This is a genomic window from Paenibacillus sp. Paensp38 (genome assembly GCF_059491915.1).
Window position 1 is genome coordinate 2,442,672 of the sequence record NZ_CP168516.1, and the last position, 57,671, is coordinate 2,500,342.

50 protein-coding genes and 5 pseudogenes (2 of these 55 cut by a window edge) are annotated in these 57,671 nt (G+C 42.0%); 17 read left to right on the top strand and 38 right to left on the bottom strand.

Going from position 1 to position 57,671, the window contains the following annotated elements; all coding sequences use genetic code 11:
- On the bottom strand, positions 1 to 1,047 hold the 5' portion of the coding sequence (gene ectB, locus ACEN8J_RS10625) for a diaminobutyrate--2-oxoglutarate transaminase (protein ID WP_029515041.1). It extends 216 nt beyond the left edge of the window; only the first 1,047 of its 1,263 coding nucleotides appear in the window; the start codon lies at positions 1,045 to 1,047; its stop codon lies beyond the left edge, outside the window.
- Between the two features lie 591 nt (positions 1,048 to 1,638).
- On the opposite strand from ectB, the gene ACEN8J_RS10630 reads away from it, so the two are divergent.
- Positions 1,639 to 2,325 carry a response regulator transcription factor gene (locus ACEN8J_RS10630; protein ID WP_029515042.1) on the top strand — a complete coding sequence of 229 codons (687 nt, stop codon included), beginning with the start codon at positions 1,639 to 1,641 and terminating at the stop codon, positions 2,323 to 2,325.
- A gap of 5 nt (positions 2,326 to 2,330) precedes the next feature.
- On the opposite strand, the gene ACEN8J_RS10635 is transcribed toward ACEN8J_RS10630, so the two are convergent.
- From ACEN8J_RS10635 to ACEN8J_RS10655, 5 genes are all read right to left on the bottom strand, one after another.
- The gene (locus tag ACEN8J_RS10635; protein WP_495594481.1) at positions 2,331 to 4,892 is read right to left on the bottom strand and encodes a response regulator; all 2,562 of its coding nucleotides are present in this window, start codon (positions 4,890 to 4,892) and stop codon (positions 2,331 to 2,333) included.
- A 144-nt stretch (positions 4,893 to 5,036) separates the two neighbouring features.
- A complete protein-coding gene (locus tag ACEN8J_RS10640; RefSeq protein WP_495594482.1) occupies positions 5,037 to 7,037 on the bottom strand; it encodes a methyl-accepting chemotaxis protein in 2,001 nt (666 codons plus the stop codon).
- Positions 7,038 to 7,438: 401 nt separating this feature from the next.
- Positions 7,439 to 9,505 carry a thioredoxin domain-containing protein gene (locus ACEN8J_RS10645; protein WP_165150176.1) on the bottom strand — a complete coding sequence of 689 codons (2,067 nt, stop codon included), beginning with the start codon at positions 9,503 to 9,505 and terminating at the stop codon, positions 7,439 to 7,441.
- Between the two features lie 97 nt (positions 9,506 to 9,602).
- Complete coding sequence (locus ACEN8J_RS10650) at positions 9,603 to 10,601, bottom strand: alpha/beta hydrolase fold domain-containing protein (protein WP_495594483.1); 999 nt, start codon at positions 10,599 to 10,601, stop codon at positions 9,603 to 9,605.
- Between the two features lie 303 nt (positions 10,602 to 10,904).
- Positions 10,905 to 11,174 carry a CD3324 family protein gene (locus ACEN8J_RS10655; RefSeq protein WP_165150172.1) on the bottom strand — a complete coding sequence of 90 codons (270 nt, stop codon included), beginning with the start codon at positions 11,172 to 11,174 and terminating at the stop codon, positions 10,905 to 10,907.
- A gap of 687 nt (positions 11,175 to 11,861) precedes the next feature.
- Between ACEN8J_RS10655 and ACEN8J_RS10660 the strand changes: the two genes are divergently transcribed.
- Entirely contained in the window at positions 11,862 to 12,392 is a 531-nt protein-coding gene (locus tag ACEN8J_RS10660) for a DUF4303 domain-containing protein (protein WP_459760367.1), read from the top strand.
- A gap of 196 nt (positions 12,393 to 12,588) precedes the next feature.
- Here the strand turns inward: ACEN8J_RS10660 and ACEN8J_RS10665 are convergent, their stop codons facing one another.
- Entirely contained in the window at positions 12,589 to 12,786 is a 198-nt protein-coding gene (locus tag ACEN8J_RS10665; protein ID WP_459760366.1) for a hypothetical protein, read from the bottom strand.
- A 231-nt stretch (positions 12,787 to 13,017) separates the two neighbouring features.
- Positions 13,018 to 13,743 (bottom strand): RNA polymerase sigma factor, encoded by a 726-nt coding sequence (locus tag ACEN8J_RS10670; RefSeq protein WP_495594484.1) that lies wholly within the window; start codon positions 13,741 to 13,743, stop codon positions 13,018 to 13,020.
- A 198-nt stretch (positions 13,744 to 13,941) separates the two neighbouring features.
- Between ACEN8J_RS10670 and clpP the strand changes: the two genes are divergently transcribed.
- The 3 genes and pseudogenes from clpP to ACEN8J_RS10685 form a co-directional block, all read left to right on the top strand.
- Positions 13,942 to 14,526: an ATP-dependent Clp endopeptidase proteolytic subunit ClpP gene (gene clpP / locus ACEN8J_RS10675; protein ID WP_013310269.1), complete on the top strand. Its 585-nt coding sequence runs from the start codon at positions 13,942 to 13,944 to the stop codon at positions 14,524 to 14,526.
- 57 nt (positions 14,527 to 14,583) lie between these two features.
- Positions 14,584 to 14,790, top strand: coding sequence for a hypothetical protein (locus tag ACEN8J_RS10680; protein WP_039275041.1), 207 nt, complete (start codon positions 14,584 to 14,586; stop codon positions 14,788 to 14,790).
- 88 nt (positions 14,791 to 14,878) lie between these two features.
- A pseudogene (locus ACEN8J_RS10685) lies at positions 14,879 to 15,418 on the top strand (MBL fold metallo-hydrolase); the annotation flags it as partial.
- A gap of 53 nt (positions 15,419 to 15,471) precedes the next feature.
- Here the strand turns inward: ACEN8J_RS10685 and ACEN8J_RS10690 are convergent.
- Both ACEN8J_RS10690 and ACEN8J_RS10695 read right to left on the bottom strand, forming a co-directional pair.
- A pseudogene (locus ACEN8J_RS10690) lies at positions 15,472 to 16,251 on the bottom strand (glycoside hydrolase family 16 protein); the annotation flags it as partial.
- Between the two features lie 658 nt (positions 16,252 to 16,909).
- Entirely contained in the window at positions 16,910 to 18,412 is a 1,503-nt protein-coding gene (locus ACEN8J_RS10695; RefSeq protein ID WP_495594485.1) for an alpha/beta hydrolase family protein, read from the bottom strand.
- A gap of 417 nt (positions 18,413 to 18,829) precedes the next feature.
- On the opposite strand from ACEN8J_RS10695, the pseudogene ACEN8J_RS10700 reads away from it, so the two are divergent.
- Positions 18,830 to 19,234 (top strand): annotated as a pseudogene (locus ACEN8J_RS10700) (MBL fold metallo-hydrolase); the annotation flags it as partial.
- 169 nt (positions 19,235 to 19,403) lie between these two features.
- Here ACEN8J_RS10700 and ACEN8J_RS10705 read toward each other — a convergent pair.
- The gene (locus ACEN8J_RS10705) at positions 19,404 to 19,979 is read right to left on the bottom strand and encodes a TetR/AcrR family transcriptional regulator (RefSeq protein ID WP_069011159.1); all 576 of its coding nucleotides are present in this window, start codon (positions 19,977 to 19,979) and stop codon (positions 19,404 to 19,406) included.
- Positions 19,980 to 20,125: 146 nt separating this feature from the next.
- Here ACEN8J_RS10705 and ACEN8J_RS10710 point away from each other — a divergent pair.
- Positions 20,126 to 21,236 (top strand): annotated as a pseudogene (locus tag ACEN8J_RS10710) (alpha/beta fold hydrolase).
- Positions 21,237 to 21,572: 336 nt separating this feature from the next.
- Here the strand turns inward: ACEN8J_RS10710 and ACEN8J_RS10715 are convergent.
- The 7 genes from ACEN8J_RS10715 to ACEN8J_RS10745 all read right to left on the bottom strand — a co-directional run bounded on the left by ACEN8J_RS10715 (position 21,573) and on the right by ACEN8J_RS10745 (position 30,819).
- Complete coding sequence (locus ACEN8J_RS10715) at positions 21,573 to 23,600, bottom strand: beta-xylosidase family glycoside hydrolase (protein WP_340885303.1); 2,028 nt, start codon at positions 23,598 to 23,600, stop codon at positions 21,573 to 21,575.
- Positions 23,601 to 23,667: 67 nt separating this feature from the next.
- Positions 23,668 to 25,563 carry a carbohydrate-binding protein gene (locus ACEN8J_RS10720; RefSeq protein ID WP_495594486.1) on the bottom strand — a complete coding sequence of 632 codons (1,896 nt, stop codon included), beginning with the start codon at positions 25,561 to 25,563 and terminating at the stop codon, positions 23,668 to 23,670.
- A gap of 1,401 nt (positions 25,564 to 26,964) precedes the next feature.
- The gene (locus ACEN8J_RS10725) at positions 26,965 to 27,240 is read right to left on the bottom strand and encodes a hypothetical protein (RefSeq protein WP_318628357.1); all 276 of its coding nucleotides are present in this window, start codon (positions 27,238 to 27,240) and stop codon (positions 26,965 to 26,967) included.
- 83 nt (positions 27,241 to 27,323) lie between these two features.
- Positions 27,324 to 27,644: a hypothetical protein gene (locus tag ACEN8J_RS10730; protein ID WP_237449070.1), complete on the bottom strand. Its 321-nt coding sequence runs from the start codon at positions 27,642 to 27,644 to the stop codon at positions 27,324 to 27,326.
- Positions 27,631 to 28,863 (bottom strand): WXG100 family type VII secretion target, encoded by a 1,233-nt coding sequence (locus ACEN8J_RS10735; protein ID WP_340885295.1) that lies wholly within the window; start codon positions 28,861 to 28,863, stop codon positions 27,631 to 27,633. The genes ACEN8J_RS10730 and ACEN8J_RS10735 overlap by 14 nt, the downstream gene beginning before the upstream one ends.
- A gap of 210 nt (positions 28,864 to 29,073) precedes the next feature.
- The gene (locus tag ACEN8J_RS10740; protein WP_340885293.1) at positions 29,074 to 29,346 is read right to left on the bottom strand and encodes a DUF6809 family protein; all 273 of its coding nucleotides are present in this window, start codon (positions 29,344 to 29,346) and stop codon (positions 29,074 to 29,076) included.
- A gap of 378 nt (positions 29,347 to 29,724) precedes the next feature.
- A complete protein-coding gene (locus ACEN8J_RS10745; protein WP_495594487.1) occupies positions 29,725 to 30,819 on the bottom strand; it encodes an MFS transporter in 1,095 nt (364 codons plus the stop codon).
- A gap of 298 nt (positions 30,820 to 31,117) precedes the next feature.
- Here ACEN8J_RS10745 and ACEN8J_RS10750 point away from each other — a divergent pair, with 298 nt between their 5' ends.
- Entirely contained in the window at positions 31,118 to 31,720 is a 603-nt protein-coding gene (locus ACEN8J_RS10750; RefSeq protein ID WP_495594488.1) for a TetR/AcrR family transcriptional regulator, read from the top strand.
- 160 nt (positions 31,721 to 31,880) lie between these two features.
- On the opposite strand, the gene mle is transcribed toward ACEN8J_RS10750, so the two are convergent.
- The 3 genes and pseudogenes from mle to ACEN8J_RS10765 form a co-directional block, all read right to left on the bottom strand.
- On the bottom strand, positions 31,881 to 32,723 hold the full coding sequence (mle, locus tag ACEN8J_RS10755; RefSeq protein WP_029515071.1) for an alpha/beta fold macrolide esterase: 843 nt from the start codon (positions 32,721 to 32,723) through the stop codon (positions 31,881 to 31,883).
- A gap of 125 nt (positions 32,724 to 32,848) precedes the next feature.
- On the bottom strand, positions 32,849 to 33,217 hold the full coding sequence (locus tag ACEN8J_RS10760; RefSeq protein ID WP_029515073.1) for a hypothetical protein: 369 nt from the start codon (positions 33,215 to 33,217) through the stop codon (positions 32,849 to 32,851).
- Positions 33,218 to 33,380: 163 nt separating this feature from the next.
- A pseudogene (locus ACEN8J_RS10765) lies at positions 33,381 to 33,509 on the bottom strand (LysE family translocator); the annotation flags it as partial.
- Between the two features lie 270 nt (positions 33,510 to 33,779).
- Here ACEN8J_RS10765 and ACEN8J_RS10770 point away from each other — a divergent pair.
- Genes ACEN8J_RS10770 through ACEN8J_RS10785 form a run of 4 tightly spaced genes read left to right on the top strand, consistent with a single transcriptional unit; the run spans position 33,780 to position 37,762 of the window.
- The gene (locus ACEN8J_RS10770; protein WP_029515074.1) at positions 33,780 to 35,207 is read left to right on the top strand and encodes a spore germination protein; all 1,428 of its coding nucleotides are present in this window, start codon (positions 33,780 to 33,782) and stop codon (positions 35,205 to 35,207) included.
- Between the two features lie 14 nt (positions 35,208 to 35,221).
- Complete coding sequence (locus tag ACEN8J_RS10775; protein WP_318628355.1) at positions 35,222 to 36,430, top strand: Ger(x)C family spore germination protein; 1,209 nt, start codon at positions 35,222 to 35,224, stop codon at positions 36,428 to 36,430.
- Positions 36,431 to 36,436: 6 nt separating this feature from the next.
- Positions 36,437 to 36,664, top strand: coding sequence for a hypothetical protein (locus ACEN8J_RS10780; protein WP_029515077.1), 228 nt, complete (start codon positions 36,437 to 36,439; stop codon positions 36,662 to 36,664).
- Positions 36,665 to 36,676: 12 nt separating this feature from the next.
- Positions 36,677 to 37,762, top strand: coding sequence for a GerAB/ArcD/ProY family transporter (locus ACEN8J_RS10785; RefSeq protein ID WP_238437983.1), 1,086 nt, complete (start codon positions 36,677 to 36,679; stop codon positions 37,760 to 37,762).
- 72 nt (positions 37,763 to 37,834) lie between these two features.
- Here ACEN8J_RS10785 and ACEN8J_RS10790 read toward each other — a convergent pair whose 3' ends face one another.
- On the bottom strand, positions 37,835 to 38,527 hold the full coding sequence (locus ACEN8J_RS10790; protein WP_318628354.1) for a pseudouridine synthase: 693 nt from the start codon (positions 38,525 to 38,527) through the stop codon (positions 37,835 to 37,837).
- Between the two features lie 115 nt (positions 38,528 to 38,642).
- Positions 38,643 to 38,840: a DUF3934 family protein gene (locus tag ACEN8J_RS10795; RefSeq protein ID WP_029515083.1), complete on the bottom strand. Its 198-nt coding sequence runs from the start codon at positions 38,838 to 38,840 to the stop codon at positions 38,643 to 38,645.
- A 210-nt stretch (positions 38,841 to 39,050) separates the two neighbouring features.
- Between ACEN8J_RS10795 and ACEN8J_RS10800 the strand changes: the two genes are divergently transcribed.
- Entirely contained in the window at positions 39,051 to 39,479 is a 429-nt protein-coding gene (locus ACEN8J_RS10800; protein ID WP_039274565.1) for a VOC family protein, read from the top strand.
- Positions 39,480 to 39,580: 101 nt separating this feature from the next.
- Here ACEN8J_RS10800 and ACEN8J_RS10805 read toward each other — a convergent pair whose 3' ends face one another.
- A complete protein-coding gene (locus tag ACEN8J_RS10805) occupies positions 39,581 to 39,952 on the bottom strand; it encodes a winged helix-turn-helix transcriptional regulator (protein ID WP_029515086.1) in 372 nt (123 codons plus the stop codon).
- A 234-nt stretch (positions 39,953 to 40,186) separates the two neighbouring features.
- Here ACEN8J_RS10805 and ACEN8J_RS10810 point away from each other — a divergent pair, with 234 nt between their 5' ends.
- A complete protein-coding gene (locus tag ACEN8J_RS10810; RefSeq protein ID WP_029515088.1) occupies positions 40,187 to 40,762 on the top strand; it encodes an NAD(P)H oxidoreductase in 576 nt (191 codons plus the stop codon).
- A 162-nt stretch (positions 40,763 to 40,924) separates the two neighbouring features.
- Here the strand turns inward: ACEN8J_RS10810 and ACEN8J_RS10815 are convergent, their stop codons facing one another.
- The 14 genes from ACEN8J_RS10815 to ACEN8J_RS10880 all read right to left on the bottom strand — a co-directional run bounded on the left by ACEN8J_RS10815 (position 40,925) and on the right by ACEN8J_RS10880 (position 55,749).
- Positions 40,925 to 41,932 carry a FecCD family ABC transporter permease gene (locus ACEN8J_RS10815; protein ID WP_340885283.1) on the bottom strand — a complete coding sequence of 336 codons (1,008 nt, stop codon included), beginning with the start codon at positions 41,930 to 41,932 and terminating at the stop codon, positions 40,925 to 40,927.
- Positions 41,929 to 42,954, bottom strand: coding sequence for a FecCD family ABC transporter permease (locus ACEN8J_RS10820; protein WP_165150091.1), 1,026 nt, complete (start codon positions 42,952 to 42,954; stop codon positions 41,929 to 41,931). The genes ACEN8J_RS10815 and ACEN8J_RS10820 overlap by 4 nt, the downstream gene beginning before the upstream one ends.
- A 33-nt stretch (positions 42,955 to 42,987) precedes the next feature.
- The gene (locus ACEN8J_RS10825; protein ID WP_029515092.1) at positions 42,988 to 43,971 is read right to left on the bottom strand and encodes an ABC transporter substrate-binding protein; all 984 of its coding nucleotides are present in this window, start codon (positions 43,969 to 43,971) and stop codon (positions 42,988 to 42,990) included.
- Between the two features lie 134 nt (positions 43,972 to 44,105).
- Complete coding sequence (locus tag ACEN8J_RS10830) at positions 44,106 to 44,555, bottom strand: Imm63 family immunity protein (RefSeq protein WP_029515094.1); 450 nt, start codon at positions 44,553 to 44,555, stop codon at positions 44,106 to 44,108.
- 345 nt (positions 44,556 to 44,900) lie between these two features.
- Entirely contained in the window at positions 44,901 to 45,821 is a 921-nt protein-coding gene (locus ACEN8J_RS10835) for an aminoglycoside phosphotransferase family protein (protein WP_029515095.1), read from the bottom strand.
- A gap of 196 nt (positions 45,822 to 46,017) precedes the next feature.
- Positions 46,018 to 48,039: an oxidoreductase gene (locus ACEN8J_RS10840; protein WP_495594489.1), complete on the bottom strand. Its 2,022-nt coding sequence runs from the start codon at positions 48,037 to 48,039 to the stop codon at positions 46,018 to 46,020.
- Positions 48,040 to 48,326: 287 nt separating this feature from the next.
- Positions 48,327 to 48,857, bottom strand: a complete 531-nt coding sequence (locus ACEN8J_RS10845; protein WP_340932119.1) for a hypothetical protein — start codon at positions 48,855 to 48,857, stop codon at positions 48,327 to 48,329.
- Between the two features lie 141 nt (positions 48,858 to 48,998).
- The gene (aguB, locus tag ACEN8J_RS10850; RefSeq protein ID WP_029515101.1) at positions 48,999 to 49,874 is read right to left on the bottom strand and encodes an N-carbamoylputrescine amidase; all 876 of its coding nucleotides are present in this window, start codon (positions 49,872 to 49,874) and stop codon (positions 48,999 to 49,001) included.
- A 29-nt stretch (positions 49,875 to 49,903) separates the two neighbouring features.
- A complete protein-coding gene (locus tag ACEN8J_RS10855; RefSeq protein WP_495594490.1) occupies positions 49,904 to 50,935 on the bottom strand; it encodes an agmatine deiminase family protein in 1,032 nt (343 codons plus the stop codon).
- Positions 50,936 to 51,053: 118 nt separating this feature from the next.
- Positions 51,054 to 51,605 carry a phosphodiesterase gene (gene yfcE, locus ACEN8J_RS10860; protein ID WP_029515104.1) on the bottom strand — a complete coding sequence of 184 codons (552 nt, stop codon included), beginning with the start codon at positions 51,603 to 51,605 and terminating at the stop codon, positions 51,054 to 51,056.
- A 352-nt stretch (positions 51,606 to 51,957) separates the two neighbouring features.
- Entirely contained in the window at positions 51,958 to 52,338 is a 381-nt protein-coding gene (locus tag ACEN8J_RS10865) for a VOC family protein (RefSeq protein ID WP_069011186.1), read from the bottom strand.
- 231 nt (positions 52,339 to 52,569) lie between these two features.
- A complete protein-coding gene (locus ACEN8J_RS10870; protein WP_029515108.1) occupies positions 52,570 to 53,985 on the bottom strand; it encodes a glycoside hydrolase family 1 protein in 1,416 nt (471 codons plus the stop codon).
- 211 nt (positions 53,986 to 54,196) lie between these two features.
- Positions 54,197 to 54,805, bottom strand: a complete 609-nt coding sequence (locus ACEN8J_RS10875) for a DUF1349 domain-containing protein (RefSeq protein WP_029515109.1) — start codon at positions 54,803 to 54,805, stop codon at positions 54,197 to 54,199.
- Positions 54,806 to 54,840: 35 nt separating this feature from the next.
- Entirely contained in the window at positions 54,841 to 55,749 is a 909-nt protein-coding gene (locus ACEN8J_RS10880; RefSeq protein WP_080658555.1) for an ROK family protein, read from the bottom strand.
- A gap of 314 nt (positions 55,750 to 56,063) precedes the next feature.
- On the opposite strand from ACEN8J_RS10880, the gene ACEN8J_RS10885 reads away from it, so the two are divergent.
- From ACEN8J_RS10885 to ACEN8J_RS10895, 3 genes are all read left to right on the top strand, one after another.
- A complete protein-coding gene (locus ACEN8J_RS10885; RefSeq protein ID WP_069011188.1) occupies positions 56,064 to 56,399 on the top strand; it encodes a ribosomal protein L7/L12 in 336 nt (111 codons plus the stop codon).
- A 17-nt stretch (positions 56,400 to 56,416) separates the two neighbouring features.
- Positions 56,417 to 56,896, top strand: a complete 480-nt coding sequence (gene ybaK / locus ACEN8J_RS10890; RefSeq protein ID WP_069011189.1) for a Cys-tRNA(Pro) deacylase — start codon at positions 56,417 to 56,419, stop codon at positions 56,894 to 56,896.
- 86 nt (positions 56,897 to 56,982) lie between these two features.
- Positions 56,983 to 57,671, top strand: the 5' portion of a protein-coding gene (locus ACEN8J_RS10895) for an oxalate decarboxylase family bicupin (RefSeq protein WP_069011190.1). The gene runs 502 nt beyond the window's last position; only the first 689 of its 1,191 coding nucleotides appear in the window; its start codon is at positions 56,983 to 56,985; the stop codon falls past the right edge of the window.

Sequence of the window (57,671 nt, forward strand, 5' to 3'; positions counted from 1 at the left end):
GATCAATCCCATGCCGCGAATTTCAATAAGAGGATCTATGGATTGGATTTGTTCACGCAAGAACTGCTGAACAAAAGCCTCTTTTTCCTTCACTTGTGCTTCCAGCCCTACCGTATCTCTGAACTCCAGCGCAGCCTTTGCCCCGACAAAAGCAAGCTGATTTCCACGGAAAGTGCCGTTATGCTCACCCGGACTCCATATATCCAATTCTGGCTTGAGTAGCAACAGAGACATTGGCAAGCCGTATCCACTGATCGATTTGGACAAAACAACCATATCAGGAACGATTCCCGCCCGCTCGAATGAGAAGAACGAACCAACTCGACCGCAACCGACTTGAATATCGTCCACAATAAGCAAAATATCATGATCATCGCACAACTGTCGCAAATCACGCAGCCATTCGGTATCTGCAATATGAATGCCGCCTTCAGCCTGTACCGTTTCCAAAATGATCGCGGCAGGCTTTTCCACACCTGAATGGGTGTCTGTTAAAAGCTGCTCCATATACAAAATGGTATCCATTCCGTTAAATGTGCTGTTATAAGGTATAAAGGTAACATTGTTCAGGGGAACCCCTGCGCTCTCTCGCATGGAGGTGTTGCTGGTAATCGATAAACTACCCAGCGACATTCCGTGGAACGCACCCATAAAGGCAAAAATACCATTTCTGTTTTTCACCTTGCGTGCAAGTTTCAGTGCTGCTTCCACCGCATTGGTTCCGGTCGGTCCGCAAAATTGCAGCTTATAATTCAAGCCCTTGGGCTGGAGAATACGCTCTGAAAAAGACTCCATAAACTCTTGCTTGGCCGTCGTGTACATATCCAGACCATGCATAATCCGATCGGATGTTAAATAATCCAATAACCGGTTTTTCATAAAATCATTATTATGCCCATAGTTCAAAGCCCCAGCCCCGGCAAAAAAGTCAATGTAACCCTTGCCTGTCTCCGTGTACAGTACATCGTTTTTAGCTTTGTTGAATACAACTGGAAAACTTCTGCAATAGGATCTTACATTGGACTCCAGCGCTTCGAATGTGTTCATGATCTCTCGTCCTCCCGCTGACCTGATTTTAAAAACATACAAGCATGGAAAGCAAAAAAAGTGTAAATATGTAATCTAAATGAGAAGACAGTCTGAATTCACAATGGGATATCCACACCAAAGAATCATGAGTACGATTACAAGAACAATTAAAGTACTAAAATTAAATACAGAGATAGCACGTGAGAGTAGATTAGTAGAAGATTAAATAGTGGGTTTTTCTAAGAGGCCTATCAGAGGATGTCAACTCCTATGTAATAAAATACCATAATTTTCATTTAAGTCAATGCATGTTTCTGAGGTGTTTTGTTAAATTTTTGTAATTTATCATCAGCGGCTTGTAGTATATTGTTAAAACAAAACGAAAAATGTCGTATTATAGTGATAAATCTCAAAAATAGTACATTTCCATATCAAATAGATATACATCTGGACTAATTGTCCACAGGATTGTCACAACAAACCTGATCTTTTGACAGACTGTCCAAAGGAGTTTACTCTATCAACAGAACCTGTCAAAACTTGTTGTAAACATTGCAGTTATCCTAACTATTTGGCTCGAATTTGATAGAAAGATAAGGAAATATGATCATGTCTAATGTTTTGATTATTGAAGATGACAATATGCTGGGAGATACCCTTTCCTTGTATTTAACAGGAGAAGACTACAACGTTACTCGAGTGGAACAAGCGTCTGAGGGTATTGCAAGGCTTAAGGTCGTACAGCCCGATATTATTTTGCTGGATCTGCTGCTTCCAGATTTGGATGGCGTGAATCCCTGCCCACTGATACGCAAGCATACGGACGTCCCCATCATCGTGATTTCTACAGAAAACAACATATCAGAGCGCATTCGTACACTTACGTTGGGAGCAGATGATTATATTTGCAAGCCTTTTAGTATGCAAGAGCTAAAAGCACGGATGGAGGCTCTTTTTCGTCGTATTGAAATCACGCGCTTACAAGGAAGTGGCAGAGCACCTGAACCTGAAACGGGCATTACTTTGGATCTAGCGAGAAGAATGATTACCGTTAACGGACAAAATGTGGAGACAACATATTCAGAATTTGAGCTTATGAAGCTTTTTTATTTGAACCGAGGAATTGTATTCAGCAGGTATGCTTTAATTCAGGCTCTCCGTGGCACAGACTCCTTTATTAACGAGAGGGCCGTGGACGTACATATTAACCATTTACGCAGAAAAATCGAAAAAGACCCTAAGAAACCGCAATTGATTAAGACCATCTGGGGAATCGGCTACAAATTTATGCAATAACACGGTCAGCTCCAAGGAAGTGATGACTTGATTTGGTTAATATCCTTCTGAACCGTGCTCAGATGCTCTTTCCAGTCTGGATACAGTTCTCCTGTTGAGGTTTCATTGCTGCGCTTCAATGCCTTTTCCAGCTCTATAACCTTTGCCAGCAACTCAGGCGCGCACAGGTTCCCCGTTCCTCCCTTAAGCGAGTGGATTAATCGAAGAGCAGAAGATAACTGTCCATTGTCCATTTTTCTCACAACTCTTTTATCGAGATACTGGTATTCCTGTATCCATTTGTAAAGGGCAAATTGAAAAATATACACCTTGCCATCCATACCTGCTATCGACTGCTCAGCGTGAATACCATGTAAATCTTGCAGCCACGCTAAATTAATCCAGCTAGTTAACACTCTAGCAGCGGTCAGTTCATGGACAGGCTTGAGCAACACGGCATTAATACCGGCACGAAGACAAACTTCCTGTTCATGCTGCACAGCATCAGCGGTAAAAGCGATAATGGGAAGCCTGTTAAAAGCTTTGTTTCTCCGAATATGTCTCGCCGTCTCAAAACCATCCATCTCTGGCATATGCAAATCAAGCAGCACCATATCCCAGTAACGCAGTTCAAGTAACGCTATTAGTTCCCTTCCGTTTGTGACCATCGTTACCTCAAAGTTACGCTCTGCTAAAAACTCGGTAATCACCACCTGGTTAATTTCGTTATCCTCTGCTATGAGAATTTGATACTTTTGTGTTGTATCCCCTATCTCATTGCGGGAACTCATCGTCGCATGAGTCTCCAGAGTATTACCATCTGCAGGCACTGAATCTTCCTTCTTCCAGCAGAGAACCTCCAGCAGAGCGTTCCGGGTAACGGGCTTGGACAAAAAGGCATCCACACTATGATCCATGTCCCCTGCAGCTATTTTTTCCATCTGAAACACGGTTGTAAGTCCAATGATCTGAGTTATCTGCTTATCCAGCATTTGAAGCCACTGCCTCCGGGAGTCCAGTTCTCTCAAACCTTCCATCCCCATATCAATGATAACATAATCAAAATGCTCACCCTTTTGAAAAGCATCCACACTTTCTTGGAAGGATGAAATAGTGAAAGGTTTTAATCCCAAGTCTTGCAGTAGTTCGTTCAAGCTGTATCTCACCAGTTCATGCTGCGTAACAATTAAGGCTTTGCCTTTGATTTGTTTTTCTATTCGTGTACTTCCTGCATTCAATTCCCCAGTTTCCAGCTCGACATTAAAGTGAAATTGACTGTACTCTCCTAATCGGCTTTTCACCTCTACTTTCCCCCCCATAGCTTCAGCCAAATGCTTGCTAATGGCCAAACCCAGCCCAGAGCCCCCATATCTGCGGCTGGTTGATGTACTCGCCTGGATAAAAGGGACGAATAGCTTGTCCATACACGTCTCGGAAATTCCTATGCCCGTATCTTCTACCATAAAAGAAACGCCTACTCGCCCTTCCTGCTGACTTAGCATTTTTACCTGTAACAATACATGTCCCTGATCCGTAAACTTGATGGCGTTGGTCAGAAGATTTGAAAGCACCTGCTCCATTCGAAGCGGGTCTCCCTTAAAGCTTTTCGGTAACGCCGGGTCCGTTATAAATACGACCTCTAATTCCTTATCTTCTAGCAAAGTTCCAACGGTATCTGCGAGATGCCGAAGCATTTTTTCCGGCTCGAATTCTACCTTTTCCAGTTCCAGACTGCCGGCTTCCATTTTGGAAAAGTCCAATACGTTACTGAGCATGGATGAAAGGGTACGAGAGGAAGTGAGAAGCTTGTGGAGGTAATCTCTTTGAACGGCAGTCAGTTCAGTCTTATTTAACAGCTTTGACAGACCGATGATTCCATTCAGCGGGGTGCGGATTTCGTGACTCATATGAGCCAAAAAAATGCTTTTCGCACGGTTAGCCTCGTCCATCTCCTTTCTTTTCTGCTCTGAGGCTTTATACTCCGTAATGTCCAACACGTGACCGATAACATGCCTAGTAATCCCGTCCTCCATAACCGGATGTAAGGTAATAAGAGCCGAATATTCCCAAAAATCCAATTCAAATACGGTCCGATCACCGAACCAGGCCTGTTTGTAGTATTGGCAAAGCTGCTCCATCGTTTCAGAGGAAAGCTCCAAAATGTCCCCAAGACGCTTCACATGCTCCCTTTTATTGTAGTTGACTTGCATATTCAGACCCACGCGCTCCAGCAATTCACCTTCAAGCAGCCTATAATAAAATTCATTACCGCTTTTCTCCAGCTTGAAGGTAAAGCCAGGTTGAACACCTAGTAAATTCAGCAGATCACGGTCTTTGTTTAACAAGCGTTGTCCATATGTATACTTAGCGGTGGTTAAAGTGTGCACAAACAGAGTCATGAACATTATACCCATCCCTAACTCTAGCACGCAGGTCAACGGTGTTTTATCGCTTATGCCAAAACATAAGAACAAAATTCCCGCTCCTCCATAAAATACACCTGTGATCGCCTGGCGAACAAGTTGACGCTGAAAAACCAAAACTAACAATAAAATCACGATAGCACATAGCACTAAATCTCGAACCAAGTGTTCACCCCCCCTATAATCTTCCATTTTTTATAATATATCAAAAACACAAAAAAACTCAGGACAGATTCCTTATGCCATAAGGCTTAAAGAACTGTCCCGAGCATTCATTGTACTATAGATTCCATAAGGTTCAAGCTCGTTTTAATATTTGAAACGACTGATCATCATCTTCAAATCAGCAGCCATCGTCGAAAGCAACTGTGCTGAAGCTGATATTTCCTCCATGGAAGCCAGTTGCTCTTGGGAGGAGGCAGCAACTTCCTCAGATGTGGCGGCATTACCGGTTGCAATCGTCGCCAGCTCGTTGGCTGTCGCTGCGATTTCTTGTACACTGGCTGATATTTGCTCTGCAATCGCAGCGACCTCCTCTACCTGAGGTGTTGTCTCTCGAATGCCTTCCATCGCATAACCCAGCTTGACAATGGTTGCTTTGGAAATCTGTAGTCCATCCTGCACCTCAGTCGTGACCCTGTCCATCGTCTTCACTGTTGTTTCGGTTTCATGCTGAATTTCGGCAATCAAGGTGGCAATCTGTGTGGCGGATGTCTGAGACTGCTCTGCCAGCTTACGCACCTCATCAGCAACGATGGCAAAGCCTTTTCCATGATCGCCCGCTCTGGCTGCCTCAATAGCTGCATTCAATGCCAGCAGGTTTGTCTGATTGGAGATATCGCCGATAACCTTCGTAATTTCACCGATTTCATGAGAGCGGGCTTGCAAGGTTTGAATCATCTGGTTGGAACGCTCTACTGATTGATGAATGGAATTCATTTGCTCGCCTGTCTGCTCAACAGACTTTCGTCCTTCCTCGGCTTGCAAGGCAGATCGTTTGGCCAAATCAGCTACCGAAATCGATCGTTCAGCAATTTGGGTGATCCCTTGTGCAATTTCATCCAGGGCCACCGAATTATTTTCCAGCCCTGTAGTCTGCTTCTCTGCACCACTGGCAATTTCTTGTACAGCCTGGGACACCTGCTCACTTGCAGCACTGGTTTGTTCCGCGCTTATTGTCAGTTCATTGGAAGAAATTGTGACATGATCTGCACTGTTCCCTACGTTCTGAATGACAGATCGCAAGTTATTCTGCATATTTTGAAAAGCCACTCCTAATTCTCCGATCTCGTCCTCGCTCTTTACTTGAATGTCCTGTGTGAGATCTCCGGCGCTCACATTTACCGCTTGTTCTTTTAACTTTAAAATCGGTTTGATGATGGAACGGATCAGGAAATATACAATGATAATACCAATCACAAGACAACCGACAATGGTTAGTAAAGTGCTGATCAAAATCGGTCCTGCTGCATCATCGACTTCAGACAAATACAGCGTTCCGCCTATCTTCCAGCCAGTCAGCTTGTTAGTCGCATAGTTCATATATTTGAGCTGGCCCTCATACTCATACTCGTATTCACCAGTATCACTCTGAAACATGCGTGATTCAATATCTGTAATTTTGGTACCTGGTTCCTTCGTCGGATGAACAATGTAAGTATGGTTGTTGTCCAGCAATATGGCATAACCCTCATGACCTACTTTAATATTGTTCAACGTCTCTTTAATACCACTCATTTTCAGGTCAATGCCAATAACACCCGATCCATCTGACGTTGCCTTGGACACAGTAACCGTCATTTGCTTCGAGCTTGCCGAAAGATAAGGAGAACTAATTGCTGCCTTCGCTTGTTCCTTTATCGCTTTATCGTACCAAGGTCTGACTCGTGGATCATAATTATCTGGTAATTGCTTCTGTGGGTAGGTTGTAAATTTGCCGTCCTTCGTACCATAATAAATGGATTCTGTTTCAGGATGGAGTGCAATATATTGCTTAAAGAATTCTTCCAAATTCGCCGCTTGTTCCTCCGTCTCTACCCGATTGCCTTTTAGTCTTTCTGCAAAATAGTCTGCGTCATGTACCTTGGGTTCAATAGTACTATCAATAATAAAATTAGTGCGGACAATGGCCTGCTCGGCACTTTCTTCAATCTGGTTTCGAATCTGCTGACTCGCGCTTATAAACGACAAAGCCCCCACGATCATGGACGGTAAAATCAAAAATGCAATAAAGGCGACCATTAGCTTCGTTTTAAAATTTTTGCTGAGCTTCCTTGCGACTAGCCACTTTTTCCCCGATAACTTCTTCATTAATAAACATCTCCATTTCATTACCTGTATTTCCCAACCTATAGCGAACCTCTTCGTCTTGCCGATGACGACAATCACCCGACAGACTCTCTTTCACATTTTTCACATCTGCTGCTAAAACGCTTGGACATAAAAGATATAAACACGCTAGTTAAATAGGTATATGTACTTATTTTCGAAAACAGCAAGGCTGGTCGGAACCGGTTCTTTGATATAATATACCTAAAAAATATTAAAAAAAATGCAGTATAGATGTTAAGAAAGTGTTAGTTTCATCTCACTATACCTACCACTTAACATGAAAATAATCCCCCTGAAGGTAGCAAACATAGGGTCATTTTTGAAAATCGCCATATATTTTCTACTCCCAAGGGGATTAGGTTCGATCGCTTTATTCAGTTCTAATCCAACAACACCTTCAGATCTTCGAGCCTGGTAACAGGTGCCTGACAGGTAAAATGCTCACACACATATACGGCTGATTTGCCTTCCACAAGATCATAATCACGGATATAAGGAGCCGTCTCTGCAATCTCCGACTGTCCTTCATCCTTCAAAATAACGACCGTATTCGGCCTGAACCCAGCTCGAACCGCCTGAATGAACTGTACGGTCTGCGGATCATCCCTGTGACCCACAATCACAATCTCCTTCGTCGTTCCCGTCGCATACAACAACGCGCTGAGCAACGCGGAGTGGCCTGACGGGTAATGAGCAACCATACCGCCAAAAGCCTTAAACTGCTTGGCTGCATAGTTCTCCAATCCAGATTCACCCGTTAGCCGCGCAAGCCGCACAAAATTATAGGCCGCAATGCTGTTACCTGACGGAATGGCTCCGTCATCAATTTCTTTAGGCTTGGCAATGAGCTGCTCACTATCTGACCCATAAAAGAATAATCCGTCCTGTTCCTCATCCCAGAACAAATCGATCATATTTTGATTGAGCGTCAATGCCCGTTGCAGATATTGTACATCGAAGGTCGCCTGATATAGCTCGATCAAGCCCCACACATAAAAAGCATAATCATCCACATAACCGGGATAAGCTGCCTCGCCGTCCCGATAACGCGCCAACAGCCGTCCGTCCTCCTGTCTCAAATGGTTCCACAAAAACGTCTCCGCTTTCTGAGCTTGCTCTGTATATCTCGTGTCTCCAAAAGCTTGTCCTGCCTTCGCCAGTGCAGCAATCATCAATCCGTTCCACGAGGTCAAAATCTTGTCATCTTTGTGAGGATGAACCCGTTGTTCTCTGGCAGCAAACAGCTTGGCCCGTAGCTCACTAACCCGCTGCTCCAGTTCCTGCTCAGTCAAGTCATGCTTGATCCTATAGGCTTCCAGATTGATATCAATCAGGTTTGGAATGTTGTGACCTTCAAAATTGCCGTAAGGTGTAATCCCATACAAATCGTTGAAAAAGGCGGCATCCTTATCGCCTAGTACAGCCTTTACCTCAGAGTCGTCCCAGACATAGAATCTCCCCTCTTCTCCTTCGGAATCCGCATCCTCCGCCGAATAAAAGGCACCACCTGCATCCGTCATGTCCCTTGCGATATATGTAAAGATTTGTTCTGTAATCCGTCGGTACAGTTCCTTGCCTGTCACCTGCCAAGCCTCTGTATACGCGATGGCCAACAGAGCATTGTCATATAGCATTTTTTCAAAATGCGGCACCAACCACTTCTCATCGACGGAGTATCGTGAGAACCCCATGCCTATATGGTCGTAGATTCCGCCCCGGGACATCGCATCCAGCGTCTTCTCTGCCATTTCCAGTGCCTGTTGATTCCCCGTATGCTGTGCATATCGCAGCAAAAAAGACAGGTTATGCGGAGAAGGAAACTTGGGTGCTTCCCCGAAGCCGCCATATTCCTTATCGAAGGTGTGGCTGTATTCATGGAAAGCTTTAGTCAAGCTCTGTTCATCCAGTTCACCCCGATAACCCGCAAGCAAGTCCTGCCGCTCATGCTCGATCAGTACCTGCTCACTCAACTCCACCAGCTCTTCCGGCTGTTCTTTCCACCGGGTACCCACCTTGCCAAGCAGCTCCAACAGTCCGACACGGCCAAACTTCTGCTCCTTGGGCAAATACGTCCCCGCAAAAAAAGGTTTCTGATCCGGCGTCATCAATATCGTCAGTGGCCAGCCTCCATGCCCCGTCATCGTCTGGCAGATGGACATATAGATATGATCCACATCTGGACGTTCTTCACGATCCACCTTAATGGATACGTAATCCCTGTTTAATACCTCAGCCACTTCTTCATCCTCGAAAGATTCTCTCCCCATTACATGGCACCAATGGCAAGTGGAATAGCCAACAGATAGGAAAATAGGCTTGTTATCACGTTTAGCCATTTCAAAAGCCTCATCTGACCAAGGGAACCAATTTACCGGATTGTGAGCATGCTGTAGCAAATACGGTGATTTTTCCTTGGATAGTCTATTCGGTTTGCTGCTCGTTGTCATGGGACATCACCACTTCCGTAGTTGAATTTTATACTTGGTACTATTTTACCCTAAATGGGTGGTAAAAGTCGGAAGAGATGAAAAAAGATAATGAATCTCAAGCATTATACTCATTAGAATTTATATCAAAGATCTCGAGAGCTTTCAGTAAGGCGTATTCACTTGTTCTGGCCCCTTCTTTTGAAAAATGTGCATCCGGAAACGCGGGCGACATATGATGGTACCCGGGATAGACATGTAATTCCACTAAGACTCCATCAAAGGCCAATTGTTTTGCAAAAAACAAGGATTCATCAATGAATAAATCAATGGTACCTATATTTATATAAGTCGGTGGTAATCCGGCCAATGACTTAGCACGAGCCGGCACATAATACTCACTTACCTCCTCCTGACCCGGTTCATCCCCCAATACAGATTTCCAGCCAAAATAATTACTTTGTTTTGTCCAAATAAACTCTCCTGCGTATGGGTGCTCTGGTGCGGTACTTGTGCGATCATCTAGCATTGGCCTCATTAATCTTAGATGATGGATTTCGAATTCCTTCTGATCACGAATGTACAAGGCTAGGCCAGCCGCCAAACCGCCGCCAGCGCTGCTGCCCCCTACGGCAACTTTCTGAGTATCTATCCCTAACTCTTCCGCATGTTCAATGCACCATTTTAGGCCCGAATAACAATCCTGTAACTGACTTGGCTGTACATGCTCTGGTGCTAGGCGATAGTACACGGATACGCAACAGAAACCATGTTGTGCCGCAAGAGATGCATTAGCAGGACGATCCACGACTGGATTTCCTAAGACCATCCCGCCTCCGTGTATCGAATAATATAGAGGCATCTTATGATGCTTTGATTGTTTGGGCTTAATGATTTCGATTTGAATATCTGGACCATTAAAATAACTTGGCACAATCTTTTTTTCTAATGTAATGGGGAACATCTGCGTTACATCTATTTGTTGCATCATTTGAGATTGATTTTTACGTGCTTCCCTTAGTGTAGATTCGGTAAGATCGGTTGTTGGTATTAAATCAACTGCACTGATAATTTCTGGATCAATCAAATGTCTACTTCTACTTTTTTGTTCCCTCATAGTAATCTTTTCCTCACTTTCTTGTTTTTAAGACAATGAATCAATACATATTTCCCTTCAATTGTTGTTGTCGTTTATATTTATATTTTAAGTTTAAAATCAGCTTTATAAATGAAAACAACGAGTTAGAATCATTTTTGACATAAAAATTATAAAAAAAATGGAATGCCAAAAAAGTATTTCGGAATCTGGCTGTGGGAATGCGAAGGCACATCAAACCTTTTACCAAACAAAAAGACGCGACCGGATTGGTCGTTCATAGCGATTATCCGGTCGCGTCTTAAGCTATCACGTTATGTCCATCTACTTTTTATGTGAATAAACAATTTTCTTAATGGTTTCGGTAGAGAGGAAAAACTCATCAGCTAATTGCTCGATACTGCTTCTATTTTGAAAAGCATTTCTGATTGCGGCATTTCGCTGTTCTAGCAACCATCTCCCGCCACTCAAGCTTCCCCAATCCATATATTCCGTTTTTGGCTTAGGAATATACAGAGTCTCTCCTTGAACATATTTTTGGATTTCTATAATTAATTCTTGAGGTAAAACTTTGGAAGCATTCGTATATCTCAATTTTACTCGCCCCTTATTTTGATTTTTTAAAATAAGGTGCAAAGCCAAAAATATTAAAAAGCTTATTCAGCGTTAAAAATTGTTTCGCCCCATACAAAGTAACGCTTTCTTAATAATTGGCTTTGCATGAGTGTAAGAAGTCACAGACAATCCTAACAGATTCTCCATCAGTAGGCACCCCCTTTTACCTCGCAAGTATAGCATAACTTCTGCTCACCTGGGACCAGCTAAATGATATCAGCAAAAAGCAAGCGATTAAAAATTGAGCTGTTAGATAGCTGATTTTAAATACTAACCATGAATACGAACCACATAAATCCGTAGATTAATGCCACTAGCCCTACAATGCCCAACAAGCAGAAAAGTAAAAGCATAAGAACAAATTTTTTACCATCCATAACCGACTCCCCAATACTTTTTCCAGAGTGTGAGACACACTTTCTAACTTAGCTTCCGAATAAAAATTTGAAATTAAGTGCATTTATCCAGCTGAACAGGAGTCCCCGTTATCCTAAGAGCGGCTTCTAGATGTTACGGATTTACACTTTCTGCTTGGCTAGCCTGTCTTGCGTTTATTTTTTTCATTGCAAATCTTGCTATTGGCTGAGCATGGTAGGCTACACGAGTCGTGCCAATATTGATAATGTATAATCAAGCATAAGACTCATAAAGGAGCATATGAACCAGATGAACAATTTTTTGAATGAATTTGAGGAAAGATTTAGGGCAGGATTTTTGGATGATCTTAAAAGCATACTGAAAGAAGTGAAGAATGAGAAGGTTTACGCCTGTGCTTTTGGCACAGACAGCGATTTTGTCACCTTGTTTCTAGCTGTTAATACAGAAGAATCCCTTGTTAGACATATCACAAACATGAAAGCCGAAGGCCTGTGCGACAGCAAGGAAGATGAAAATTATTATAGATGGGGATTTTGCGAATATCAATATGGCGATGCAACACACTTGAATCATATTAGCAAATTTCTATATGCAACTGACAATGTGCTTGATTATAAAGATGAAATGATAAAAATTATGGCCAAGGTAGTTAAGGAAACAGACGACGTGCTTTTCAATCAATTTGGTCAAGCCAAAGAAGATATTATTTTTTTCGTGTCCATGACGGATGATGATATGGCCGAGGAACTCGAAGATCAGTCTGTAATTCAGATGACAAACGCCAAACTAGTTGATGGCTTCTTGCATCGTTATCAATAGAAATACAGTTTGAAATATTACACTCATTTCGTTCAGGTAGTTGCTTTAATTCGCAATGTGCTTGTCCCATGCATCGATTGATTACGTATCCTTTTCATTTGGTGTATCCCCATTAGATACGAATAAACCTATTTCTCCTCATGGTTCGAGTTGAAATAAGTTTATTTAAAGCTTTCATCCAGATGAACAGGAATTCTCACCATTCAACTTCTTCAAATAATCGGAAAACCATCTTTTTTTCAAATTCATCTAAAGTTCTAAATCCAGATATTTCTTCTTTCTTTTCTCCAAGTTTTATCAAAGTCGCTATTGCTAGGTCTCCCACCTTATAATAACCTAATAGTTTATCTTGAGGTTCCCTTTTTAATGATAATTCACTTAATTTTTTTATCATTTATTCTGTACGGAAGCCTTCTTTTCCTATCTGTGTCATTGCATGATATAAGACTATGGGGTTATTATCTTCTAACAAATTTTCTAACTCACCTATTTGAACCTTCCCCTTCCGCTATCTTCTTTAATATACTTCATTTTAATCCCAGCTAAGAGCTATAAATTGGAATGACCGGGAACATGTTTTATCAGAAATAACCACTATGATGAGTTCCACATTTCTCTTCGCAAACTACGCCGCTATCATACTCATGGTATGGGAATCCGTTTGTTTTACTGAAGCGAGACTCCGGTGCAGCTTATGATTAACGATTCCGATTACCACGTCCGGCTCCATTACATCCTGATGGGAGAGCATAACCAATGTTGCAATATCCCCCCTATGATATGCCGCTGTCAACGCTCTCAGAAAAGTTTTCGAGTTTTCACTTTCCGGTAAGGATAACTCTCCTTTGAGGAGATCCTCCTTGACTGCTTCAAGCGATTTTCGTGCCCGGTGGAGTGCAACTTTTACCGCTCCCTCCGTTGTTTTGAGCATGTCGGATGTCTCACGAATCGAATATCCAAACACATCTCGTAGCAAAAAAACTGTTCTCTGAAGCGGAGATAAATGATTCATTAAGGACTGTAACACTATCTCGATTTCAAAAGATCCATGATCCGGCACAGTTACTTTCGCTTGTTCTCTATTCAATACCCGACTGTAGACTGCTTTTCTCCGTATCTCATCAATCCAGGTGTTCTTCGCAATCCGCAGCAAAAGCGCTTTGGGGTTTGTATGTTCGAGATTGTTTAACTTTCCTAATGCTTTTACCCAAGTATCCTGAGCCAATTCTTCCGCATCCCAATTTGATTTCGTAAGCGACAGACAGTAACGCTTCAGGACTGCCTGTAATTCCTCCAAGTTCTCGATGTTTATTGTATTATCTGTCATTTGTATAGAATCATCTATGTGCATAGGTCCTCTCCTCCACGGTCTTATTCTGCCCTTTCCTAGAGCAAAGCCTTTGTTACCTCCAATGTAAACGAATAAGTGGTTGTAAAAGTTACACCATTTACGCAAATCGTTTTCCCATTGAAACCTCCGTATCTTTTTACGGCCTCGGTTCGTTTACAAGGAGAAATCAACTGAACCAAGAAAATGGGGGTATCACAAATGAGTGTTTATGTTCCATATGTTGTTGAGCAAACTGCTCAAGGTGAAAGATCGTACGATATCTATTCCAGACTATTAAAGGATCGTATTGTGTTTGTCGGGGCAGCCATCGATGATCATTTGGCTAACAGTATTATTGCTCAATTATTGTTCCTGGCGGCAGAAGATCCGGAAAAAGAAATTTACATGTATATCAACAGCCCGGGTGGCTCTACTTCCGCAGGATTTGCCATTTATGATACGATGCAGTACATCAAACCTGATGTACACACGATATGTACGGGATTCGCTGCTTCGTTTGGCGCGATCCTGTTGCTAGCGGGCGCCAAAGGGAAACGTTCGGCGTTGCCGAACAGTGAAATCATGATCCATCAGCCGCACGGCGGCGCACAAGGTCAGGCCAGCGATATTGCGATCAGCGCAAAACGAATTTTATGGACTCGTGAAAAGGCAACCCGTATCACAGCTGAACGGACCGGACAATCTTTTGAAAAAGTCGAAAAAGATATGGACCGGGATTTTTACATGTCCGCTCAGGAGGCACTGGAATATGGTGTTATTGATCAGGTGATCACTTCTTTATAGAGTATGCTCAAACCCTAATGATCCGCAAGAAACTTTAAGAAAATATGAGGTGATATCATGTTAGCAAGTTTACAAGGTAAGGAAGTAACTATTCATTTTATAGATGGGGCAAATGTATGCGACGGGATATTGGATCAGATTGACGACAAGTTTGTTAAATATCTTACGCAATATCAAACGCTTGTTATTCCTATCACATCTATTCGCACCGTATCCATTGACATTAAGGAACGGCAACGCCATAGAGTTGGATTCGCCCCTTGAACCTATTTTAGTATGGGTGTCAATTACATTGTACGGAGGCCCTATATTATGTAAATTTTACATGGAGTAGAAATGCTTCAGCTAAGACGTATCGTTCGACAAACTAAAAGCTGTGATTTTGATGCATCATGATGTCGATCATATAGGTTGTCTTCCTGAGATTTTGCAGGAGTGTGGCGATCATATTAAAGTCTATGCACACGAACTGGATAAGCCGTATATTCAAGGGGAGATCCCACTTTTAAAAGATAGTCACCTTGTGCATCGCCCGAAGGGCAAAGTGGACGATACCTTAATAGATGGTCAGGAACTGCCGTTTTGCGGCAGGATTCACGTCATCCATACGCCTGGGCATACACCTGGTCATATCAGTCTTTATTTAAGGCAAAGTAAGACTCTTATAGCCGGGGATTCGATGTACAGTGTAAGCGGGGTTCTCGGGGGAATTCATGTTCCGACCACACCGGATATGGATGCAGCTCGTCTCTCATTGAAAAAGTATTTAGATCTCGATATTGCATCCGTAGTTTGTTATCACGGGGGATTAAGTAATGTACATGTGAATGATCAGATATTAGGACTTAGTGGCGAGTTAATTTATAGCGAATTGAAGCAACCCCGTAAATGACCGGGGTTGCTTTTATAATGTTCATATGAATTGTATCTAATGCCCACACTTTATTGATAGACACGCACGTAATCGACTAACATTTGGGACGGGAACTGCGTCGAGTTATTGGGAGCACCAGGCCAGTTTCCGCCGACCGCTAGGTTCAGGAGAATAAAGAACGGCTGCTGAAATTCTTCGGTGTTCCCGGTTCCGTTCTCTATATAAAATTCATTGAACTGCTGTCCGTCGACAAACCAGCGGATATACTTGGAGTCCCACTCGATGCTATACACATGGTATTGGGAAAAATCCAGATTGCCCGATACCCGCCCAAAGTCAGCGTGGCCTCCCGCATCCCAATGCACAGTACCGTTCACAGAAGGATTGTTGTTTACACGTTCCATAATGTCGATTTCTCCGCATTTCGGCCAACCTACCGAGCTGATGTTGCTGCCTAACATCCAGAAAGCTGGCCATATCCCTTGACCGGACGGTAGCTTGATGCGCGCTTCTACTTTCCCATAAGTAAATTTTTTCAAGTCTTGAGTTTTGATCCGGGCAGAGGTGTAATTCATTCCGCCATAAGCTTCTTTTTGTGCCGTAATCACCAGATTGCCTCCGGTAACCTGCAAATTCTGCGTACGGTTGGTATAGTACTGCAGTTCATTGTTTCCCCATCCGCCGCTTCCGGTACCGATTTCAGGGGTCCAATTGGACCGGTTTAACGAAGTTCCATTAAATTCGTCGCTCCACACAAGATTCGAGTTCGGTGCTGCGCTTGTATGCATTTCTGGAAGCAGAACGATTAGGAGACTGAGCAGCGCAACCGCACATAATCCTTTTCTTAGCATTAGTTCCCTCCTCAATAATAATAATCCAGGTTCTTAGACACTTCAGAAAAATAAGCCTTCAAGCGGTATTGACCATTGAAACGGGGATCACCTCTCTTTATATTTTTCTTCTTGGACAGCTCATAAGTTAGAATCGTAGATAGACGATTGAAAAAATATACCGCTCAAGCAGGAGTATAATGGAAATAAAATCCATATTCAACCTATATTTAAGTTTTTTTCACAAAAATTACTTCCCCATCTAGATAAAGTCGGTCTTTATAAATCAATAAGAAATTTAACAGCCATTAAAACAAACGTAGTAGCACGTATCGCACCGGACACGGTGTAGCGCTGGCGGTCATCTACGATTACCAGAAGACACGTGGCGGCGAGCATCCACAAATCTTCTTATCCGGAGGAAACCTTCCCCCTCAATTCCGTACAACTCATAGCGATGTCGCCACTTCACTAAGGTGGTAACGCTGTGTTATGTTTTTTTGCTACTTCCACACGGCTGCTCTGTCCTGCTTTTAACTCCTGTATGATGGCTAGTTTCTCAATCGCATTGTATTCGTTTTTCTTAGACAAAATAAAACTCCCCTTCAAGCAGCGGTTTATTTATTAAACCTGTCTACTTGAAGGGGAGCATATCAAAATCGGTACTCTGTTCCGTAATTTATATTAGCGAGGTTACGAACTTCACCTCCGGAAAGCGGTTATCCGGTCCTTTCATTAAGATTCCGCCTTGATTTTTCAGATACCTATCGAAGAAATCCAGCATATAGGCATTGATAACGGAGTTCGCTCTTTCGGGCGCAATCTTTCCTGTAATGCCCAGCATTTTGAAAATCGGAGAAATGAACTGTACGTCGGTAAAATTCAAATGCTCCGTATTTTCGATATAGAGGACTTGTCCTCCTTCGTCGACCGTTTCGCGCATCCGTTCAAGCTCCAACTTTTTATCTTCCGTTACTTGATCCTCCCACTCTCTTGTTGATCCCATACGGTTAAGCTCTGCATCCGTGTAGACCCGGTTATCCATCACCATTTTCAATTTTTCGAAATAGCTTTCCGAGTTGATGAACAAAAACGGCTTTCGTAGACCCTCTCTGTCACGCAGTCGATAAAGCCCTCCATCAAGGTCTATTCCAGCCGTGATTCGCGGATCATAAGAAGCGTCATAGGCCGTCGCTCCGCCGATGGAATGACCGAACGTCCCGACATGACCGAGATCAATCCTCCCTTTTAGATGACTTGGAATCAACCCCGATTGGATGAGCTCGAATTGGTCCAACGCAAACGCCACATCGCCGGTTAAAACTTTTCCCAACTTGTCGCGATTTCCTCTACTCGTCTGGTAATCATGGTCGGGCGAGAATAAGTCGTTGGTTGTGCTGGTCGTGATTCGCCCGTCCGGAAACTCGGTTGCAAATGTATTGTAGGTATGGTCGATCACTGCCACGATATATCCATGACTCGCGAGATTTTCGGCTTGCGACGTGTGGAGGAACCTAGAAGAGCCGTTGCCGGGATTCGCAAGGATCAGCGGGTATGAAGTCTGTACCGAGGAGACTTCGGCCCCCGAATAAGCATGACTGGATACGTACTTCAGGTGTTGAAACGTAAACTCGGGAAGGCCATAGTCTGCGGCCATATAACGTAAAATCTGGGTATCGGGAATAAAGGGAGCGTACTTGCCGGTGCTAGCTTGAGCCGGATACCAGACCTGAACCATCAATTCTCTCTTACCCTCTCTGGCTTCGTCGAAAATCTCTTCCCTATTTGTATCCACGAAATGAAAAGTTTGTGTTCCTACCTTAAATTCGCCTGTCGGTTCAGGTAGTTTAAATACAGGAAAAGCATACATGAGGCCCGCTGTTGCGACCAGCATTATTGCTATAGCGGTATAAGCTGAACCCAACATGAATCGTGGAATTTTTTTGGGGCCGGTTTTTTTAAAAGAGCTATAACCTGAAATGGCTAAAAAAATGATCGTTATGCAATATGGGAAAAATAGCTGAACTCTGTATCCTTCCACCGTCCAATGAATGACCAGTAAAAGTGTGGCAACCCCGCTTGCAACGAATACTGGAATTCTACGCCGTCCTTTTTTTAATAGTACGGTTAATGCAAATAAGCCGATGTTTGACAATAAAAGCAACAGTTCAAACAGCCTCATCTCGATTCTCCTTTCAAAAAATTTCTATTTTCGTTTGTTCTAATCTTATCCTGCCAGGCTGGCCTAAGCTATCGATTTGCCTTACATCAACCTAACAATTTTGTAATTCGATCTTGCGGTATTGGAAGACTCGTAAAACCAAGGATGAATCAGGAAATACCAATAAGTATGTGGTTAATACATCACAGACTCATAACGACTATGGTAGTATCACAAGCGCTGTTGACGTGTTGGGTGTACCAACATGATGCAACGTCGCATTTACTTGTTGGTGGCTCGAAACCAATTTCTGCGACTCAAACACAATATACGGAATATGTACGTGATGCAGTTCACGGCAATGTGACAAAAATTCGTGTTCGTGAAGTCCGATATTATGGAAATTTCACAGGAAGTAGAAAATGCTTCAGCTAAGACGTGTCGTTCGACAAACTAAAAGCTGTGATTTTGACGCATCAAGATGTGGATCTTATAGGAAGTCTTCCTGAGATTTTGCAGGAGTGTGGCAATCATATCAAAGTCTATGCACACGAACTGGATAAGCCGTATATTCAAGGGGAGATCCCACTTTTAAAAGATAGTCACCTTGGGATCCCCCCGAAGGGCAAAGTAAGACTCTTATTGCCGGGGATTCGATGTACAGTGTAAACGGGATTCTGGGGGGTGGGGATTCATGTCCCGACCACACCGGATGTGGGTGCAGCTCGTCTCTCATTGAAAAAGTATTTAGATCTCGACATTACATCCGTAGTTTGTTATCACGGGGGATTAAGTAATGTACATGTGAATGATCAGATATTAGGACTTACCCAAGGATTATAAAGTTAAAGTTCCAGCAAGCTACCTTTTCGTGAAACGATGTTGTTAGCGTAGAAGAATTGAACCAGTGCTTCAATTCTCCTACTGTTTCCTCCCTTCAACCCCTTCTTTAAAGTTTATTTCTGCAACCCATTGATGATTTATCAGTCATAAAAACATCACTCCACGCGTGCTAACTTGTATATAGATCAGACTTTAACTGATTAAAAATGTATTCTTGCATTTGATCTAAAAGAAGAATGATGTTAGTATCTTTGCCATTTTTCAAAACCCACTGAATAGACGTCATTGAGTTAGCAGCATATAGTTCAGCTAAATACTCCAATGCGATCGAAGTTGAAGAATTCTGTTGCTTTAAATAATCTAAACAAGTCCGAAACAAAATTTGTTCAAATTCTTTACGTAAATCGGCGGATATTTCATGAACGGTTAACAATGTTGAAATTTCCATCTTATTTTTAATCATTTGATCGGTTACAAGTTCTATGGCGTTTGCCACCTTGCCATCTTCCATGGAATCAAAACGCTGCTCAATTTCAACTTTAAAATCAGAAGCATACTGTTTAACTATCTTTTCTAGCAAGTCGTACTTATCCAAATAATGACTATAAAACGTAGAACGTCCGATAAGGGATTGATCACAAATTTTTTTGATCGTAATATCTTTAAAATCATGTTGTTGGAGTAATTCAATGAAAGCTCGCTCAATAGCTATTTTTGTTTTATAAATTCTGATATCTTCATTCATTTAACCACTTGCTCCTTATGTGTAAGTTTTCGAACACTTCATATATACCGTGTAAGATATCTTACAGATTATGCGATACTAATTATTTTTTATGTAGTAACTATACTCTATAGTAAGCACATACCCAAATTGAAGGAGGACAATATATGTTTAAATCCTATGTCCATAACGAACAGTTCAATCTTCAAATTAATCGTTTTATCAATGATTATTATCAAGAAGATGATCGAGCACAAGCTGACTTAGAAAAAATGATTCCGAAATTAAAAGACACCCATAGCTGGTATGAAGCTTGGCTCAATTTTGCAAGGGAACGCGAAGACAGCAAGGACTATGACTTAGCCTCAGTCTACTATCAAGCTGCAGAATTTTATCTTGCAACCACAGACCCCAATAAAGAAAAAATGTATCGAAAATATAGAGATACCTTCTATAAAGGCTTTCATGATTTTGATTATGAATCCTACCAAATTCCATATGAAGATTCCTATCTTCCTGCTGTAAAATTGTTGACGCCTGGAGCTACGAAAACATTACTTGTCTTTGGTGGGTATGATTCTTACATGGAAGAGATGCTTAAAATGATGAAATTCATGAAGGGAATTAATTACAATATTATTGTATTTGATGGTCCAGGCCAAGGAACTGCATTAAAAAACGGCCTAAAATTCATTCACAACTGGGAAAAGCCCATATCAACGGTGATTGATTATTTCAAACTAGATCGTGCAAGTCTCGTAGGTGCTTCTTGGGGAGGATATTTAGCTATGCGTGCGACAGCCTTCGAAAAGAGAATCGATAAAGTAGTTGCTTTTAACATTTTCTATTGTGGTTTAGATGCCTTAAAAATGGGAATGCCAGAAGAAACTTACCAAAGCATAGTGCAGCTAGTCGAACGTAATGAAGTAGATCAAGTGAATTCATTATTCGAACAGATGATGACTCACAATATTGATTTGCATTGGAAGATTACCAAAGGGATGGAAAACCGGTGAAGCAACGCCTTTTGATCTCATTAAAAATTTCGAAAAGCACACGATGCACGGCATTGGGGCATTCATTAATCAAGATGTTCTTTTACTAGCTGGAGAAGATGATCAATACGTACCTATTAGCCGACTCGCACAAATCCAACAAGAATTAATCAATGCTGCGTCCATTACAACCAAAGTATTTACTAAAGAAACAGGTGGCGAGCAACACTGCCAAGCAGGTCACAGGGAGTTAGCATTTAATGAAATGAAGAAGTTCCTATAACAACTGTAAATATATATTTTTTTTATACGCAACATGCCCATCAAAAAATCGTAGTTCCATAGCTTCAATCGTTGTTATCCCATTGGCAAGTAAAAACCGACTCCAATTATGGAGTCGGTTTAGTCCATTCATTTCCCCCTGTTATCTCAATGGAGAAGTCCGTAATTTCCTCTGAGCTTTTCAATTCATGCGGCCTAGCATGGTTAGATTTTCGAACCGAAGAACCTTGAAGGAGCGCAAGAAACGAACTTAGATGTCTATCAGCCCTTAATTTCCATTATTTAACATCTGATAGATCCAGGGAGTTAAGTCCACAGCTTCAAACCCTCTTGTTTGTCACTGCAAGTTTAAATAATCAAAATCAACAAAACCACCCGTTGATTTAGTAGCATAATTGAACAAAGCAAAACGGTATCCCATAAAGTGAGGGATTGTATATGACATCGGAAGTGTGTTGCCTATAGCCGTCCAATTTGTGCCGTTAAGACTGTAGTAGAAATATGCTTTATCCATCTGATTTGTAAAATCACATATAAGCTTAAGATATACTCTGTTCTGGGTGAAAGGGACACTTGCCACTTCAGTCATTGCTCCAGAGCTGGCATTCACCATAACAATGGATTTGGAGGTCCCGTTCATCTTTATGCCTACAAATCCATAATTAGCCTGAAAAGCTGCAAGACCGGAATAGTCTCCGTCCTTCATCCCGCTTGTTTCCATTGCAATGATTCCTGTACTTTTCGGTCCAAATGTCCTTTGGGTAAGCGTATTTCTGGCATCCAGAATACTTTTACTCACTTTCCCTGTAGTCATTCTCATAAATCCAGGACGCTGTGTAAGGGACCAATGAGTATTGTCAGGATTGTGGTTCCATTGCCACTCCTTTTTAAGAGTCGCTTCAGAAGACGAGGTTCCTGTAAACGAAACATCGTCCACATAGAAATTCATCAAATCACTTGTTGGGTCTGGGGTTGAACTGTAGGGTGTCTCAATGAAAATAAACGTTTGTGAGAGGTCGGCATCTGCCGGAAGTGTATATGTTCCTTGAATTGTGCCCCATTGGCCCTTGGTTAGCGTGGTGGACCCAAGAATCGATATACCTGTGTAACTTGGACCATTCTGAATACCAAAATTAAATTGCTTAGTGGCAGGACCTTCAGTGTATTTAACCTTTGCAGAAAAATTATACATTCCGCCGGCTGTTACTTTTCCGGTAATTACTTGTCTTGGACCAGCAGCTGTTTGTTGTCTACCGCTGACAAACAAGCTTTTTGAGCCGATGTAATAGTCTGTAGTGGTTGCTGCAACAAATGCAGTGTTATTATTCGTCCACGGGCTTATGGTGGCATTTTCAAATCCACCGTTTGCAATAAGCTGACTGGAGGCTTGAGAAGATGAAAACTCATCAGACGCATAGACCTTCTTTTCGGGATAACCTTCAACAGGAACATCCATCGTAAGAGGAACCTTACCGTTAACACCGAATACCGGCCAATTATTTAACCATGTAACCGGAACAAGATACGGCATACGTCCAATTGCTCCGCTGTCTTTAAACAGCATAGCATACCAGGAGCCAGAAGGAGTATCAACAATTCCCCCCTGTGCAATACCTGAATCATTCAATGACACCTGACCTGTATAGGGTCCTGTCAAGCTACTTGCACGATAGGTTAATTGTGTGCGGTTGCCTCCCGATGGCCAGCATATAAGAAATATATAGTACATTCCCTTGATCTTTTGTATGTGCGCGCCTTCAGCCTTGACTATGAAGCTGGAACCGGCAATATTACTGGCAGCGGAAATAATCACCTGATTAAGTCCCCCTGGCTTGATAGCCTTTGCATCTGCAGTAAGCTCAATAATGCTGATATTATCACTGCCATAAACCAAGAATACACGTCCATTATCAAACAGCAGCGATGCGTCATGATAATAATTGTCAAGCACTGATGATGTCCATGGACCAGTTTCTATATTGCTGGTTTGATAGATGTATGTTTTGCCGGTAGAATTGGAGCCAAAGGACACATAGTAGATGCCGTTATAATATCTAAGGCTGCTTGCCCACGAGCCTTTTCCATATTCGTTCTGCCCGTTGTTAAGATTTTGTGCGTCATTGTTGGCATACGTATCGTAAACATAATTTACGATTTCCCAATTGACGAGATCATAAGATTTCATGATCGGAACTCCAGGATTCATGTGCATGGTCGTGCTAGTCATATAAAAAGTATTACCTACCCTGATAACATCGTTGTCTGGAGAATCAGCATGTATAAACGGGTTTGTAAAAGTAGTAGCTGCAAATACAGAAGTATTGGACATCATACTCATGAATAATGGTAAAACTAATAAAAGCACACTTATCCTCCTATACATATTAGAATCGCCCCTAATCTTTGATAGGTTCAAAAGCTTTTAGTTTTAGTTAATTAAATTGTAAATAATCCACATAGGCATCCCAAGTCCCGTTATCGGTGGTTACGATCAGTCTGACCTCTTGATTTCCGGTTACATGGGTGATATTAGACAAGGTTTGGACCGTCGGCGTAGTTCCCGTAAAATAAAAGGAGCCAACTGTGGCTCCTCCTATTTGCAAGTCTACTCTGGCGGTACTGGAGTTATTCGAAGCACCCCTGACTGAAATACTATGAATAGAGTTGGCAAAATACTGAGTGTATGCACTATAATCATCATTGGCGTATAAAGCGACCCCATTGAAAGGAGAACTGATCTTCCCAGCGTAAGTACCACCGAGAGTCATATCCTCAGCTTCAACCCTTGTTCCAGTAGTATTGGGTGTAAACTGCCAGTAATCAATATTAAATAAGTTACCAGTCCCTGTTCCGGTAAACACTAAGAAAACCTTGTGGACTCCTGTTGCATTGCTTACAGTGGTTTCGACTTCCTTCCAGGTCTGTGTTCCTCCAGTAGAACTGACATTAAGAGTTCCAACCAGAGGACCCGTTGCACTGTCCAGACGTATTTCTATTTTACCGCCTGCATTGGACGCTATGTTTGCTTTAAACGTCTTGGCTCCACCGCTACCAAAGTCGGCATTTCCTACAGCGATCCAATCTCCATTGTGTACGTTTGTCACATTCAGATTACTAATGGGACCGCCGCTGGCTTGAGTAGGCTCGGTTGTGACTCCCGCTTGCCACGCCATGGACTCTGCTTCCACTCTGGTATACGGATTCAGATTGGAGAACTGAGCGATTCCTGTCATATTCCCCTGCACTTCAGCGATACTTCCATCTCCATTATGCGTCAGCTTATTAATATGCGGGGAGCGATAGCCTTTCCCAGCTCCAATTTGAGCCTTGCTGACCGTCTGGGCATGGTACACCACATACCATTCATTCTTAAAGTTAAATACAGCGTGATGGTTGTTGCCGCCCACACCGAAGAACGTATACGGATTTTTCAGGAAATGCCCTTTATAAGTAAAGGGACCCATCGGGCTGTCGCTGACCATGTAGCCAATTTCACCTGCAGGGTACTGTGGCGGGTGTGTCCCGGCAAAGTTGATACAGTAGGAATAGTAGTACTTTCCGTTATACTTATGAAGGCCCGAATCTTCAAACAGGTACGGGGCATCAATGGTGGTAGCGCTCCCAATAACGCTGGTCATATCTGCGCCCAATTTGATGACTCTGGCAGTTTTCGGATTCGCAATGGAGGCCGGATCGGATTCGTTCGGAATGCCGCCGCCGCTATACAAGTACCCTGTGCCATCATCATCCACCAGCACAGCCGGATCAAAAAGCCAGGTTACACCAGCCATTCCCGGCGTATTATGTGTCACAAGAGCTCTGCCCAGGGGGTCTGTCCAAGGGCCGATCGGCGTGTCTGCGGTCAGAACGCCAATGCCGGCTCCACCATTGGCAAAATAGAGAAAGAATTTATCTTTGCCATTGATTTTTTTTTGCGCAATGGCCGGAGCCCAGGAGTTGCCGGCCCACTTGGCAATGCCTCTGCCGTTGTTCTTGTTGTTCGCACCGGCAACCGGAATGGCACCGTGATCCGTCCAGTTCACCATGTCAGCGGAAGAGATGACCTGGATGCGATCCAGTCCGCTGAAGTCATTGTCTTTAATCGAGCCGTCATTGTTATACACATACGTATCACTGGACATATAGATATAGACTCTTCCATCATAGACCAACGCATAGGGATCAGCGCCCAATTTATGGTCCATAAGAGGATTCGAATTCCCTGGAAGCTTTGCAATTGCATTGTTAGCAGCATATACAGGTACCATTGGTAAACAACTCAGCAATAATGTAAAAGCTAATAAAAACACCGAAAATTTTTTAATCATAAACATATTCCTCCATTTTTATATATTATGTCTATTAAAAGTTTACAAATTGCCTATACATAGATTTAATTAGTAATTTTGTATCCTATTTGAAGGTTGGTGCTCCGAAACTTGGACTTGTAACATTTTCAGCAGATATTATAGCCTCCCCTCTAAATTTGTAATCGCTTTCATTTTACGGTGGAGACTCGAATCAAGCCGAATTAGCCAGTTCATCATTTTTATTTTCGCCCAATAAATTTCAGTTAATAGCTTTTTATAATTACCTTGGTTACGATACATACAGCAAACTGCGTTGCACGGGTTCCAGGCATTCTTTTGGATATCAGCGCCTTAATTCACCGATGGCAAGCCATAACAGTCGTCTTCATGCAAGATGGTGCTCTTCGAGCTGTTTGTGCACAAATGTCAATCCCCAAAGTTCAAGGTGCTCAAATATAGTGTCTGGTTCATAGGCAACCCTGTATATTAACGAACTACCGATCGTATTCCCAAATTCCCCTCCCTTCTTTTTCATTACACGTACCGATTGAAAACTTTAACTTTAGAGTTGAACTTGAAAGCTTTTACACAATTACAAAGGAATATTATGTCGTTAGTAAGCGTTGAAGCGAATTTTAGGCTACACAGTCGGGAAAACGATACCCAGGAATATAATACCATAAACGCCACTTTGGAACAAGTGATCGATACTATTGGGCATCATTCCTGCATGGTTCGCCAAGGCTTTATCCTTCCGGGGAGAGCAAAGCATGCGATTCTAATCGTTGCCGGGGAGAAATGCCAAGATCGACAACAAGAAGTGTCGGCTTCTGTCCTTTAACAGACCGTTCAAATTGGGCGACAGCTTTGCAACTTGTGGAGTATGCTAATAATTCCAGGCTGTTGCGAAGCTTATATTCATGCCATTTTATGCGACTAGTTCTAACCAGAATAGCCATCAACCATGAGTTATCTTACAATTCAAACTTCAATCTATAAATAACATTTATCCCCTCTCATTAATGCCCGATCCTTTTCTTTTAGTCGCGGATATGCGTAACAGTAACCATATTCAACGATCCAAGCCAAACTGTTTTCACTAACATTTTTAGATCAAGGATATTTAGGTGTTCAATGAAATTGGGTTTAATATTAAACGGATTGTTACGGAGTCCAAGCGCACTAGCATCGATAACGATTGTCTTTACCTGTCTAAACCTACGATGTTTGCTTTTTGCCTTCTGGACCTCAACAACACACCTAAACTTTCAAAATGAATTGAATACAAACGCTCTACAGCTTGAATAAGTATTCTATTCATTTGGTCCACCTCCATTAGATATGAAAAAAACTTATTTCTCCTCATGGTTCGAGGTGAAATAAGTTTTGAATTAAGTGCATTCAGACGAACAGGAGGCATTACCATTCGATTTCTTCACATAAACGGAAAACCATCTTTTTTTCAAATTCGTCTAATATCTTAAACCCAGTCATCTCATCTTCTTTTTCTCCAAGTTTTATCATAGTAGCTATTGCTAAGTCTCCTACTTTATAATGACCTATCAGCTTATCTTGATGTTCCCTTTTTAAAGATAATCCATTTAATTTTTTAAATATTTCCTCTGTACGAATACCTTCTTTTCCGATATGTGTCATTGCATGATATAAAACTATGGGGTTCTTTTCTTCTAGCAAATTTTCTAACTCATCTATTGAACATTTTCCTTCTTCAATTTTTTAAATATATTCATTTTATTCCACCTTTAAACTGATATTAATTAATGTTCCAAACTGTAAATACTCGCCCCAACTTGAACAAGATCAGGAGATGCTAACTTGCCAATGCATATTCCAATATTTTTCCTTTCAGCCATTGAAGTTGAAATTTGAACAGAGCTAACGCTTAATACCGTCTCAATTTGATTTGCATTTTTAATAAGAATTTTATCACCTATGATTTTTTTTATTTCTGGGTAGGTTAAATGGTCTAATCCTTTGTTTGTTCCTACTATAATTGTACCTTCATCTTTTGACTCAAAAGTTAAACTAACATCCATTATTTTTTCCATTTTAAACGTTACCCCTTTATCGTTCTTCAATATAAAGTTCTCCCTTAACATCACCTATACGCAAATCAGCACTTTTTAATCGGGTTATGGCATCCCTCAGTAGCGTCATCCTTTCTATTGATGTTAAATCGGGAGCGAACCTTGCAGCTCTTATACTAGCTTGGGCTTCATCTAGAGCAAAATTTCTTTTAAATGCATCTGGAGCAACATCATATAATTCAAATGCTCTCCCTGCCTTATATGCCTCATAGTGTCCCACAATTTCATGTGCAATCGTTGCCTTGGCTGACACACGTGAGTTAGCACTTAAGGTTCCAACTCCTGTATGCTCTGCTGGTAATACATCTGTATTTATAATAAATCTATCGTACATCATACCTGTATTCCACTCATCATAAAAACCAGGTCTACTCATTATTATATTATCTTCGGGAAAATCCAACGATTTAGTATACTGAATAATCTCCGTTTTCTGGACATCTGTTAATGGCAATTCATTACGCAAACCGTCCGAAGAAATTTGTCGTAAGTCCACTGCGCCCTCATACTTAACCGATGATTTCAAACTAATCTTAGGTTTGATTACTGAACTAACTCCTCCAAATAATCCTGCTGTACCGATCATATTAGCCCAGTGTTCTTTTGACCATGCATTTGTGGGATTAAATGCTCCCTGAATCATGCCCGTTACACCAAATGTACCGAAATTGAGCATATCATTCCATGAATCGTTTTGTTTAGCTGCCCGTTCCATGTACCCTTGATACATTCCCTTCGGAATGCCGTACGACATATAATCTAGGAAGCTCCATACTGAATCAAATTTTTTCTCATATCGTTCTGAATTAGCTGCTACAAAATCCTGACCAAGCTCCGTTAAGCTATCCGCCGATTTCTGGAGCGCATTTCGTGTATCTGCAACAGGAACTGCGCAAGTATTCGGTGGAGGTGGCAAGCAACCTGGGTCTAGATTCCCATCCTCCATCATATCTGCTAATCTAAATTTATTTGCATGCTGCCGTAGTTCTCTAGCAATCGAATCTGTTAGTGTAACAAAGTCAGCCATATTCTTCTGAGATGTTTGGAAACTATAATAGAATTGCTCCTTTGTTATCCCCTCCCAAAATCGTTCCATAAACGAAATTTGCTGCGATAACTGACTATTCATTTGCATCGCCGTTTGCTGCGCAAGCTCAAATTTCTTAGAGACAGTTATAAGTTGTTCAGGTGTCACTTTAATTGTTGTCATAATTTACCTCGGTTGAGTTCATTAAGACATAATAACATTATTCAAATTTATGGAAAACCATCTTTATTACTAATTGTTATATGAATTAGAAGACTTAATCCCTATGACCTATGACTTATATTTATTAAACGTTGGTGCCTCTTAATCACAATAAAAAGCCTTTTAACTATACACTTTTTTTAAATTTAAAGTACTAGTATCTATCTTAATTTAAATGATTTTTCTATCAAATATTTCAACCATCGTCAGAGCTCCTGCTTTGTATCCAGAAATATAATCTGAGGAAGATAATATAGAAATCAGTACATCATTTAAATCAGATAGTTCTTCAATTAATTCGTAATCTTGTTCCGACAATCTTGTTTTTAATGCTTTCATAGAAGCGGATATTTTCTGATGGACTAGTTCAAGCTCAGGGTTTTTAGGTTTGGTTCGTTCGCTTGGGTACCATTTTCCGTAATATAAATCCTCCAAGATACTCATATTCATCTTCTCCTTCGTGATATAGATAGGGTTTTGAGTTCGAACACAGAGTGCATTTTGTTCCTCAAAAACAAGAATATCTCAGTAAAAAATCAATACTGATTTTTAGCGAATATTTCACTAAAGTAATTGAGGACTAATGCCGAGTATCTGAAATGTGACCAGAGGATTTACAGCGATTGTGAACGCGGTGAAAAAGAATCACGACACATAGTGGATAACACTGTATGGTCGCCAGATTCGATCCGGTTACCTATGGGCAAGTGCTGGACGAAGTCAGCCTTTCTTGGAAAATAAGCTGGACTTCATATCTTCTACTCATTAACGTTAGAAGTCATAACAAGAAAATTTTAAAAAAAATCTTCACTAATTACTAGGTTAGTTTGGAGGGAACGAATACTTTTTGCCACCCCAAGCCACGAGAAGCGCAAGGAATAAGAGTATGAATAACGCCCATGAAAATGATCCCGCACCAAAAGTTTCAAGTAAAATACCCCCAGCCATCCCACCGCCAGCGATAGCCAGATTCCATACGGTCGTGTTAATCGGCATAACCATATCCACTTTGCTCTCCCCTGCAGCCTGAGCAAGCGCCGTTTGCAACAGCGTTGCTGCGCCACCGAAAGTTAAACCCCATACCGTAACAATGATATAGATCATAAGGACATTGGAGTTGCTAAAGCTCATGGCAATAGAAATTAAGACGAAGGAAATAAGACTAATCAAAACAAGCTTACGCAGCCAACGGTCGATGAATACGCCAGTTATCCATATACCTACGAGAGCAGCAATGCCAAAGAAAGCCAGCGCCAGACCCACTCTCTCACCCATCCCATTGGAGGCAAGGAATGGAGCAATATAAGTATAGAGAATATTATGGGCTGTCATCCAGGTCAGAACAACTAATAGTATGGGCCGAATCCCCGGTGTAAGGAAGACTGCATAGATCGAAGTTTGCTTATCGGAGGACTGTCCCGGATAGTCCGGCACCTTCCAAAGCACCCACACAATCAGTATAACTGTCAGTAGTGACATAATTCCAAAAACAGAACGCCAACCCATAAGGTTCCCCAGAAACGTCCCCGCTGGGACACCAATAGCCAAGGCGATCGGCGTTCCAACCATGGCAACGGCCATCCCCCTCCCCTTCAATGTAGCAGATACCATGCGGAGAGCGTAACCGCCGATCATCCCCCATAGAACTCCAGCCGAAACTCCTGCCAGTAGACGGGCAGCCAGCGTCAGTATGTAGCTGGAAGAAATCGCGGTGACACTGTTAAAAACCAGGAACCCGCAAATAGCCAGAAGTAACAGCGGACGCCTCCGCCATTGGCGGGTAACTATAGCTACAGGGATGGCAGCCACTAGGGAACCGATGGCATAGACAGTGACCAGTTGACCCGCCATTGCCTCTGAAATATAAAGTCCCTTGCTTATTTGCGGAAGCAAACCAGCCGGAATCGTTTCCGTCATAATACAGATAATCCTGTCATAGCCAAAGCAAGCAGACCAAGCCAGGGAAAGCGCTCAGAGGAGGCGGAAGAAGCAATCTTTACAGTAGTAGAAGAGTTATTGCTGGACATTAGCGCAGCTCCTTAAAATCGATTTCAAAACAAGTTCAAGCGAAAAATCAAGCATATATGCCAATGATTTGCTCTCCTTTTATTTTACTTATGGATCGATCAATCCACATTTTAAAGATACCTCTCTGTCTTGTCAATTACTTTTGGATCGATTAGTATATAAGTACAAGATATAAGGAGGCGACTCCATGGTTAGAACCGGAAGACCACGTAAATTCTGTCGCGACGAAGCGATCTCCCAAGCTATGATGTTGTTTTGGGAGCATGGATTTGAATCAACCTCTTTGGCTCAACTCAAAAAGGCGATGGGCGGCATCTCCTCAGCCAGCTTTTATGCAGCTTTTGAATCAAAAGACGCATTATTCAAAGAAGCGCTGGACCGGTATTTGGCTACATACGGACAAGTATCGACAAGCCTTACAAACTATTCACTTTCATCGCGCACAGCTATTGAATTAGCCTTAAGAAGTTCAGCAATCATGCAGACTAAGCAGACCCATCCCTTGGGTTGTTTAGTCATATTCTCTGCAAATACATGTTCCCCAGAAAACACTCATATTCGAGAACTATTGATCAGGCAAAGAGCAGTGACTAGGAACAAGTTCTATGCTCGTATTGAGCGAGCTACCAAGAATGGAGAACTTCAAGAATCCACAAATGTTAGCATGTTAACCACACTATTCGTTACCTTTCTGGAAGGTATATCTACGGAAGCCAGAGATGGTGTGTCCCTAGACAACATTGATACAGCCATAACTAAATTGATGGAGCTTTGGGATACTTGTGCCTGAGACTTGAGACTTGAGACTTGAGACTTGCCCAGTCTTCATGAAAATAAGGGCATACAAATAGCAAAAGGCAATCCCCTTAAAAAAGGAGATTGCCTTTTTATTCAGGAAGATTGCTTCTCTCGTAAACGGCTTTATTCAGCTATCCTACACATCAGCTGACCTAATTGAGTATCGAAGTGTGTTTTGAGATAGAATCGATTATTAAATCCCAGTCGTCATAGTGAAGCTCATGCCCGGCACCTTCCAATGTCAGTAAAACCGCACGCGGAATTGCGTTAGCAAGATTTATTCCGTGTTCATAAGGGATAATCGAATCTTCAGTACCGTGTATAACCAGTGTAGGAACGTTTATTTCCCCTGTTCTAGCCAAATAGGATTCCCCGCCTGACAGCATAGCGTGATTATTCATACTGGCCATATTGTTGCTTCTTTTCCATTCTTCTTTTGCTAATTGATAAACCTTTTTCTCATTGAAAGGATGCTTTGAACCGACTAAAATTCTTGATCTACCCACCACAAAATCGACCACCGATTGTTCGTTCGACCAATCTATTGCTCCCATATTCGAGAAATAGTCCATAACCTTTTTCTCCATCGGTGGAAGATCGGAAGCAAAATTTGACGTTGCTAAAAGAGTCACGGTTAATACTCTGTCTGGATGTCGTAGAGCTATCAACTGAGTCAGCATACCGCCCATAGACATCCCTACGATATGCGCTTGCTCAATCTTATAAGCATCTAATACTCGAATCGCATCATCTGCCATGTCTTCGAAGGTATAGTCCGGTTGACCAGATTCATAGGTTGTAGAACGTCCAACATCTCGGTTATCATAGCGAATGACAAAGCGACCTGTCTCAGCTAAACGCTGACAAAATTCTTGCTCCCACCAGACCAATGAGGATTGAGCCCCCATAATCAGTAATATTGCCGGGTTAACTTGCTCGCCGAAACTCTCACTACAGATTTCTATTCCATCGCTTTTTATGAGTTGTTCGTTCATGTAGAATTCCTCCCCTCAATGATATATAACAAAAAAACACCGAATATTACCTTCATCACTTATCCCCATAAAGTACTTACGGTGCCCCGCCTTAGGCAGACAGAAATTACCGATCTACTCGGTCGCTAGTTTAAATTATTTTGTTGCAAGAAATTCAGAAAATCTCTTTGCATAGAGCCAAGAGTAAGAATTTTTTTGATTATCCTAAACCTACAATGCTGGCCTTTGATTTTAAATGACCATATTGCAGAAGACAGGTGTCCAGAATGGTATTTTTGTTCTTGTAAATCAGCAACTTCATATTCAACTTTTTGTACTACTTTTGTGGAAAATAGATTGAGGAAAAGGATAATAATCCTATCATTATTTAAGAGTAATATGGCTCGACTTGTATAAGCCGAAAAGCTCTGTGGAGTTGAATAGCAGACAAGCATGTCAGATTCTCTATAAGGTTCTGCTAGCTTATTGATCGTTTTTTTTGTAATAAATAGCATGATCAAATACCTCTCTATTTGGATGTTTAAATGAATTGATAGAAAAGAATATCCTTCAAAAGTATTATACTACACAAGTAAACTATTCCAAAAAAGGATAGTCATCTGTAGCCTATTTAAACATACTCCCTCCTCCTCACTTTAGATGTGACATATACTCAAATGCTCCAAACGTATATTTCATTGCCTTTTTTGCTCCAAAATGATGCACTGTGGATAATATGACGATATTGGTAGGGCCTGGTGTGAAGGTAGCAATAAAACAATAAATTAAAACTGATGTAATATTCATAAGGAAAACTCCTTTTAGCGTATTCTCATGAAATATTACATCTTAAGATAAATAGCATATAGTATGTTATTGCAGGTATTGTATCCTTCGTAGTCACGTTCTCCCATCATTTTTGCTTTTCCTCATCATACCAAGCCTTCAAAGAAAGAGAATAGCCTTTATCCTCCACCGTTGAAGATGTCATTGACCTTACCGACAACAACGCAATTATGGATTATTGTGGTATTATTTTGGATTATTGTTAATACTACGTATCTGAGGAGGGTGAAAATGAAGTTACATACCAAATTTTCAAGACAATTATGCCAGAATATTGATCTCATTTGTGACTTCATGGGAAACAGTTCGGATTTTGTTGTTCGTGAGATCACGACTGGCCATAAACACGCTGCTCTTTTTTATTTGGACGGCATGACTGACATGCAAAAGGTACAGGATAACGTGATCCGTCCGTTGCATGATCGTGTCTCCTCTGACGAGATCACTTTACCGTTATTGAAAAACGCAATTTTGGACATTGGTGAAGCAAACTTTACTCAAAACTTTGAAGATGCCTTGGAACAGATCCTCTCCGGTGGTCTTCTCCTACTCCTGAACGATATGGATGAAGGATTGGTCATTTCTTTGCCTGGATGGGAAGAACGCAGCATTTCGGACTCGAAGACACAGCCAGTGGTCAGAGGTCCGCAAGAAGCGTTTACAGAAACTTTACGTACGAATACGACTATGGTTCGTCGAAGGGTGAAGGATACAAGAGTACGTCTAACTACCCTAAAAGTTGGCAAAAAAACTAAGACCGATATATCGGTCATGTATTTACATGGGATCGCTGACCCAAAAAAGGTGCAGGACATGATATCCAAGTTAAAGAACATGCATGTGGAAGGCGTGCTTGAAAGCGAATATTTGGAAGAATGTCTCCATGAAGATAAACAATTCACGATATTTCCGCTCTTTTATAATTCTGATCGCCCAGACTCTATTGCAGCAGGAATTATGGAGGGGAAAATAGCGATATTTGTGGATGGATCTCCCTTCGCCATCCTTGCACCTGCGGTGTTTGCAGATTTCCTTCAATCCGCAGAAGACTATTATCAATCCTTTGTTTACAGTAGTATCATTCGAATATTAAGGTACATTTGCCTGGCAATCTGTATGTTGGCTCCGGCCATTTATGTCGCATTAACGACATTCCATCAGGATATGATTCCAACCGTTTTGTTATTAAGCTTATCCGCGCAACGTGAAGGAGTACCGTTTCCAGCATTTATTGAGGCGATGATCATGGAAGTGGTTTTTGAAATTCTGAGGGAGGCAGGTCTTCGTATGCCACGGACGGTCGGTCAAGCCGTTTCTATTGTCGGGTCAATAGTGATCGGCCAAGCAGCTGTAGAAGCAAACATCGTTTCGGCTGTTATGGTCATTGTTGTTGCAATAACTGCCATTTCGAGCTTTGTCATTCCCTCGTACACTTTTGCTATTCCAATCCGGATATTACGTTTCGCTTTCATAGGCATAGCCGCTATGTTTGGTGTGTACGGATTGACTGTTGGTATTCTCATGCTCTTTGTACATCTGAATGGGCTTCATTCATTCGGTGTACCGTATTTGAGCCCCTTTGCCAATTACAAATCGTCGGAGCAGAGGGACGCCATATTGCGTTTTCCATATAGAACTAAAAAACATCGTAAAAACTAAAGGAGTAAACCATCATGAACTCGTATCGATCCACCATTTTATTACTGTTTATGTGCATCTGGCTAATGGTGTTTCTTACGGGTTGCTGGAACAGTAAGGAATTGAGTGCAATTTCCGTCGTGATGGCTCTGGGCATTGATGCCGTTGATGACCAATATGAAGTCAGTTTACAAGTGGTTGACCCATCGAAAATGTCGCAGAATTCCCCCATGGAACGGACGCCAACGATCGTTTTTTCCAAGCGCGCCGATACCATATTTGAAGCTATTCGAAAATTAACAACGGAATCGTCCCGAAAAATGTATATGTCTCACTTAAAGTTTGTCATTTTTGATGAGAAAACGGCAAAAAAAGGAATCAAGGAGCCGCTGGACTTTCTGTTCCGTGATCATGAAGTTCGACCTGATTTCTATTTGGCCGTTGTCAGAGGAAACTCGGCAAAGGAGGCCGTTACTTTTGTAGCTCCAACCGAGATCTTGCCTGCAATGGATATGTATAAGGCATTAAGGCTTTCTGAAAAAGCATGGGCTCCAACTTCCGCGGTCAATGTGAAAGATATTTTAGAGAAATTTACAGAGGATGGCATTGAACCGGTTCTCACCGGTATTCGACTGACAAACGTAGAAAAAGGTCTAACTATTGATAATGTGACAAAGTCGCCCCAACATGTTAAATATTTTTTTACTGGAGTTGGTGTTTTCAAGGGCGACCGACTTATCAATTGGATGGATGATTCACAAAGTAAAGCCTTTACATATATATCCAACCGTGTTTCCAGCACCGTAGCTTCCATCGATTGTCCGAATTCCAAAGGGAAATTTGTTGTTGAAGTAATCCGTTCCAAAGTAAAGATGCGTCCAGAAATAATAGACCATGAGCCGCACATTTCTCTTATTGTGGATACAGAATCCAATATCGGAACGATCTCGTGCAATGCCAACCCTAAGAATGAAGAGACATTTAGAGATCTTCAAGAATCAGCTAAAGAGCATCTGCAACAGTCTTTGAAGAAAGGCATTTCGCACGCACAACAAATCGGTTCCGATATATTCGGGTTTGGAGAAGCTTTTCACCGCAAGTTCCCACGTGAATGGCATAGATGGAAAGAGGATTGGCCACAAAAATTTCAAACGCTTAAAGTGGATATTCAGCTCAACTATCGTTTAGTCCGGTTCGGAGACATTACCAGTCCAATTGATATGGGAATACACAATCAGGAGTGAATGCATATGCTTTATGTGATTCTCGTAACTTCCATTTTAACATCGTTGTATGAGTTTAAAAAATTTAAGGCGAAACAATATGTGCGTGAAATTGTATTCAGCTCGATATTGTTGATTATAGGCGTTATATTGATTATCCTACGGATCGCCAATATTAAACTGCCGACTCCACTGACGGGCATCCAAATCCTATTTCAACCGATAAGCCGGTTACTTACTGAAATATTATCTTAAGGAGGCATTGGGATGAATTCCAACTTGACCGTTCGACAAGCTATTATGTGGTTTGCATTATATCAAATAGGAAGCGCATATCTGGTACTCCCAGCGGCAATTACCGCTGTCGCTAAACAAGATGCCTGGCTCTCCATTCCAGTCTCCTTAGGTTTCCATCTGTTATTGATACCTTTATATGCCTCCATCGCTAGGCAAATACAGGGGAAATCTTTTGTAGAGCATCTCCGTTGCCTCTTCGGTCCCTTGGGCGGGACGATCAGCATCGTTTTCATTTTTTTCTTTCCCTTTCTTGTGTTCATTATGACACTTCGAAATCTGGGCGACTTTATCACGATAGCTATTATGCCGGAAACTCCCTCCGAAGCGATATATTTCATCATGCTAATAGTCATTTATTTCGCCGTTCGATCAGGCCCTGCTGTAATTGGCCGTTGCGCGGAAATCTTGTTTTTCTTCCTTCTTGCTCTGTATCTTTTGGTCAGGATTACCCTCCTTCCTGATACCAACATAGATAATGTGCTCCCTATTTTCGAGTATGGTTTGAACCCTATCGTTCTCGCTTCGTTCAATTTGTTTGCCTTTCCCTACCTTGAAGCAATTCTGTATCTTTTTTTTGCACAGTACATCCCCGATCCAAAAAAGTGGAGAAAGACAGTGATTACCTCTGCATTGATTAGCGGCGGCATGTATTTTTTCATGGTTTTACAAATAATTGCCGTGATGAGTGAAGGTGTTGTATCTAATTTGACATTTCCCACTTATTTTATTAGCCGAACAATCAGTAACGGGGAGTTTCTTCAACGGTTTGAAATTGTTGTTGCAGTGTTCTGGTTTGTCACCATATTTTTTCGACTCACACTACTTTTATATGTTTCAGCGCAGGGGCTTGCAGATGCTTTTCGTCTTCGAAGCGCTAACTCTCTCTTAGTTCCTCTGATCCTAATCGCATTGGCAATGGTTCACTCTATTTGGCCAAATATGCAATTTTTAATCAAGTTTTTTTCAGTATGGCCTTTTTACGCCATGATTTTCGGTATCGTGTTTCCTATTGTGCTATGGCTGGTGGGTAAGAGGCGGCTCGCTAAAATTTCGTAAAAAGTATCACTAAAGTTGCGTTGGCCGTATGAACATACTGTCCTTCAAATAAACTTTTGTTGTACTTACTCATTATTGCAATTTAGCAAGAAGCAACTCCAGTTCCTCCCTCTCAAGATGTCTCCATTGCCCACGCTCCAGATGATCTAAGCTAATATTCATAATTCGAACACGTTCCAACTTGAGCACCCTGTACCCCAAGGCCTTACACATTCTGCGAATTTGCAAGTTCAGACCCTGCGTCAAAATAATGCGGAACTCGTATTTGCTTGTACGATCAACCTTGCACGGTTTGGTAATAACGTTCAATATTTCAACGCCACAAGACATAGCCTGCGTAAACTCGTTTGTAACAGGTTTGTCTACAGTTACTACATATTCCTTTTCATGACCATGCTCGGAACGCATCATTTGATTGACAATGCTTCCATCGTTGGTTAATAGAATGAGTCCCTCTGACGCTTTGTCCAGCCTGCCAATGGCAAAAATCCGCGAAGGGTAGTTAACATAACTAATAATATTACCAGCAACCTGTTCTGCTGCGGTACAAACAATGCCTATAGGCTTATTCAGAGCCAAATATACAGGTTCACTGGAATTATACGGAATAACTTCCCCATCAATCAGCACGATATCCTGTGGCTCTACTTCCGCGCCCGCTTCACAGACAATGCCATTAATCGTAATTCGTCCTGCTGCAATCAGTCTGTTGGTTTCCCGACGTGAGCAGAATCCTGTCTCACTGATGTACTTGTTAATTCTCACGATTCACCTGCTTCTGATTATAATATGTGAGTTTAAATAAAATAATTAAAAAAACACCTGATTGTTCTTGCTTAATCAGATGTTCGCCGTTTACGACAACTTATACTTTCCCGGCTTATTTGCTACTGTTACCGCCGTTTTTATTCCTTGTTGGTTTGGCAGTGCCGCCTTTTGTGCCACCTGCCGCTTTGCTTCCCGGTGCGCTTGTAGAAGCGCTTTTTGTCCTTACTGGCTTCGCAGTTTTGTTCCAGCGTGTCCATCCCTTACTACCTGTGCCTCTGCCGGTCCCGCCGCCCTTGCTTTTTCCACCCATATGATCACTCCATTACTAATCGTTCAGATTTAACTAAGCTATCATACCATTACTTTGAATATAATGCCCATTTGTTTTAAAAATTGAACATGTTGAGCCGCAAATACTTTCGCAAAACGGATCTTACTGTATTTTTGTTAGTTTGCAGGTTAATAATGAAATAAGGCCATATAGTATGGAAAAATAATGATCCTTAAAGGAGTGAAACACATGTCTGTTGATGTTTATCTTAACTTTAATGGAAACTGTCGTGAAGCAGCGGAGTTTTACGCAGAGGCATTTGGGACTGAGAAACCACAAATTATGACGTTCGGTGAAGCACCGCCCAATCCCGATTATCCTCTACCAGAAGAAGCCAAAAATCTGGTCATGCACACGCGGCTTCAAATTGATGGTAGTAATGTCATGTTTTCAGACGTTTTTCCTGGTATGCCATTCGTAGCCGGAAACAACATCAGCCTCGCCATCGTCAATAAGGACGAAGAGAAAATTCGATCGTACTTTCATAAATTAAAAGAAGGAGGAACCGTAAACATGGAACTTCAAGAAACATTCTGGAGCAAATGTTACGGTAGCCTTAAAGATAAGTTCGGAATTGAATGGCAATTAAGTTATGATAACGGAATGACCGACAGTTAGTCTGTTATATTACCCTGCGATAGTTAAGCCCTCGCAAGCTATTCTAATTGAATACTTTGTGAGGGCTTAATATCAGCTTAAAGTTACTCTATACAGCAGCCTTAGAATTCTTCCAAAACCTTGAATTTGTCTCCATGAATCTTATCCAGGTGATCCTCTCCCCAGTAGCATAAATGGTCTAGCGCGGGTTTTAATCCCCAGCCGTAGTCCGTTAACTCATACTCTACTTTAGGAGGGATTTCATTATAAACCTTTCGTGTAACGATCTCATCCTTTTCTAGGCCTCTGAGCTGAGTGGTCAGCATTTTTTGTGTAATGCCGGGTATTAACCGACGAAACTCAGACGTTCGTTTCCGTCCTGTCATCAGATGGTAGATAATTAAAGGCTTCCATTTCCCTCCCATCACCTCTAAAGCCGCTTCCACTCCAACTTGATACTTCTTTTGAACCCTATTTTTTGTCTGTTCAGTCATTTCTTAATCCTCCTTTAGAAGGCTTCGTTTGCTCAGAACAACCCATCACTTCAATTCATTACTCAGATCAGTTTCTAGGGAATCTACCTAGGGCACTTCCATGTTCCTATGGCACCTGTATCATCCTATAGAACTTAGAAGTGCGTACTTCCAGATTATTTTTCTACTGTATATAATAGCATCAAGCATTGAGCATTCCTAGAAGTAAGCTATTGAGAAAGGTAGTGAAGAAGCATGAAAGTATTAACCGTTGTTTCACACCCGAGAAAAGATTCCTTGACCTTTAAGGTTGCTGATCGTTTCGTACAGGGTCTTGCCGATGCAGGCCACGATTATGAGATATTAGATTTGCATGGGATTGGTTTTGATCCTATTTTAAAAGGAGTAGATGAACCGGATTTGACAGTTGCGGAACAGTCCTTTTCCCCTGAAGTAGAAATGGAAATAAGGCGGATGAAGGAGCATGATGCATTGGCATTTATTTTTCCACTTTGGTGGTGGAATTTGCCAGCTATGCTGAAGGGTTATATTGACCGTGTATGGAACAATGGGTTTGCGTACGGTTCGAATCACCTGCATCATCAGCATATCTTGTGGCTTGGCTTGGCCGGCGTTTCGAAAGAACAGTTGAAAAAGCGTAACTATGATGAAATGATTACTCATTTGCTGAATGTGGGAATTGCAGATTATTGCGGAGTTTCCAATTCCAAGGTTGAATTCTTAGATGAGACCCTGAGTTCAAATTCCGGTCATTTTGTAATGCTGCTGGACCAAGCTTATCACTTTGGTTTGAATTATGGCAAGGATTAGGCTTTATTTACAATCCCCTCCGACACGAAGGCCGGAAATCCTAACAGAATGCGAGAAAGAATTATCTTTCCGCAAGGAGACCTAAGTAGTAACGCGAAAAAAGACGTTAACCCAGCCATATTTTGCATGGACATGGGTTAGCGTCTTTTCATTATTCTGCATTTAACTAGCTTTCGACAGCAAGTAAAGGAAATAAGGGGTAACCAGTATGGTGATAATAATTCCGGTTGGAATATCTGCACCAAAGCTGATCGTCCGAGTAAGTGTGTCAGCAATCAAAATGACGAGTGCACCAACTAATGCTGTCGTAGGTAGCAATAGCTTATGATTGGGCCCTACTAGCTTGCGCGCTAGATGGGGACTGACCATGCCTACAAAAAAGAAATTCCCTCCAAGTGCCACGCTACCAGAAGCGAGCGCAACGGCAGCAATCGTCAAGCCGATAAACTCCCTTTTAATTGCTACACCGAGGCCCGATGCTGTCTGATTCCCCAAATTCAACGTATTGAGTGTGTTAGACCTGTAAAAAACGTAAAAACAGATGATAAACACCCACGGGAGCAGCACCATAATATAGCTCCAGTCGTCCCCCCACAGGTCTCCAGCCTGCCATCTCAGAGCAAAGTCATACTGTTGCTTGTCTAGCCGGAGTGTCAACATCAGAGATAATGCGCTGTAGCCACTCCCCATAGCGACACCGGTTAAAATTAGGCCTGTAGGCGAGATGTCTCTTCCCCGCCTGAAAGCAAACATAAAAATCAAGAAAGCTGCCGTGAGGCCGCCTGCAAAAGCTAACCCTGGAAGAAGAATCGGCGATAGCAATCCTTCACTAGCGAACAACGTAATATACATAAGTACAAATAGCCCCGAGCCTGAGCTGATGCCGAGTGTCCCGGGACTGGCCATGTCGTTTTTGAGCAAGCTTTGCATGATACAGCCTGATATCCCCATGCCAATACCTACCAATATAGAAAGCACAATACGTGGCAGTCGAAAGTCAAACACGATCAGGTTCTGTTTGCTCGTTCCTTCGCCCATGATGATCTTGAAAACTTCGAGTGGAGAAAGGTTCATTTTCCCAACGTTCATACTGAGTATAGCCACTAACAGCGTCAGCACTACTAACAGTAAAATAATGCTAATACCCCTGCTATTGCGGGACAGCTTCAACTAAACTCCCTCCTTTGCTTGCGCACAAGGTAGAGAAAATAGGGTACGCCCACCAAGGCAAAAATAATGCCAAGGGGTGTTTCATGAGGGCGATTGATCAGTCGTCCAAGTAAATCCGCCCCCAACAGAAAGACTGCTCCATACAAAGCTGAGGCCGGGATAATATACCGATAATCCGTTCCGACCAAATGGCGCATAATGTGTGGCACGATCAAACCCACGAAGCCAACAGGACCGACGACAATAACCGATAACCCCGTCAGAATTAATACAATTAGAGTTGAAAACAACTTAATCCTATTGGCACGAATACCCAAGCCTGATGCTACATCCTCCCCGAAGCTCAAAATCGTAATTGAGGGAGAAAGCGCGATGGCACAGACCAAACCCACTACAAACAGTGGCGCAATGAAAGCTAATTCACCCCACTTGGCACTGGCTGTACCACCAGCAGACCAGTAATCAAGGGCTTGGCCAATCTCATACTTAATAGCGATAAACGTACTAAATGCACCAAAAAGCATGGAGATGGACATTCCTGCCAGTACCAGTCGCTGAGGCGTCATGCCTCGCTTGCCTATAGATGCGATGTAATACGTAATGCCCGTAGTGATTGCTGCACCTAGGCAAGAATACAGCATGGTTTCTCCGTAGGTGCGACCAGGCAAAAAGGCCATACATAACGCAATAGCAAATGTCGAGCCTGAGCTTATGCCAATGAGTCCCGAATCCGCTAGTGGATTACGAGTGGTTCCCTGCATAATCGCCCCACACACAGCCAAGCTACACCCTACAATGATATCTGCCACGGTGCGTGGAAACCGCAAGGTGTGAATAATCTGATGTTCCGTAATGTTGGGATCAAACTGAAATATAGCCCCCCACGCCAGCTTCAAGCTCATTTCCGCAGCACCAAAGGTAATGGATGCTGCGGTAACCACCAGAAGCAGGAACACGCCCACGATCATGCAGCCTATAAAATGAAATATTCCTTTTTTATTTGGTTCTTTGTGAGTAGACATCGATTACACCCTTAGTTGGTCAATTATGCATCGTTACTTCGTCTGTTCCAGCAATTTGCTAATCATATAATCTAGCTGTCCCGTCATACTAGCAACGTCCGAATAATAGAACAGTCCTGCATATTTCGCTGGAATTTCGATGATATGTCCGTTTTTAACGGCTGGAATGCTGCTCCAGATTTTTGTCTTCGCATATTCGGATTCCTTGCCTTCCTGCTTAAACCAAAGGACATAATCTCCAAAGTATTCAGCAGCTACCTCGTAGGATAAAGAACCACGATTCTCTCCGGAGTTTTTAACCAATGTGTTGAGCTTTTCCGGTTTGTGAAGTCCAAGATAATTGTAAAGCAACGTTCCTCCGCGTGAGCCTGTTTCATAATAAATTCCGTAGGAGCCACTGCCCCAGTCCTCGAAAATGCTAAACGTTTTGTCCTTGAATATGTCGGAATTTAGTTTTTCTTTGGCCTGACTCAGCTTGCTTTCAAACAGTGAAATCACTTTGTCCGCTTCTGCTTCATGTCCTGTGGCCTGACCAAGAAATTTCAAACGTTCTAGGGAGGTCATTTTATCCTCAGGTATCACAAGAACAGGCGCAATTTTAGACAGCTTATCATAATCCTTTGTATCATATGTAATGATGAGATCAGGATCATACTTCATAATTTCCTCAGTTTCCCACTTTTCAATATTGGGGACGTCGTTAAACTTATCGTAAAAAGGCATCGTTTCTTGTTTCCACCCCATGACTGCGGCCGGCTTAATCCCTAGTGTAAATACATCGCCAACATACCAGTTCACGACTACCCGTTGAGGATTAGCGGGCACCTTCACATCTCCTTTTACCGTAGAGACTGTACGTGTATCAGAATCACTGCTTACCTCTTCCTTCGTGGACGACGCGGATTTAGCAGATGAATCAGAGGAGCTGCCAGCATTCCCACAACCTGAAATAACGAAAATCACTACGAATAGTGCACATAAAATCATGTGAAACTTCTTGTTCATCATACGATGCATGTTGTAAATCTCCTTTGAAATATAGTAAGTGCAAAGCATACTTAAAATTAATAATAATGATATTGATAATCATTATCGCTAATATAAAATTGTAAATTTTACCTCACTGATTGTCAACTGTTTCTTGTTTTGTTTTACTTTAATGGGTTCTCCAGTGTGGCTCTTCTATTCGCTTCATGCCATTCCTGATAGATTCCTCCAATTTCATAAAATGCTTTGTTCATTGAAGTTGTCAGCTCCTTCATGATCTCCTTTGTATATTTTAAATGAGTATTTATGTTATCCACTTTATATTTGCGAAGCAGATTCAGATGGGCAATGATGTGAATTGTATCTTCGATGATCCAATAAATCACATCCTCTTCCTCTTTCGTAAGCTTGTTCAGCATCTGTATGCCTCTTTCATACATTTGGAGCGTATAACCCCGCTTGCTCACTTGCACATACGGACTCAGATCATCATAAAAATCCGTACAGAAAGGTCGTCTTACATATTGCTCATACTGCTCTTCATATATTGAAGTTTGTTCAAGCAGTTTAATCGTCATATCTATGAGTTCTTGTTCGCTATATATTTTTTTCATCAGATTTTCCCTTCCCTCTCTCTACTAAATAAATTCAAGTCATATGGACGAAAGCATCGGCTATTCTATGGGTAGTGGTATCCCTGATGTTCAATGGAACGTACGCGCTCGCAGCTTCAGCAACATCAACGTTTATCGTTACGTTTCAACACGCAACCTTGGTATACAACGATCACGTAGGCACGATTAGGCCATTGCTGTCCAGGTGGCAGGTCAATCCATTAGTGAAGGTAACAGCGTAAAGGCCTCCTCCGTTTCTGCCAAAGGTTCTACCGTTAAGCTAAAAGTGACGATAATAGAATGCTAAAAATAGACCGTCACTCCCAGGAGCAGCGGTCTTCATATTTACAAGTCGCGGTAACTGGGCAGGTACCATTTCGGTATATAGGATTGAAAGTCATCATATGCCTCCAATACCTCTTCAGCTCGTTGCACCATATCGTCTACCTCTTCTTTGCCAAATGGAATGGCCCAGTGGATCGATGAAAGCTGATTGCTTGCAATATACAGAGCCATTAATCTAAAAAATAAATCAGGTACATTGTTATTAAAATAACCGTGGATTCGGCCCGAAGCGAATAAAGGACTTAATGCTGCACACCAGGTAATTCTATTGAATTCTTCCCAAGGATCACCATAGTCCATTCTATTAAAATCGATGATACCCAGTTCACCAGATGGGGTAACCACCATATTGCCCACATGATAATCCCCATGCTGAAATGTTTGAGGACGATTTTCTAATAGATGACGGTTTTGCTCAATAAAGCTTATGGCTTGATCTGCTCCCTTTAAGAAAATACCGCATGACTTATAGTTTGTAATATACCTGTTGATTTTGCCATTATAATGCTCAGCCCATGGGGCTCGATCTGGCTCTGCATGAATCTCATGCATTTTTTTCAATGCATCTCCCGCTTGAACTCCAAGTTGATACTGTTGTGCTGCAGCTAACGTGGGGATCATCTCTTCAGCATCTTTCCCTTCGATCCAGGTGAACAAGGAATATACAGATTGACCCTCATTACAAAACCCAAATTCAAGCGGCCGGGACATGAACAGATTCTCCACGTGATTCAGCTTTTTTACAGCTTCAAACTCGCGTTTCTTTTTATCATAATGAACCATATCCGCCATTCTTAGCAGCAAGTCTCTACCATCAGTGGTTCGAATATAATATTTTTTGTCACTGGACCAGCCTCTATGAATCTCTTCCACGTTGCTCCACTTGCTGGCACCCGGTATTTCACTAAAGAGTTGATTCACGCTCATCCCCCCACGTTAAAATAGCCTTACTTACTAACTTACTATATGCTTTCCATAGTTTACCTTTGAAATGACAGAGGAATCAATCTTCTTCCAGAAAAAACTCAAATAAAAAAGGCTGAAAAGACAAGCTGTCTCTTCAACCTCAATATTCACTGAGTTGCCATCGTGAACACCCATCACTTATATTATAAAATCAGTAAGAATACGAAAACTCATGTTTAAATTCGTCTACCCGTTGAATGGTTTTGAGAATATTGCGACCTTCACGTGTACCATCAATAATACGACGAGCTTGTTTACTATCCCCAATATTAATAACTTCTACTTGATGTTTTTTACCATATTCGAGCAAGCTGTCCATCAGCGGACTGTATGAACGCATACCCAAGCATACGAATCCAAGATCAAAAGGAATCTCAAACTCCTGTTCTCCATGCTTTACTTTGAAACGGTCGCTACACACTTCTGTCAAAGCTGTTTCCGTATGGACGTTCACTTCCCGCTCCTCTACCATTTTCATCATGGAGATTCGGGTAATCATATCCAGATCTTTACCGAGTAGCGGCATCATCTCAATAATGGAAACCTCTTGTGCTCCACGCTCTGCGTAATATTCGACGACATCCAGTCCCACAGCCCCGCCACCAACTACAGCAATGCGTTTACCTTCAAACTCCTGGAATTTCTCCATGTTGTGCAAAAGATCAAAGATGGAGAACACTTTTGTCCCCGGTTTGCCCAGTTGCTCATGCAAACCTGCAATAGGCGGAAGAAGTGGTATGGCCCCCGTCGCATTGACAATAATATCAGGATTCAGGGCACTAATCATCGCCAAATCGGCTCGGCTCCCTGTTACAATGTTCAGATTGGTTAACTGTTTGGTGCGTTGAATCAGATAATCAGGGAAATCATTGATGCGTGTTTTGTCTGGCAAGCGGGCAATATCACGGGCCAAACCGCCCAACTCTGGTTTCTCCTCAAAGAGGGTTACTTTGCAGCCTACTTCGGCTGCCGTACATGCTGCTTCCATCCCAGCGGTACCCCCACCGATCACAACAACCTGAACATTGTTTTTAACACGTTGTTTCCGGTATTCAGCTTCCTTGAACAGATCCGGATTTACCGTACAGCAAATCGGTTTACTTTTGGAGATACGATGATCGGCACAACCAATGTTGCAAGAGATACATTTTCTAAGCAAATGTTCGTAGCCGTTTTGCACTTTAAGCACCCAGTTCGGTTCTGCAATCAAGCCTCTACCCATTGCCAAAAGATCCGCGTCACCTCTCACCAAAATATCCTGCGCAGCCTGTGGGCTCCGAATATTACCTGAGGTCATCGTTACCTTCCCGAAATTTTCTTTTACCGCTTTGGCCATATACGAGCGCCAACCATCTGGCAGGTTCATCCCGTCAATCTGGAACTGGATGGAATCATTCAGAGCAGCAGAAACATTCAAAATATCTACCTCATCATTAAGATACTCCAATAACTCGAGTGTATCTTCCAGTGTGTTCCCACCTTCTGTGAACTCTTCCGCGCTAAAACGTAAGCAAATAGGGAAGAATGGGCCTACCACTGAACGAATTTCATCAATGACTAATCTGGCAAAACGGGTACGGTTTTCTGCACTGCCGCCAAATTCATCCGTGCGTTTATTATACATCGGCGAAAGAAACTGACTCAGCAAGTAGGAGTGTCCCGCATGAATTTCAACACAGTCAAATCCTGCTCGTTGCGCTCTTCCCGCTGCTTCTCCGTATTTGCGCACAATGGCGTAAATTTCTTCTTTTTGCAAAGGTCTTGGAATCGCTCCGCCCTTTTTAGAAGGAATATTGGAAGAAGATACAGGCTGAATTCCGTTCAGTCGTCCCGCATAAGCTGAAGCACCCGCATGGTTAATTTGTACAGAAACACAAGTTCCATAAGAGTGTAGGGCTTCTGTTAATCTAAACAGTCCGGGAATAAACTGATCGTTATCCATACGCAGCTGGGTTGTTCCGTTCGTACCCATTGGGAAATCCAGACAAACATTTTCTACTGTTATCAAGCCGGTACCACCTTTGGCCCGTTGCACATAATAGTCAATATGATCCTGAACAAAGCTTCCGTCCATGGCAGCAAAGTTAGTTCCCATTGGGGGCATAACAATCCGATTTTTCAAGGTCATGCGTCGTATGGTTAGAGGTTCAAAGATAGCAGGATAGTGGTTCATTGTTCTTCCTCCTTGCGAGTGTACAAATTTCATGTTCAAGCTTCCATTAAAGCATTCTCATATGTGATTTATTTCACTTTTGGGAATATCGAGATGTTATTGAGTACGATCATTCCTTATGACTTGATTTTATATCATCTAATCCATAAATTCTAATGCTATTTTATGTACTAAATCATAGTTTCAATCTATAGATTAACTGGAGTTAGAAATAAAATAAAAAAGGAACAATCCTGTGAGGAATGTCCCTTTGGTGTGAAAAAACATGCTTATATTCCGGTATCCACCTACCGATCCGTTCTTTTGAAACCATTGGGTACACGCTCCAAAATCCCTTTCCTAACATATCTGTCCAGCAGCCCACACATTGTGGCATATCCATTTTTTCTGAATAAAGGTGCGTAGGCTGAGGCTTTAGGAGAGGTATTCAGATATTTAAGGAAAAATCCTTCGTCGATCACCTGGGTATCGTAAATATAAGCCTCAATAGATGTATGCCGTTCTGGGTGATGCTCCCCAATATTCATAAACAGACAATGATCACCATGCAAATCAGCTGACCATATTCCATCAATAATCAAGTCTGTTTCTTTCTGTTCCAGCCATTCAAACTGAGTTGGGAACGGATCAAACTCAGAAGGTCTGAATTGGTGGGTTTCGGTAGCCATTCGTTCACATAAACGCTGAGCAGATAGTGTGTATTCGTCCCACAAGCCCAGAATAGCCATATCTCTTTCACTCGAGTATTCCCACTCTTGGTCCTCTTCTGTCGAAGTTGGGAACTGTGCGAGTGATTGGTCTATCCCCTTATGTCTCATTGCTGTTTTCTTTCCTCCTATCCATCACTAGAAGTGCTCCATTCAGAAACCAAAAATCCCCTGCCCGAAAAGCCGGGTGAGTCCAATGAAAGGAAACACCCCGGCTTGACGTCAAGGGAGACTTGTCTATCCGTATCAAGATTATACTTTTAAATCACCATCATAGGTGGCAATCATATTGTACAGTTCAGGACGACGGTCACGGAAAATGCCCCATTCAATCCGTCCTACTTCCAGCTCATCCAGGTCAAATTCAGCAGTAAGCACTTCTTCATCGGTACGACCCGCTTCTGCGATCTTGTTACCTTGATGTCCGGCAATAAAGGATGAACCGTAGAATGTAATACTGGAGTCTTCGTCCGTTTCAGTTCCGATCCGATTGGAAGCTATGACTGGAATCAGGTTGGAAGCAGCATGACCCAGCATGCAAGTCTGCCAGTGATCCTTGGAATCGATGGCAGAATCCTGCGGTTCTGAGCCAATAGCTGTCGGATAGAACAAAAGTTCTGCGCCCATGAGCGCCATACAGCGGGCCGCCTCAGGATACCATTGGTCCCAGCACACGCCTACCCCAATTTTGGCATAACGTGTATTCCATACTTTAAAACCGGTATCGCCCGGATTAAAATAAAATTTTTCCTCATACCCAGGACCGTCCGGGATGTGGCTTTTGCGGTATTTACCTAACACTTCACCGTCTGCGTCAATGACGGCAAGACTGTTGTAGCGCGCGTAGTTTTTCTTTTCATAGAAGCTGATTGGCAGCACAACCTGTAATTCTTTGGCGATTTTCCTAAAATGGTTAACCGCTTTGTTGTGCTCCAGCTCAGTGGCATATGAATAATAATCAGACTTTTCCTTCTGGCAGAAATATGGAGTCTCGAACAACTCCTGTAGCAAAATAATTTGTGCGCCCTGCGCAGCCGCTTCACGTACTAACTTCTCTGCTTTACTAATATTTTCTTCGATATTGGTAGAACAGCTCATTTGAGTTGCTGCAACTTTTACTTTTCTCACTTTAGTCCTCCTTTTAGATGTTGTATCGTTCAACGCTTTACAGCAGGCATCTGCTGGGTCGTACAGTGCACGTTACCGCCTTCACGGATGACCGCCATACCGTCTACAGTACGAATGGTGCGATCTGGGAATACATTTGCCAGCACTTGCTCAGCTGCAAGATCACTCTCAGCGGCAGTGCCGCCGAACACTGGCAAAATAATACCGCCATTCACAAAATAGAAGTTAATATAACTCAGTGTCAATCGGCTGTCTTCATAATCCACACGCGGCGGCTGACCGATTCGAATCACTTCCAGCTTACGGCCTTTGGCATCCGTTGCTTGCTCCAGAATGCGCAGGTTTTCCTGCGTGATTTCGTAATTTTCATCCTCAGGATCATCACACACTTGCATAATGACCTTGCCAGGAGCTGCAAAACAAGCAATATTGTCCACATGACCGTCTGTTTCGTCGCCACTAAGACCACGTTTTAGCCATATTATCTTCTCGGCACCTGTATACTCACATACATGCCGTTCAATTTCTTCTCTGCTTAATTCCGGATTTCGGTTGGAATTGAGCAAACACTCTTCGGTTGTAATCAGTGTGCCTTCGCCATCTACGTGCAGTGAGCCGCCTTCCATCACAACCGGTGCATCAAACCGTGGAACTCCAAGTTTGTCCAAAATTTGCGGTGCAACCTGGTCATCCAGGTCCCATGGGGCGTATTTGCCACCCCAGGCGTTAAACTTCCAGTTAACACCTGCCAACTGACCATGCTCGTCTGTGAGAAAAGTAGGGCCGTTATCACGCAGCCACGCATCGCTGTGCTCAATCGGCAGCAGTTCTACCCGTTCCCCAAGTTCAAGCGTCTTAACGCTCTCCAAATCTTCCGGATTTACGACCACAGTAACTGGTTCAAATTCCGCCATGGCGCGTACAATTCCGGCATAGCCCTTGCAAACATCAGCATGCATATCCGGGTAAACCATTGAAGATTTTACAGGCCAAGAAATATACGTGCGTTCATGTGGCGCCCATTCAGGCGGCATCTTATAATGTGAATCCTTAATTTGCATGTATTGAAGCTCTCTTTCTTTTTCATAATGTAGACTCCGCTCCTATCATACAATAATATGATCTTTGTCTCAATCGAAGCGGAAAACTTTCAATAATTTACATTCACATTGGAGTAAATTACTTTGAAAACGTGATTGCTTTCACTGTATTCCCATCAAAATCCTTCACAGTGAATTGTGCACCCTCCAACACACCGTAAGAGGATGGATAGTTTTCTTTTGGCAGCGAGATCGAACCGGGGTTCAGTATAAAGATCCCATTTTCCACATCTGCTACCGGAATATGAGTATGTCCCTGGATAAACACATCTCCCGCTTCTAGTGGTGGTAAATTTCCGATACTAAAGCCATGTCCGTGCGTGACATAGATTCTCCGTCCTTCATGGTATAGCAAAGCATAATCACCCATCATAGGAAACTCCAGCAGCATCTGATCCACCTCTGCATCGCAATTCCCACGCACAGAAACGGCAATGTGGGACTTGTGCTTATTTAGCAGTGCGGCCACTTCTGCCGGATTATACCCTTCTGGTAACGGATTACGTGGTCCGTGGTACATATAATCTCCGAGCAGGACAAGACGATCGGCTTTCTCCTCCCTGAACTTTTCCAGTGCCAATTGCAACCAATGCAGTGAGCCGTGAATATCTGATATAAACATCAATTTCATAATTATTCTTTCCTTTCTGAATAGGCTGAAAATATTCCACTTAAGCACATTATTGCATTATTCCCTAAACAAATCTGTGCAAAAATGTTCTTTCGTTTGGTCATACTCTTTTTAAGACAATAAACTACAGCTCCGAGTGAGCTGTAGTTTATTGTTATTCCTTTTATATTTGTACTTATCATCTTCGGTGATTTTACGGGTGACCTTGCAAGGGTTTTCAACCGCAATCACACCAGAAGGCACATTACCACCGATCCATCCTCGCTTCGCTTATTTAGATACAGAAGTCAGATTTCTTTTAAAGCTTCATTGTAGGATTCCACATGCTCACTCTTCAGAACTGAAAAGCTACTCACATTGAAATTTCCACTAAATTACCTTCTGGATCTTTAATTACGCTTTCATAATAGCCGTCACCTGTCAATCTTGGCTGACCCACTACTTCATATCCTGCAAGCATGAGCTGCTCTGTCTTTTCATTCACCAGTGCTTTACTTCCAACGGAAAATGCCACATGAGCCCAGCCCGTAATATTGATCTGTGGAGAATGATCTACTCCCGTTTTGCGCATAACTTCTAACCTTGCTCCATCCTCAAAGGTGATAAAATAGGACTCAAACCCTTTTGTCGCATTATAATATTTATCATTAGATTTCCCATCAAAGTATTGCTCGTAAAAACTCTTCATCTTTTCTAAGTCTCTCACCCAGATCGCTACATGCTCAATCTTCATTATTTTCCTCCTTCTGTAGCCCTCATCATTAAAAATCATTAATTTATACTGGACTCTATTTTCTGTATAGTTATTATTATCGTTTTAATAAGTCTTAATATATATTAGTAATTAATTTTTCTCCAATTCTAACACCCCTAAAAAATTAGCGGCCGCTTCGTAAAAGAAAAAAAGCGGTCGCTATCTATAAGCCTTCATTTATATATAATTAATCACTGGATTATTTATAAATTAACGTTTCAAGCTTTCACCATTCGTAGCAATAACTTCTTTATACCAATGGAACGATTTCTTCGGATATCTTTCAAGTGTACCGCTGCCATCATCGTGACGATCTACGTAAATGTAGCCATAACGTTTCTTAAGCTGAGCGGTCGATGCGCTGACAAGGTCAATACATCCCCAAGACGTATAGCCCAAAACCTCTACTCCGTCCTCAATAGCTTCTCCAACTTGAACCAAATGATCATTCAGGTAGTTGATCCGGTAGTCATCTTCAACCGTTTTTTCGCCTTTTTCATTTGTAATCAGTTCATCAACGGCGCCCAGACCATTTTCAACGATGAATAGTGGTTTTTGGAAGCGATCATAGAACGTATTCAGGACATAACGTAAACCTTGCGGATCAATTTGCCAGCCCCACTCACTTGCCTCAAGATGCGGATTGATGACACCACCAAGGATATTACCTTCACCTTTGACTTTTTTAGCTTCGTCAGCTGTCTCACAAGTACTCATATAATAGCTGAACGAGATAAAATCAACGGTATGTTTCAAATCTTCGGCATCACTTGGTTCAAAGTGAATAGTAATTCCGTTTTCTTTAAAGAAACGTTTCATGTAACCTGGGTATTGACCTCTTGCGTGAATATCGGCAAATGCCATGTTTCTGTGATCAAATTCCATTGCAGCAATGACATCGTCTGGATTTGGTGTCAGCGGATAAGTAGGCATACTCAGCACCATACAGCCAATTTTGAAATCAGGGTTGATCTGATGACCGATTTTTACCGCTCTTGCACTCGCTACAAGCTCATGGTGAATAGCTTGATAAAGATCTTGCTCACTAAGTTGATCTTTTGGTGTGCTAATTCCTCCACTCATGAATGGTGCTTCAAGAATGGAGTTGATTTCATTGAAAGTCAACCAGTATTTAACTTTATCTTTGTAGCGATTAAATACAGTTGTAGCATAGCGCTCATAAAAATCAACAAGCTTACGGTTTACCCAACCATCGTATTCTCTGGACAAATGTAAAGGTGTTTCATAGTGAGATAGTGTAACGAGTGGCTCAATTCCATATTTGTGAAGTTCATCAAACAAATCATCATAAAATTGCAAGCCTTTTTCGTTAGGCTCCAGTTCGTCACCTTTAGGGAAAATACGTGACCATGCGATAGAAGTACGGAATACTTTGAAACCCATTTCCGCGAAGAGTTTGATATCTTCTTTATAATGATGATAAAAATCAATACCGATCAATTTCATGTTATCTTCTGTGGGTACATCCGTAACGGGCCCCCAACCACCACGAGGAGTTACATCCTGAATGGACCAGCCTTTTCCATCTTCTTGATAAGCGCCTTCGAGCTGATTAGCAGCAACTGCTCCGCCCCACAGGAAATCTTTTGGAAACTGTGTACTCATATTTTCTCCGCCTTTGCTGATGTTTTTTATTAACTAGGATAGAAACACGTTACCCTTATGCAAATGTGTTATAAAGTACTTCTAATTGAATCTTAAGGTTTGTAACGCGTTTCATGTCAAGTTTTATTTTAAAAACATCCAGAACTTATCACAGTATTATCTCCAATAATTACTCCCATATTTATAACTCTTCTATTATTGAGTAAAATGACTATTCTTCAAATGGCGGATCTACATGAATATCTCTATCTGGTTCAGTACTTACCCAGCGTGTAAAGATAACCTGAAAGCCGGCTCGAGTCGGCGCGCAGGCAAAAGGACCTGCCTGTTGTCCCGTTTCATAAGGAAAACGTGCTACACGTACAGTGCGCCAGCTTTGATTTTCGGTTCGGGCTCTAATGATAACCGCGTCCTGTAGTTGTGAAGCACGGATCGTGACATTTTTCCCTACCCAATCGGGTACAGGAGCTAATGACCAATCGGAATAGCCATCTGTGACTACGACTGCCAGCTGAGGAATTCCGTCATTTAATTCGATTCCGGCTTTAATCCACTTTTGTTGTCCTTGATACAGCATTATACCGGCCTGATCGTAAAGCTCCGTAAATGAGCCTAATTGAAACGTGACTTCGATGGCAGAGCCTTCTTCCCAGTCTGTAAGCAGGGAATGTCCGCTACTGCGTTCAAACCCATACAAAGTTTTTTCCCAGTAGTCGCTTCCTTCTCTGGTTTCAACTTTAAGGAACTGGTCTTCTTCTATGGATGATACAGGATGATTAGTCCATGTCCCTGTAGTCCATGCAATCGATTTTTGATTCATTAATCTCATCCTCTCATGCTTTATTGAACGATGCCCTATTTCCTTTTCTCCACCAATTGCAAATTGTACGTCAGACTTTCAAGGGTCACTGAAATCAACCCAAACATGTATTCATCATGAGTATCGTTTTTCACAAAAATTTCGGGCATATGTTCTTTGGGTACATCTTTTAGACAGCCGTTATAAATATCGTCCAACAGATTCGGCTTGGATAACTCTCCAGTCAAAGCGATAGATACAGGGTCTATAATTGCAATAATGGAAGTTATCGTTTGGATCGCCAGAGGAACAAATCCCTCTGTGCTATTTAACTGTTTAAGCTGTTCCTCTCTTGTTAAATCAAAAGGTAAGAAGGAAACTTCCCCCGCAAATTTGGTATTTCCTTTTAACAAATGTCCATCGACAATAAAACCCGCTCCGGGGAAATTGTCTTTTGGAAACGTAACAATAGCAAAGGTTTTATCCTCATCATAATTCTGCATGTTATAAAATCCGTAGACTGTTAAATGCATATCATTTTCAATGGTAACTTCTAATCCGTATTTATCTTGAAGCTGTGGACCTACAGGGACTCCTATGAGCAGGTCGAGATCACAAACATCGATAATTCCTTGATGAACAACCCCGGGGATGCCAATTCCAATGGCTTTGACGTTTCCATAGTTATTAATCAGCTCTCCAATTTTGGTTTCTATGACCTCATAATCAATATGAGGCACAATGGAAGTATTCTCGATGATGATATCACCAAGCAAATTAGCAACAGCATAAGTAAGAGAATGTATACCGCCTTCCGTTTTCACATTTAAACAGATAATATAAGAATAATCAGCGTTATATTTGTAACGTCTAGCCGGACGTCCGCCGTTCGACTCTTCCAATTCCGTCTCTAATACTTCCCCGGTTTGAAGAAGCTCATTCAGAATATTTCCGCAGGTTGCCACACTAAGACCTGTGATACTGGCTATCGATGACTTGGTTGCATATTCCTTGGATTTCAGTGTGTTTTTAACTAACTCTACATTAATTTGTTTAACCCGAATGGTGTTATTGGAGACTGGTTGTATTTGAATACACTCCTTTTCCAGTATTTATTAAAAGGTTTATAATAAGTTGTAATATAACGCTCTGCCTGTAAAAAGTCAATTTGTACGCCTTTTCCTCTTCTCCTCTATCATCATGCTATACTATAAATAAGAAATAAATTTTTAGTGCAGCATTTCTGCGTTGAAAGTCACTTAAATAGGGGGGAATTCTGTTGTCAGCTATTGAGTATATAGCAATCATCGCATTGCTCCTCTCCGTCATACTTTTAATTAAGGTCTACAGCCTTCAATCTCGGCTTAATGACTTGAAATCCGACGTGGAGCGTCTAGAAAATCGTTCAGGAATACAAGGAACATCGCTGTCAGGCACCATCCCTGCCTCTCCTCCACATATTCTAGATGCAGGAGCTTCAGAAGATATCAATGAAAGGTTGCTCCTGCTCATTAGGGAAGGAAAAAAGATTCAAGCCATAAAAGAACTGAGAACGGCTAAGGATCTTTCCCTTAAGGATGCAAAGGATTATGTGGATCACTTGGAAAAACTCTAAAGAAAGGAAGAAATAAGATGAGTGCCAGCAAAACAAACGCCATGCGCATATTGGACGGGCAACATATACAATACAATATTTTGAGTTATGATCATCAAGATGGAAAAATAGACGGTATGAATGTGGCTGAGAAAATCGATAGAGCCCCGGAGATAGTTTTCAAAACTTTGGTTGCACACAGCAAACAAAATCTGTTTGTTTTTGTAATTCCTGTACATAAAGAGCTTGATCTCAAAAAAGCAGCCAAATCCGCGGGAGAGAAAAAAATTGAAATGCTTCCAGTTAAGGATTTGCAAAAGTTTACGGGATATATTCGCGGTGGCTGCTCCCCCATTGGAATGAAAAAGCTCTACCCCACTTTTATCGACCAGCCTGCATTGGAACTGGAAGCCATCGTTGTAAGCGGTGGGAAAATTGGGACCCAACTGGAGTTAAGTCCGCACGATTTAGCTCAAATCATTCAGGCTCAGTTTACAGATCTAACGCATACAGCATAAAACTCACTACATGATCATAAAATCTTTATGCGTATTTTCTTATCCCATACTTCATCAAGCTTCAACCTGGAGAGGAAGATTTAATGATGCATAATGATTGCCCTAAAAATGCAAGAATCCCCCAACCCATCAGATGTGATGGTGCTGGGGGCATCGACAAGGGTCCACGTGATGTGATGAGGGATCTACAGAATCCCGATATGCTGGTTCCCCCCGTAACGGACAATGGTCTCATTCCAAATATGAGATTTTCTTTTTCTGATGCCCATATGCAGCTTAATCACGGTGGGTGGTCAAGAGAAGTAACGGTAAGGGAATTACCTATTGCTACAACCCTTGCCGGGGTGAATATGAGTTTGACACCGGGTGGTGTACGTGAGCTTCACTGGCATCAGCAAGCGGAATGGTCATATATGCTGTTGGGAAGTGCTCGCATTACGGCAGTAGACCAAAATGGACGTAATTTTATTGCTGATGTGGGTCCCGGAGATCTCTGGTATTTCCCTCCTGGCATTCCGCACTCTATACAGGGACTTGAGGATGGGTGCGAATTTTTGCTGGTTTTTGATGATGGTAGTTTCTCCGATCTGAACACCCTATCCATCTCCGATTGGTTCGCACATACTCCCAAAGACGTACTTTCTGCAAATTTTGGTGTACCAGAAGCTGATTTTGCAGCCATTCCTCAAGACCAAGTATATATCTATCAGGATTCCGTTCCCGGTTCTCTTCAAAGCCAAGCGGTTTCCTCTCCCTATGGTACGATACCTCAGTC

What these genes read in the sequence shown, in the direction of transcription:
- ybaK (WP_069011189.1), top strand. Translation starts at nt 56,417, where the DNA reads ATGAGTGCCAGCAAAACAAACGCCATGCGCATATTGGACGGGCAACAT.
- ACEN8J_RS10705 (WP_069011159.1), bottom strand. Translation starts at nt 19,979, where the DNA reads ATGAATGAAGATATCAGAATTTATAAAACAAAAATAGCTATTGAGCGA.
- ACEN8J_RS10855 (WP_495594490.1), bottom strand. Translation starts at nt 50,935, where the DNA reads ATGCAAATTAAGGATTCACATTATAAGATGCCGCCTGAATGGGCGCCA.
- ACEN8J_RS10735 (WP_340885295.1), bottom strand. Translation starts at nt 28,863, where the DNA reads ATGACAACAATTAAAGTGACACCTGAACAACTTATAACTGTCTCTAAG.
- ACEN8J_RS10745 (WP_495594487.1), bottom strand. Translation starts at nt 30,819, where the DNA reads ATGACGGAAACGATTCCGGCTGGTTTGCTTCCGCAAATAAGCAAGGGA.
- ACEN8J_RS10650 (WP_495594483.1), bottom strand. Translation starts at nt 10,601, where the DNA reads ATGAGGGAACAAAAAAGTAGAAGTAGACATTTGATTGATCCAGAAATT.
- ACEN8J_RS10630 (WP_029515042.1), top strand. Translation starts at nt 1,639, where the DNA reads ATGTCTAATGTTTTGATTATTGAAGATGACAATATGCTGGGAGATACC.
- ACEN8J_RS10830 (WP_029515094.1), bottom strand. Translation starts at nt 44,555, where the DNA reads ATGAAAAAAATATATAGCGAACAAGAACTCATAGATATGACGATTAAA.
- ACEN8J_RS10825 (WP_029515092.1), bottom strand. Translation starts at nt 43,971, where the DNA reads ATGCATCGTATGATGAACAAGAAGTTTCACATGATTTTATGTGCACTA.
- ACEN8J_RS10760 (WP_029515073.1), bottom strand. Translation starts at nt 33,217, where the DNA reads ATGCTATTTATTACAAAAAAAACGATCAATAAGCTAGCAGAACCTTAT.
- ACEN8J_RS10695 (WP_495594485.1), bottom strand. Translation starts at nt 18,412, where the DNA reads ATGAGGCTGTTTGAACTGTTGCTTTTATTGTCAAACATCGGCTTATTT.
- ACEN8J_RS10775 (WP_318628355.1), top strand. Translation starts at nt 35,222, where the DNA reads ATGAACTCGTATCGATCCACCATTTTATTACTGTTTATGTGCATCTGG.
- yfcE (WP_029515104.1), bottom strand. Translation starts at nt 51,605, where the DNA reads ATGAAATTGATGTTTATATCAGATATTCACGGCTCACTGCATTGGTTG.
- ACEN8J_RS10780 (WP_029515077.1), top strand. Translation starts at nt 36,437, where the DNA reads ATGCTTTATGTGATTCTCGTAACTTCCATTTTAACATCGTTGTATGAG.
- ACEN8J_RS10660 (WP_459760367.1), top strand. Translation starts at nt 11,862, where the DNA reads ATGAACAATTTTTTGAATGAATTTGAGGAAAGATTTAGGGCAGGATTT.
- ACEN8J_RS10785 (WP_238437983.1), top strand. Translation starts at nt 36,677, where the DNA reads ATGAATTCCAACTTGACCGTTCGACAAGCTATTATGTGGTTTGCATTA.
- ACEN8J_RS10670 (WP_495594484.1), bottom strand. Translation starts at nt 13,743, where the DNA reads ATGCACATAGATGATTCTATACAAATGACAGATAATACAATAAACATC.
- mle (WP_029515071.1), bottom strand. Translation starts at nt 32,723, where the DNA reads ATGAACGAACAACTCATAAAAAGCGATGGAATAGAAATCTGTAGTGAG.
- ACEN8J_RS10870 (WP_029515108.1), bottom strand. Translation starts at nt 53,985, where the DNA reads ATGAGTACACAGTTTCCAAAAGATTTCCTGTGGGGCGGAGCAGTTGCT.
- ACEN8J_RS10740 (WP_340885293.1), bottom strand. Translation starts at nt 29,346, where the DNA reads ATGAGTATCTTGGAGGATTTATATTACGGAAAATGGTACCCAAGCGAA.
- ACEN8J_RS10875 (WP_029515109.1), bottom strand. Translation starts at nt 54,805, where the DNA reads ATGAATCAAAAATCGATTGCATGGACTACAGGGACATGGACTAATCAT.
- ACEN8J_RS10795 (WP_029515083.1), bottom strand. Translation starts at nt 38,840, where the DNA reads ATGGGTGGAAAAAGCAAGGGCGGCGGGACCGGCAGAGGCACAGGTAGT.
- ACEN8J_RS10840 (WP_495594489.1), bottom strand. Translation starts at nt 48,039, where the DNA reads ATGAACCACTATCCTGCTATCTTTGAACCTCTAACCATACGACGCATG.
- ACEN8J_RS10720 (WP_495594486.1), bottom strand. Translation starts at nt 25,563, where the DNA reads ATGATTAAAAAATTTTCGGTGTTTTTATTAGCTTTTACATTATTGCTG.
- ACEN8J_RS10845 (WP_340932119.1), bottom strand. Translation starts at nt 48,857, where the DNA reads ATGAGACATAAGGGGATAGACCAATCACTCGCACAGTTCCCAACTTCG.
- ACEN8J_RS10820 (WP_165150091.1), bottom strand. Translation starts at nt 42,954, where the DNA reads ATGTCTACTCACAAAGAACCAAATAAAAAAGGAATATTTCATTTTATA.
- ACEN8J_RS10800 (WP_039274565.1), top strand. Translation starts at nt 39,051, where the DNA reads ATGTCTGTTGATGTTTATCTTAACTTTAATGGAAACTGTCGTGAAGCA.
- ACEN8J_RS10865 (WP_069011186.1), bottom strand. Translation starts at nt 52,338, where the DNA reads ATGAAGATTGAGCATGTAGCGATCTGGGTGAGAGACTTAGAAAAGATG.
- clpP (WP_013310269.1), top strand. Translation starts at nt 13,942, where the DNA reads ATGAGTGTTTATGTTCCATATGTTGTTGAGCAAACTGCTCAAGGTGAA.
- ACEN8J_RS10645 (WP_165150176.1), bottom strand. Translation starts at nt 9,505, where the DNA reads ATGACAACGAGCAGCAAACCGAATAGACTATCCAAGGAAAAATCACCG.
- ACEN8J_RS10750 (WP_495594488.1), top strand. Translation starts at nt 31,118, where the DNA reads ATGGTTAGAACCGGAAGACCACGTAAATTCTGTCGCGACGAAGCGATC.
- ACEN8J_RS10665 (WP_459760366.1), bottom strand. Translation starts at nt 12,786, where the DNA reads ATGATAAAAAAATTAAGTGAATTATCATTAAAAAGGGAACCTCAAGAT.
- ACEN8J_RS10640 (WP_495594482.1), bottom strand. Translation starts at nt 7,037, where the DNA reads ATGAAGAAGTTATCGGGGAAAAAGTGGCTAGTCGCAAGGAAGCTCAGC.
- ACEN8J_RS10805 (WP_029515086.1), bottom strand. Translation starts at nt 39,952, where the DNA reads ATGACTGAACAGACAAAAAATAGGGTTCAAAAGAAGTATCAAGTTGGA.
- ACEN8J_RS10770 (WP_029515074.1), top strand. Translation starts at nt 33,780, where the DNA reads ATGAAGTTACATACCAAATTTTCAAGACAATTATGCCAGAATATTGAT.
- ACEN8J_RS10810 (WP_029515088.1), top strand. Translation starts at nt 40,187, where the DNA reads ATGAAAGTATTAACCGTTGTTTCACACCCGAGAAAAGATTCCTTGACC.
- ACEN8J_RS10680 (WP_039275041.1), top strand. Translation starts at nt 14,584, where the DNA reads ATGTTAGCAAGTTTACAAGGTAAGGAAGTAACTATTCATTTTATAGAT.